The organism is Streptomyces sp. NPDC096048 (assembly GCF_044763415.1).
Taxonomy (GTDB): domain Bacteria; phylum Actinomycetota; class Actinomycetes; order Streptomycetales; family Streptomycetaceae; genus Streptomyces.
Map to the genome: position 1 here is coordinate 1 of NZ_JBIWGG010000012.1, position 57,671 is coordinate 57,671.

41 protein-coding genes and 1 pseudogene (1 of these 42 running past the window's edge) are annotated in these 57,671 nt (G+C 72.0%); 13 read left to right on the forward strand and 29 right to left on the reverse strand.

Annotation, left to right across the window (positions count from 1 at the left end):
* From ACIQ6R_RS29990 to ACIQ6R_RS30005, 4 genes are all read right to left on the reverse strand, one after another.
* Positions 1-329, reverse strand: a 329-nt coding sequence (locus ACIQ6R_RS29990) for a flavodoxin-dependent (E)-4-hydroxy-3-methylbut-2-enyl-diphosphate synthase (RefSeq protein ID WP_404224727.1), incomplete at its 3' end; no start/stop codon positions are given.
* Between the two features lie 267 nt (positions 330-596).
* Entirely contained in the window at positions 597-1,889 is a 1,293-nt protein-coding gene (locus ACIQ6R_RS29995) for a M50 family metallopeptidase (protein ID WP_404183472.1), read from the reverse strand.
* Between the two features lie 8 nt (positions 1,890-1,897).
* Positions 1,898-3,154: a 1-deoxy-D-xylulose-5-phosphate reductoisomerase gene (dxr, locus tag ACIQ6R_RS30000; RefSeq protein ID WP_404224729.1), complete on the reverse strand. Its 1,257-nt coding sequence runs from the start codon at positions 3,152-3,154 to the stop codon at positions 1,898-1,900.
* A 170-nt stretch (positions 3,155-3,324) separates the two neighbouring features.
* Entirely contained in the window at positions 3,325-5,271 is a 1,947-nt protein-coding gene (locus tag ACIQ6R_RS30005) for an acyl-CoA dehydrogenase family protein (protein ID WP_404182947.1), read from the reverse strand.
* 319 nt (positions 5,272-5,590) lie between these two features.
* Between ACIQ6R_RS30005 and ACIQ6R_RS30010 the strand changes: the two genes are divergently transcribed.
* Together ACIQ6R_RS30010 and ACIQ6R_RS30015 are read left to right on the forward strand one after the other, a co-directional pair.
* The gene (locus ACIQ6R_RS30010; protein ID WP_404182950.1) at positions 5,591-6,649 is read left to right on the forward strand and encodes a LacI family DNA-binding transcriptional regulator; all 1,059 of its coding nucleotides are present in this window, start codon (positions 5,591-5,593) and stop codon (positions 6,647-6,649) included.
* A gap of 184 nt (positions 6,650-6,833) precedes the next feature.
* On the forward strand, positions 6,834-8,876 hold the full coding sequence (locus ACIQ6R_RS30015) for a TIM-barrel domain-containing protein (protein ID WP_404224731.1): 2,043 nt from the start codon (positions 6,834-6,836) through the stop codon (positions 8,874-8,876).
* Positions 8,877-8,931: 55 nt separating this feature from the next.
* On the opposite strand, the gene ACIQ6R_RS30020 is transcribed toward ACIQ6R_RS30015, so the two are convergent.
* From ACIQ6R_RS30020 to ACIQ6R_RS30050, 7 genes are all read right to left on the reverse strand, one after another.
* Positions 8,932-9,651: a hypothetical protein gene (locus tag ACIQ6R_RS30020; RefSeq protein ID WP_404224733.1), complete on the reverse strand. Its 720-nt coding sequence runs from the start codon at positions 9,649-9,651 to the stop codon at positions 8,932-8,934.
* Between the two features lie 37 nt (positions 9,652-9,688).
* Positions 9,689-11,905: a glycosyl hydrolase family 95 catalytic domain-containing protein gene (locus ACIQ6R_RS30025; protein WP_404224735.1), complete on the reverse strand. Its 2,217-nt coding sequence runs from the start codon at positions 11,903-11,905 to the stop codon at positions 9,689-9,691.
* A complete protein-coding gene (locus ACIQ6R_RS30030; RefSeq protein ID WP_404224736.1) occupies positions 11,902-13,878 on the reverse strand; it encodes a beta-galactosidase in 1,977 nt (658 codons plus the stop codon). The genes ACIQ6R_RS30025 and ACIQ6R_RS30030 overlap by 4 nt, the downstream gene beginning before the upstream one ends.
* Positions 13,878-16,103: a WD40/YVTN/BNR-like repeat-containing protein gene (locus ACIQ6R_RS30035; protein ID WP_404224738.1), complete on the reverse strand. Its 2,226-nt coding sequence runs from the start codon at positions 16,101-16,103 to the stop codon at positions 13,878-13,880. Before ACIQ6R_RS30035 ends, ACIQ6R_RS30030 begins: the two co-directional genes overlap by 1 nt.
* Before the next feature lie 148 nt (positions 16,104-16,251).
* Positions 16,252-17,187, reverse strand: a complete 936-nt coding sequence (locus ACIQ6R_RS30040) for a carbohydrate ABC transporter permease (protein WP_404224921.1) — start codon at positions 17,185-17,187, stop codon at positions 16,252-16,254.
* Between the two features lie 14 nt (positions 17,188-17,201).
* Entirely contained in the window at positions 17,202-18,239 is a 1,038-nt protein-coding gene (locus tag ACIQ6R_RS30045; protein WP_404182967.1) for an ABC transporter permease, read from the reverse strand.
* A gap of 26 nt (positions 18,240-18,265) precedes the next feature.
* Positions 18,266-19,954, reverse strand: coding sequence for an extracellular solute-binding protein (locus ACIQ6R_RS30050; RefSeq protein WP_404224740.1), 1,689 nt, complete (start codon positions 19,952-19,954; stop codon positions 18,266-18,268).
* A 453-nt stretch (positions 19,955-20,407) separates the two neighbouring features.
* Between ACIQ6R_RS30050 and ACIQ6R_RS30055 the strand changes: the two genes are divergently transcribed.
* Entirely contained in the window at positions 20,408-23,284 is a 2,877-nt protein-coding gene (locus tag ACIQ6R_RS30055) for a glycoside hydrolase family 3 C-terminal domain-containing protein (protein ID WP_404224742.1), read from the forward strand.
* Positions 23,285-23,332: 48 nt separating this feature from the next.
* Here the strand turns inward: ACIQ6R_RS30055 and ACIQ6R_RS30060 are convergent, their stop codons facing one another.
* Together ACIQ6R_RS30060 and ACIQ6R_RS30065 are read right to left on the reverse strand one after the other, a co-directional pair.
* The gene (locus ACIQ6R_RS30060) at positions 23,333-24,034 is read right to left on the reverse strand and encodes a response regulator (RefSeq protein ID WP_404224744.1); all 702 of its coding nucleotides are present in this window, start codon (positions 24,032-24,034) and stop codon (positions 23,333-23,335) included.
* 5 nt (positions 24,035-24,039) lie between these two features.
* Positions 24,040-25,242, reverse strand: a complete 1,203-nt coding sequence (locus ACIQ6R_RS30065) for a sensor histidine kinase (protein WP_404224745.1) — start codon at positions 25,240-25,242, stop codon at positions 24,040-24,042.
* Positions 25,243-25,384: 142 nt separating this feature from the next.
* Between ACIQ6R_RS30065 and ACIQ6R_RS30070 the strand changes: the two genes are divergently transcribed.
* A complete protein-coding gene (locus ACIQ6R_RS30070; protein ID WP_404224747.1) occupies positions 25,385-26,509 on the forward strand; it encodes a glycosyltransferase 87 family protein in 1,125 nt (374 codons plus the stop codon).
* Positions 26,506-27,696 (forward strand): glycosyltransferase family 4 protein, encoded by a 1,191-nt coding sequence (locus ACIQ6R_RS30075; RefSeq protein WP_404224749.1) that lies wholly within the window; start codon positions 26,506-26,508, stop codon positions 27,694-27,696. The genes ACIQ6R_RS30070 and ACIQ6R_RS30075 overlap by 4 nt, the downstream gene beginning before the upstream one ends.
* Here ACIQ6R_RS30075 and ACIQ6R_RS30080 read toward each other — a convergent pair.
* A complete protein-coding gene (locus ACIQ6R_RS30080; protein WP_404224750.1) occupies positions 27,693-28,559 on the reverse strand; it encodes a class I SAM-dependent methyltransferase in 867 nt (288 codons plus the stop codon). The two genes, ACIQ6R_RS30075 and ACIQ6R_RS30080, sit on opposite strands and share 4 nt — an antisense overlap.
* A gap of 135 nt (positions 28,560-28,694) precedes the next feature.
* Here ACIQ6R_RS30080 and ACIQ6R_RS30085 point away from each other — a divergent pair, with 135 nt between their 5' ends.
* A complete protein-coding gene (locus ACIQ6R_RS30085) occupies positions 28,695-29,279 on the forward strand; it encodes a TetR/AcrR family transcriptional regulator (protein ID WP_404182987.1) in 585 nt (194 codons plus the stop codon).
* 94 nt (positions 29,280-29,373) lie between these two features.
* Here ACIQ6R_RS30085 and ACIQ6R_RS30090 read toward each other — a convergent pair whose 3' ends face one another.
* The 3 genes from ACIQ6R_RS30090 to ACIQ6R_RS30100 all read right to left on the reverse strand — a co-directional run bounded on the left by ACIQ6R_RS30090 (position 29,374) and on the right by ACIQ6R_RS30100 (position 35,144).
* Entirely contained in the window at positions 29,374-30,819 is a 1,446-nt protein-coding gene (locus tag ACIQ6R_RS30090) for an aldehyde dehydrogenase family protein (protein ID WP_404224751.1), read from the reverse strand.
* Between the two features lie 352 nt (positions 30,820-31,171).
* Complete coding sequence (locus ACIQ6R_RS30095; RefSeq protein WP_404182993.1) at positions 31,172-32,857, reverse strand: PucR family transcriptional regulator; 1,686 nt, start codon at positions 32,855-32,857, stop codon at positions 31,172-31,174.
* 154 nt (positions 32,858-33,011) lie between these two features.
* Positions 33,012-35,144 carry an ATP-binding protein gene (locus ACIQ6R_RS30100; protein WP_404182996.1) on the reverse strand — a complete coding sequence of 711 codons (2,133 nt, stop codon included), beginning with the start codon at positions 35,142-35,144 and terminating at the stop codon, positions 33,012-33,014.
* Positions 35,145-35,410: 266 nt separating this feature from the next.
* Between ACIQ6R_RS30100 and gabT the strand changes: the two genes are divergently transcribed.
* Positions 35,411-36,745 carry a 4-aminobutyrate--2-oxoglutarate transaminase gene (gene gabT / locus ACIQ6R_RS30105; RefSeq protein WP_404224752.1) on the forward strand — a complete coding sequence of 445 codons (1,335 nt, stop codon included), beginning with the start codon at positions 35,411-35,413 and terminating at the stop codon, positions 36,743-36,745.
* Positions 36,746-37,197: 452 nt separating this feature from the next.
* Here the strand turns inward: gabT and ACIQ6R_RS30110 are convergent, their stop codons facing one another.
* Positions 37,198-37,998: a tetratricopeptide repeat protein gene (locus tag ACIQ6R_RS30110; protein WP_404224754.1), complete on the reverse strand. Its 801-nt coding sequence runs from the start codon at positions 37,996-37,998 to the stop codon at positions 37,198-37,200.
* 44 nt (positions 37,999-38,042) lie between these two features.
* Between ACIQ6R_RS30110 and ACIQ6R_RS30115 the strand changes: the two genes are divergently transcribed.
* Complete coding sequence (locus tag ACIQ6R_RS30115) at positions 38,043-38,729, forward strand: phosphatase PAP2 family protein (RefSeq protein ID WP_404224755.1); 687 nt, start codon at positions 38,043-38,045, stop codon at positions 38,727-38,729.
* Here the strand turns inward: ACIQ6R_RS30115 and ACIQ6R_RS30120 are convergent.
* The 8 genes from ACIQ6R_RS30120 to ACIQ6R_RS30155 all read right to left on the reverse strand — a co-directional run bounded on the left by ACIQ6R_RS30120 (position 38,668) and on the right by ACIQ6R_RS30155 (position 48,412).
* Positions 38,668-40,479: a chitinase gene (locus tag ACIQ6R_RS30120; RefSeq protein WP_404224757.1), complete on the reverse strand. Its 1,812-nt coding sequence runs from the start codon at positions 40,477-40,479 to the stop codon at positions 38,668-38,670. The genes ACIQ6R_RS30115 and ACIQ6R_RS30120 overlap by 62 nt on opposite strands.
* A gap of 87 nt (positions 40,480-40,566) precedes the next feature.
* The gene (locus tag ACIQ6R_RS30125; protein WP_404183011.1) at positions 40,567-41,043 is read right to left on the reverse strand and encodes a hypothetical protein; all 477 of its coding nucleotides are present in this window, start codon (positions 41,041-41,043) and stop codon (positions 40,567-40,569) included.
* Positions 41,044-41,162: 119 nt separating this feature from the next.
* Complete coding sequence (locus ACIQ6R_RS30130) at positions 41,163-42,590, reverse strand: NAD(P)/FAD-dependent oxidoreductase (protein WP_404224758.1); 1,428 nt, start codon at positions 42,588-42,590, stop codon at positions 41,163-41,165.
* Positions 42,591-42,670: 80 nt separating this feature from the next.
* Positions 42,671-43,471 carry an ABC transporter permease gene (locus ACIQ6R_RS30135; protein WP_404224760.1) on the reverse strand — a complete coding sequence of 267 codons (801 nt, stop codon included), beginning with the start codon at positions 43,469-43,471 and terminating at the stop codon, positions 42,671-42,673.
* Positions 43,472-44,401 (reverse strand): ABC transporter permease, encoded by a 930-nt coding sequence (locus tag ACIQ6R_RS30140; RefSeq protein ID WP_404183020.1) that lies wholly within the window; start codon positions 44,399-44,401, stop codon positions 43,472-43,474.
* A complete protein-coding gene (locus tag ACIQ6R_RS30145; protein ID WP_404224762.1) occupies positions 44,401-45,567 on the reverse strand; it encodes an ABC transporter ATP-binding protein in 1,167 nt (388 codons plus the stop codon). Before ACIQ6R_RS30145 ends, ACIQ6R_RS30140 begins: the two co-directional genes overlap by 1 nt.
* 5 nt (positions 45,568-45,572) lie before the next feature.
* Positions 45,573-46,820, reverse strand: a complete 1,248-nt coding sequence (locus tag ACIQ6R_RS30150) for a spermidine/putrescine ABC transporter substrate-binding protein (RefSeq protein WP_404224763.1) — start codon at positions 46,818-46,820, stop codon at positions 45,573-45,575.
* Positions 46,821-46,876: 56 nt separating this feature from the next.
* A complete protein-coding gene (locus tag ACIQ6R_RS30155; protein WP_404224765.1) occupies positions 46,877-48,412 on the reverse strand; it encodes a gamma-aminobutyraldehyde dehydrogenase in 1,536 nt (511 codons plus the stop codon).
* A gap of 203 nt (positions 48,413-48,615) precedes the next feature.
* Here ACIQ6R_RS30155 and ACIQ6R_RS30160 point away from each other — a divergent pair, with 203 nt between their 5' ends.
* Positions 48,616-49,212 (forward strand): NADAR family protein, encoded by a 597-nt coding sequence (locus ACIQ6R_RS30160; RefSeq protein ID WP_404224767.1) that lies wholly within the window; start codon positions 48,616-48,618, stop codon positions 49,210-49,212.
* A gap of 478 nt (positions 49,213-49,690) precedes the next feature.
* On the opposite strand, the gene ACIQ6R_RS30165 is transcribed toward ACIQ6R_RS30160, so the two are convergent.
* Positions 49,691-50,395, reverse strand: coding sequence for a hypothetical protein (locus ACIQ6R_RS30165; protein ID WP_404224769.1), 705 nt, complete (start codon positions 50,393-50,395; stop codon positions 49,691-49,693).
* A gap of 437 nt (positions 50,396-50,832) precedes the next feature.
* Here ACIQ6R_RS30165 and ACIQ6R_RS30170 point away from each other — a divergent pair.
* Both ACIQ6R_RS30170 and ACIQ6R_RS30175 read left to right on the forward strand, forming a co-directional pair.
* Positions 50,833-52,037, forward strand: a pseudogene (locus ACIQ6R_RS30170) (adenosine deaminase).
* Entirely contained in the window at positions 52,034-52,753 is a 720-nt protein-coding gene (locus ACIQ6R_RS30175; RefSeq protein ID WP_404224770.1) for a glycerophosphodiester phosphodiesterase, read from the forward strand. Before ACIQ6R_RS30170 ends, ACIQ6R_RS30175 begins: the two are co-directional and overlap by 4 nt.
* Before the next feature lie 342 nt (positions 52,754-53,095).
* Here ACIQ6R_RS30175 and ACIQ6R_RS30180 read toward each other — a convergent pair whose 3' ends face one another.
* Entirely contained in the window at positions 53,096-54,286 is a 1,191-nt protein-coding gene (locus ACIQ6R_RS30180; protein WP_404183040.1) for a spermidine/putrescine ABC transporter substrate-binding protein, read from the reverse strand.
* Positions 54,287-54,469: 183 nt separating this feature from the next.
* Positions 54,470-55,909, reverse strand: a complete 1,440-nt coding sequence (locus tag ACIQ6R_RS30185; protein ID WP_404183043.1) for a gamma-aminobutyraldehyde dehydrogenase — start codon at positions 55,907-55,909, stop codon at positions 54,470-54,472.
* A 295-nt stretch (positions 55,910-56,204) separates the two neighbouring features.
* On the opposite strand from ACIQ6R_RS30185, the gene ACIQ6R_RS30190 reads away from it, so the two are divergent.
* Positions 56,205-56,720, forward strand: a complete 516-nt coding sequence (locus ACIQ6R_RS30190; protein WP_404183046.1) for an Lrp/AsnC family transcriptional regulator — start codon at positions 56,205-56,207, stop codon at positions 56,718-56,720.
* A gap of 2 nt (positions 56,721-56,722) precedes the next feature.
* Positions 56,723-57,671, forward strand: partial view of an aspartate aminotransferase family protein gene (locus ACIQ6R_RS30195; RefSeq protein WP_404183049.1) — the 5' portion only. The gene runs 425 nt beyond the window's last position; only the first 949 of its 1,374 coding nucleotides appear in the window; it begins with the start codon at positions 56,723-56,725; the stop codon falls past the right edge of the window.

Below are 57,671 nucleotides of genomic sequence, written 5' to 3' on the forward strand. Positions count from 1 at the left end.
CCCGCCTCGATCGCGGCGAACACGTACTTGGGCTGGAAGTGGATGTCCGCGATCACCGGGATCTGCGACTTCCTCGCGATCACGGCCAGGGCGTCGGCGTCGTCCTGCGTCGGGCAGGCCACCCGGACGATCTGGCAGCCGGACGCCGTCAGCTCGGCGATCTGCTGCAGCGTCGCACCGATGTCGGAGGTGCGGGTCGTGGTCATGGACTGCACCGACACGGGGGCGTCGCCGCCCACCGCCACGGGCCCGACCTGGATCTGACGGCTCTTGCGGCGCTCCGCGAGCCTGGTCGGAACGTCCGGCATGCCGAGAGAAATCGCAGTCATCTGCTGTGCAACCCCAAGTCGTGGATCAAGGTCCGGCCCCGTTCAGCGGCGGGCTCCGGCCTTCGAGATTACGGCACCGACGTGAACGTCAGGCACACGGCGTACGGGAGGTACACCCTTTGGCGTCCATCTGCCGGGTGATCGGCGTGAAGCCCGGCCCGGGGGGACATGCTCCCCGGATCGGGCTTCTCATCGGATGTGGCGATTGCCCGGTCCGACCGGGTCCGCCCTTTCGGTATCCACCGAAGGGGCCGGACCGTCCGCATCTCAGCTGATGCGTACCGGATTGACGACGTCCGCCACCAGGACGAGCAGCGTGAAGCAGACGAAGATGCCCGCCACCACGTAGGCCACCGGCATCAGCTTCGCCACGTCGAACGGCCCCGGGTCCGGGCGGCGCAGCACCTTGGCCGCGTTCCGGCGCAGTGACTCCCACAGTGCGCCCGCGATGTGGCCGCCGTCGAGCGGCAGCAGCGGGAGCATGTTGAAGAGGAACAGGGAGAGGTTGAACCCGGCCACGAGCATGACGAACATGGCCAGCTGCTGGGTGGGCGGGATGTCCAGGGTGGCGATCTCGCCGCCGACGCGGGCGGCGCCGACGACGCCCATCGGGGAGTCGGCCTCGCGCGGTCCGTCGCCGAAGGCGGCGTCCCACAGGGCGGGGATCTTGGACGGCAGCGCGGCCAGGGAGTCGACGGCGTCGCCGACCCGGTCGCCCATCCAGGTCACGGACTGGCCGAAGTCCTGTTTCACCACGCCGGTGGCGGCGCTGAAGCCGAGGAAGCCGGCGGTGACGTACTCGCCCTCGACGATCTGTCCGTTCGCGTCCTTCTTCGCGACCTGGTTGGTGGCGATCGTCGCCTGGAGGGTGATCTCCTGGCCGCCGCGCTCGACGACGACCGGCACCTGCTCGCCGGGGTTGGCGCGGATCAGGTTGGACAGCCGGTCCCAGTCGTCGGTCCGTACGCCGTCGAAGGCGACGATCTTGTCGCCCGCGCGGAGGCCCGCCGCCGCGGCCGGGGAGGCCGGGTCGGACTTGGTGCAGTCGTCGCGGTTCTCGCTCTGCGAGATGACGCACTGGGAGACGGAGCTGACGGTGGTGGTCTGCTGCGAGATGCCGAAGCCCATCAGCACGGTGAGGAACAGCACCACCGCGAGGATGAGGTTCATGAACGGGCCCGCGAACATCACGATGACCCGTTTCCAGGGCTTGCGCGTGTAGAACAGGCGCTTCTCGTCACCCGGCTCCAGTTCCTCGAAGGCGGCCGAGCGGGCGTCCTCGATCATGCCGCGCCAGGGCGAGGTGGAGCGGGCCTCCAGCCGGCCGTCGGCGCCGGGCGGGAACATGCCGATCATGCGGATGTAGCCGCCGAACGGAATGGCCTTGACCCCGTACTCGGTCTCGCCCTTCTTCCGCGAGAAGAGCGTCGGCCCGAAGCCGACCATGTACTGCGGCACGCGGATGCCGAACATCTTGGCCGTGGAGAGGTGCCCCAGCTCGTGCCAGGCGATCGAGAACAGCAGGCCGACCGCGAAGACGACTATGCCGAGGATGAACATCAGGGTCGTCATGCACGGGCCTCCGCCGTCTGTGCCGCCAGTTGCCGGGCCCGGGCGCGTGCCCAGGCCTCCGCTTCGAGGACGTCCGCGACGGTGAGCGAGGTTCCCGCCCGGGGGGTGCCGTGTTCCTCGACCACCCGCGTGACGGTCTCCATGATCCCGAGATACGGCAGCGCGCCGGAGCGGAACGCCTCGACGCACTCCTCGTTGGCGGCATTGAACACCGCCGGGGCCGTGCCCGCGAGTTCTCCTACGTGCCGGGCCAGGTTCACCGAGGGGAAGGCCTCGTTGTCGAGCGGGAAGAACTCCCAGGTCGACGCCTTGCTCCAGTCGAAGGTGGGGGCGGCGTCGGGGACGCGTTCGGGCCAGCCGAGGCCGATGGCGATGGGCCCGCCCATGTCGGGGGGCGTCGCCTGGGCCAGTGTCGATCCGTCCGTGAACTCGACCATCGAGTGGACATACGACTGCGGGTGCACGACCACCTCAATGCGGTCGAAGGGAATGTCGTAGAGGAGGTGCGCCTCGATCACCTCCAGGCCCTTGTTGACGAGGGTGGCGGAGTTGATCGTGATCACCGGGCCCATGGCCCAGGTGGGGTGGGCGAGGGCGTCCTCGACGGTGACGCTCGCCAGCTGCTCCTTCGTACGCCCCCGGAACGGGCCGCCGGACGCGGTGACGACCAGCTTGCGCACGTCGGCGCGGGTGCCGGCGGCCAGCGCCTGGAAGAGCGCGGCGTGCTCGGAGTCGACCGGGATGATCTGGCCCGGTTTGGCGAGCGCCTTGACCAGCGGGCCGCCGACGATGAGCGATTCCTTGTTGGCGAGCGCGAGGGTGCGGCCCGCCTCCAGGGCGGCCAGGGTCGGTGCCAGCCCGATGGAGCCGGTGATGCCGTTGAGGACGGTGTGGCAGTCGGAGGCGGCGACCTCGGTGGCCGCGTCGGGCCCGGCGAGGATCTCGGGGAGCGGTTCCCCACTGCCGTACTGGTCGCTCAGCGCCTCCCGCAGCGCGGGGACGACGTCCTCGCGGGCGACGGCGACGGTCCGCGCCCTCAGCCGGTACGCCTGCTCGGCGAGGAGGGCGACCCGGCCGCCGTTGGCGGACAGGGCGGTGACCCGGAAGCGGTCCGGGTTGCGCAGCACGAGGTCGATGGCCTGGGTCCCGATCGACCCGGTGGACCCGAGGATCACCACGTCCTTCGGGCCGTCGCCCGCCACCGGGTCGTACACGAGGTGGGGGTCGGCGAGTGGGGCTGGACTGTCGCTCATCCCCCCATTGTTGCCGCAACCGCCCTCCGGGAGGACAGCGCGTCCCTCGCACGGGTGTCGCGGTGCCCGTGCGCCTGCGCCCCGGAGCGGCACGGGGGCCGCCCGGCGGGGTGGGGCCGCGCCCCGCCGGGGCGCTGGACGGCCCCGGCGGGATCCGACGTACGTCCGTCCTACCTGATGGGGCGGTGGACGTTCGCCCGTCGTGACTCGCCCGGGGTGGCGTCCGCGATCCAGGGCCCGTCCCCCGAGGGGTCGACGACACCCTGCTCCAGCCACTCGTACGCGCCGCCCAGCACGCCCTTGACGACCTTGCGGTCGAGGTCGTCGGTGTTGGTCCACAGACGGCCGAAGAGCTCCTCGACGCGGATGCGGGCCTGGCGGCAGAAGGCGTCGGCGAGCTGGTAGGCCTCACGGCCGTGGTCGCCCTCGGCGCGCAGGTGCTCGGCGCGCACGCACGCGGCGCTCATCGCGAACAGCTCGGCGCCGATGTCGACGATCCGGCCCAGGAAGCCCTGCTTGGTCTCCATCCGGCCCTGCCAGCGGGACATGGCGTAGAAGGTGGAGCGGGCCAGCTTGCGGGCGGTGCGCTCGACGTAGCGCAGGTGTCCGGACAGGTCGGGGTGGCCGGACGGGTGGAAGTCGGCGTAGGAGCGCGGGAGCTGCCCGGGTCCGGCGACCAGCTTCGGCAGCCACTTCGCGTAGAAGACGCCCGCCTGCGCGCCCGCCCGCGCCTTGTCCGACAGGGACTTGTCGGGGTCGATCAGGTCACCGGCGACCGAGAGGTGGGCGTCGACGGCCTCGCGGGCGATCAGCAGGTGCATGATCTCGGTGGAGCCCTCGAAGATCCGGTTGATGCGCAGGTCGCGCAGGATCTGCTCGGCGGGCACCGCGCGCTCACCGCGGGCGGCGAGGGAGGCCGCGGTCTCGAAGCCGCGGCCACCGCGGATCTGGACCAGCTCGTCGGCCATCAGGCAGGCCATCTCGGAGCCGTAGAGCTTGGCGAGGGCGGCCTCGATGCGGATGTCGTTGCGGTCCTCGTCCGCCATCTGGGACGACAGGTCCAGCACCGCCTCCAGCGCGAAGGTCGTCGCCGCGATGAACGAGATCTTCGAGCCGACCGCCTCGTGCAGCGCGACCGGCTTGCCCCACTGCTCGCGCACCGCCGACCACTCGCGGGCGATCTTCAGGCACCACTTGCCGGCGCCGACGCACATGGCGGGGAGCGAGAGCCGGCCGGTGTTGAGGGTGGTCAGGGCGATCTTGAGCCCGGCGCCCTCGGGGCCGATGCGGTTGGCGGCCGGGACGCGGACGCGGTGGAAGCGGGTGACGCCGTTCTCCAGGCCGCGCAGGCCCATGAAGGCGTTGCGGTTCTCGACCGTGACGCCCTCGGAGGCGGCCTCCACGACGAAGGCGGTGATGCCGCCCTTGCGGCCCTCCGACTTCGGGACGCGTGCCATGACGACGAGCAGGTCGGCCACGACGCCGTTGGTCGTCCACAGCTTCACGCCGTCGAGGACGTAGTCGTCCCCTTCCGGGACGGCGGTGGTCGCGAGGCGGGCCGGGTCGGAGCCGACGTCCGGCTCGGTCAGCAGGAACGCCGAGATGTCGGTGCGGGCGCAGCGCGGCAGGAACGTGTCCTTCTGCTCCTGGGTGCCGAACATCTTCAGCGGCTGCGGCACGCCGATCGACTGGTGGGCGGAGAGCAGCGCGCCGATCGCGGGATTCGCGGATCCGACCAGGGCGAGGGCCTTGTTGTAGTAGACCTGGGTGAGGCCGAGTCCGCCGTACTTGGTGTCGATCTTCATGCCGAAGGCGCCCAGCTCCTTCAGCCCGGTGATCACCTCGTCCGGAATCCGTGCGTCGCGCTCGATCACGGCCCCGTCGATCTTCGTCTCGCAGAAGTCGCGCAGCTTGGCGAGGAACTCCTCGCCGCGCTGGACGTCCTCGTGGGCCGGGAGCGGGTGGGGGTGGATGAGGTCGAGGCGGAAGCGGCCGAGGAACAGCTCCTTGGCGAAGCTCGGCTTGCGCCAGTCCTGTTCCCGGGCCGCCTCCGCGACCTCGCGGGCCTCACGTTCGGTGACGGTGGATCGGGAGGAGGGGGTGGTTGGTGCGGACATGAGGCTCACCTCGCCGCGAATCGGCATCGGGGGGAGGTACGTCCACGAAGATCGCCGCGATGGGTCACAGGCGAACTTGCGGACGTACGTTACTAGTCGGTGCTACCCGATCGTATTTACCCGATCCCGGGCGGTCCCACCACCCTTCGTGCGGCCGTTCGGCCGATGCCTCGGAGAGGGGACGGCGGGGAAGTAGGTGTCGAAGCGCTTCGACGACCTATGGACACCCACCCCCACTGGGGTTACTGTCGGACCACCCTCACCCGCCATTGTCCACCCCGCGCGCTGTCGAAGCGCTTCACAAAGCTTGGAGAGCTGGATGGTCACCCTCGCCGAGGTCGCCCAGCACGCCGGAGTCTCGGCGAGCACGGTGAGCTATGTCCTCAGCGGCAAGCGGTCCATCTCCACCACCACCCGGCAACGGGTCGAGGAGAGCATCCGGAAGCTCGGCTACCACCCGAACGCCGGTGCCCGCGCCCTGGCCAGCAGCAGGTCGAACATCATCGCTCTGATGATCCCACTGCGCACCGACATGTACGTGCCGGTGATGATGGAGATCGCCATCGCGGTCGCGACCAGTGCGCGCACCCACGGGTACGACATCCTGCTGCTCACCGGCGAGGAGGGCCCCGACGCGGTGCGCCGCGTCACCGGCAGCGGGCTCGCCGACGCGATGATCCTCATGGACGTCGAACTCGACGACGAGCGGCTGCCCCTGCTGCGCGGCACCGACCAGCCGTCCGTGCTGATCGGTCTGCCCGCCGACACCACCGGGCTGACCTGCGTCGACCTCGACTTCCGGGCGACCGGCGCGCTGTGCGTGGAGCACCTGGCGAAGCTGGGACACCGCGACATCGCGGTCATCGGCGAGGCGCCCGCGGTCTACGAACGGCACACCGGCTTCGCCGAACGCACCCTGGAGGGGCTGCGCACCCGGGCGCGGGAGCTGGAGCTGCGGCTGCTCCACCGGCCCTGCGAGGGCGGGTACGACTCGATGGCCGCGACCCTCGCCCGCGTCTTCGACGAACGCCCGGACACCACGGGGTTCGTGGTCCAGAACGAGTCCGCGGTCGAGCCGCTGCTCGCCCTGCTGCGCCAGCAGGGCCGGGCCGTGCCCGAGGACGTGTCGGTGGTCGCGGTCTGCCCCGAGCAGGTCGCCACCCAGGCCTCGGTGCGGCTCACGTCGGTCGCCGTGCCCGCGCAGGAGATGGGCCGGCACGCCGTCGAGCAGCTGGTCGCCAAGCTGGACGGGCGCGGGAGCGACGAGGTCGTGCTGCTCGCACCGGAGCTGACGGTCCGGGCCAGCTCGGGGCCGGCGCCCGCCCGGGCCGGTGCGGGGCAGGCGCCCGTCCGGTCCCAGCCCTTGACCTCTCCGTAGCCGACCTCTCCATAGCCGACCCCTGCGTAGCCGACCTCTCCGTAGCCGACCCCTGCGTAGCCGTTCTCCGTAGCCGACCTCTCCATAGCCGACCTCTGTGTAACCCTCGCTCCGCACCGCGCTCGGCCCCTGCCAGGGCACCGCCATGTCCGCGTTCTCCCCGCACTCCCCCAGGAGCCGCCTCGTGAACCAGCCTGCCGAGATCCAGCCCAAGGTCAGCCTCGCCCAGTCCTCCCCCACCGTCGGCACGTTCCGCGAGCGGGACGGCGCGCTGGAGTGGAGCGGCCGTCAGGAGACCGTGCGGATCGAGGCATGGGGCCCGGACGCGGTCCGGGTCCGGGCCCGCCTCGGCGGTCCGGTGCTGGAGGAGCTGCCCGGCGCCCTGCTGCCGGCGGCGCCGGCGACCGGGAGCACCGTCAAGATCGAGCAGGGGCACGGCTCGCTGACCGTCGGGGCGCTGACCGTGGAGGTCGGCCCCGAGGGGCAGGTGCGCTTCGTACGGACCGCGGACGGCGGTGAGCTGCTGGCCGAGGAACCCGCCCACTTCTGGTGGCCCGGCCCGCGCCTGTACACGGCCGTCGGCAGCGGGCACCACCGGCTGGAGCAGCGGTTCGCCGCCTACGACGACGAGAAGCTGTACGGCCTCGGCCAGCACCAGCACGGCCGCCTCGACCAGAAGGGCCTGGTCGTGGACCTGGTCCAGCGCAACGCCGAGGTGTCCATACCCGTCCTCACCTCCAGCCGCGGCTACACGCTGCTGTGGAACAACCCGGCGATCGGGCGCGTGGAGCTGGCACACAACGGCACCCGCTGGGTCGCCGACTCGGCCCGCCAGATCGACTACTGGATCACGGCCGGCGCCCCGGCCGACGCGCAGCGCCGCTACAGCGCGGTGACCGGCCGTACGCCGATGCTGCCCGCGTGGGCGGCGGGTTTCTGGCAGTGCAGGCTGCGCTACCGCACCCAGGACGAACTCCTCGCCGTGGCCCGGGAGTACAAGCGCCGGAGCCTGCCGATCGACGCCATCGTCTGCGACTTCTTCCACTGGACTCACCTGGGCGAGTGGAAGTTCGACCCCGCCGAGTGGCCCGACCCGGCGGCCATGGTCCGTGAGCTGGACGAGCTGGGCATCAAGCTGGTGGTGAGCGTCTGGCCGTCGGTGTCCCCGCTGAGCGAGAACCACCCGGTCATGGAGCAGCGCGGCTACTTCATCGGCACCCAGTACGGCCCGATGGCGCACGCCGACTGGCCGGACAAGGAGGTCGCGTCCACCGTCCAGGTGGCCTTCTACGACGCCACCAACCCCGAGGCCCGCGACTACGTGTGGTCGAAGGTCAAGGAGAACTACCTCGACGAGTACGGCATCACGGCCTTCTGGCTGGACGCCTGCGAGCCGGAGCTCAAGCCCGGCTTCCCGGAGAACCTGCGCTACTGGGCGGGGCCGGGCCTGGAGGTCGGGAACATGTACCCGGCCGAGAACTCCCGCGCCTTCGACGAGGGCCTGCGTGCCGCCGGCGTGGACGAGGTGATCACCCTCAACCGCTCGGCGTGGGCGGGCAGTCAGCGCCACGGCGCCGCGCTCTGGTCCGGGGACATCGGTACCGACTTCGCGACCCTGCGCCGCCAGATCGCGGCCGGTCTCCACACCGGGCTGTCCGGCATCCCCTGGTGGAACACGGACATCGGCGGCTTCCACGGCGGCGACCCGGACGACCCGGCCTACCGCGAGGTGATGATCCGCTGGTTCCAGTTCGGTGCGCTCTCACCGCTGATGCGCCTGCACGGCTTCCGCGACCCGGGCATGCCGCTGGGTCCGGACATGACCGGCGGCCCCAACGAGGTGTGGTCGTACGGGGAGGAGGCGTACCCGATCCTGGAGCGGTACCTGCGACTGCGCGAGCGGCTGAAGCCGTACGTCCTGGGCGTGATGCGGGAGGCGCACGAGGAGGGGCTGCCGGTGATGCGACCGCTGTTCCTGGAGTTCCCCGAGGACCAGGAGGCCTGGACGGTGGACGACGCGTACCTCTTCGGCCGGGACCTGCTGGTCGCGCCGGTGCTGACGGCGGGCGCCACGGTCCGGACGACGTACCTTCCGGCGGGCGCGCGCTGGACGGACGCGTGGACGGGGGAGACGTACGAGGGCGGGTCGGCCGTGACGGTGGACGCGCCGCTGGACCGCATCCCGCTGTTCCTCAGGGACGGCGCGCGGCTGCCGGTCGCGGGGTGAGCCGAGGGGCCGGTCCCGGACGGGGCCGGCCCCTCGGCCGTGCCGCGGTACGGGGTCAGCCGCCGCTGACCGTCAGGTTGTTGGTGCGGAAGTCCAGGCCGCCGGCGGACGAGGTGATCTCGTAGCCGAACTGCACGTCACCGATGGTCTCGTTGCCCATCCAGCCCTTGGTGTCCTTGATCCATTTCAGGATCGGCAGGATCTGGACGGTCCCCGAGTTCGAGTCCGAGGTGCGCAGGAACGAGAAGACCTCGTTGGCTCCGTTGTCGCCCTTGTAGACGTTCCAGGTGTGGCCGCCGAGCGTGACCGACCCCTGTGGGCTGCCGAGCGGGCCGACCGCGCCGTGGTGGTTGACCCAGAGCATGATCTCGTAGTCGTAGTCCGTGTCCCAGATGTCGTACGACGTGTTGTACGCGCCTGACGACGGGACGGTGACGTTGTAGCTGCTGCTGAGCGAACCGATCGAGGTGATCGGCTTGTTGATCACCTTCTTGGCGTTCGGGTAGGACTTGATGCCGCCGGTGTTCGGGTGGTCGGCCCAGACGCCCCAGTTCGTGCCGGAGTTGGCCCAGACGCACTGGCTGCCGGCGCCGGAGCCCCAGATGTTGTTGTAGAGGGTGTAGCCGTTCAGGTTGGTGTTGCCCCACTGGTCGCAGGAGCTCCAGACGGCGGCCTGGGCGGGAGCGGCGGCGAGGCCGATGGTGGCGCCGAGGGCGAGGGCCGGGGCGAGGAAGGCCGTGGAGAGGCGGCTCAGGGTGCGGGTGCGTGGTGCCATGGGGTTCCTTCCATGGGTGGGGGGGAGGTTGCGGGGGCTACCGCGCCGCGACACTCGCTCTCGTGACGCTGATGACGCGGTTCTCTCCGGCGACGAGGTCGAGCGGTTCGGCGCCGAAGGAGGTCCGGAGTTCGATGCGGTGCGTGCGGCCGGGGCGCAGGACGGCTGTCACGTCGCCGTCGGGCGTCCAGGCGAGGTCGAGTGCCGCCCCGAAGCGGGTGCGGACGCCGCTCAGCCGGCCCGCCGGGCAGCGCTCCGGAAGCGCGGGCAGCAGGACCAGCCGGTCGGGGGTGGACTGCACGAGCATCTCGATGAGCACGGCCGGGAGGGCGTGCGCGGCGTCCGCGTTGTACACGTCGCGGTGGGGGTAGTGCGCGCTCATCAGGGAGGCGTGGAAGAAGTCGCCGTCGAGCACCTGGCCGAGGGCGTGGGCGACCCGGGCGCGGTCCCCGAGCCGGGCCGCGATCAGGGCGTGGTGGAGGTGGCCGTGGGCGGAGTGGTTCTCGGCGCCGCGCAGTGCGAGGGCCCGGTGGGCGGCCTCGGCGAGGGCGGGGGTGTCGTAGGGGTTGATCTCGTCGAGCGGCCAGACGCCGTAGAGGTGGCTGAGGTGGCGGTGGTCGTACGTGTCCTCCAGACCGGTCCAGGCCCATTCGGCCAGTGCGCCGTCCCCGTTGATCCGGTGCGGTGGCAGCCGGTCGGCGAGGGCACGCCAGCGGTCGGCGTGCTCGGGGTGGCGGTCGGCGGCGGTCAGCAGGGCGTGCCGGGCGGCGGAGAGGTCCATGGCCGCGTTGACGGTGCCCCAGCCGGCGTTGGCGGGGCGGTTCTCGGGTGAGTAGGAGGGGACCACGACCGCGTGTCCGGCGTCGTCGGTCCGGGAGAGGAAGTCCTCGTAGAACAGGGCGACTTCGGCGAGCGCGGCGGTGGTGCGGGGGTCGCGGTCGCCGTGGGTCTCGTCGTGGTCGGCGAGGGGCTTGAGCAGCCAGTCGGCGCCCGCGGTCCACAGGTGGAGCGGGTACTCGCGGCTGAAGTGGTACGTGTGCCCGGACTCGCCGTCGGTGTGCGAGGGCGCGACGACGCCTCGGGTGCCGAAGATCGCGCGGGCGTTGTCCCGCCAGTCCGGGAGCTGCCCGTGGACCAGGGCGGCATGGGCCTCGGTGACCTCGGGGAGGGCGGCGGCCGCGGCGGAGGCGGTCTGGAGGTTGAGGTTGGCGTTGGTGGTGAACGCCCCGGACCAGGCGGTGTTCCAGTCGCCGGTCCACAGGCCGGTCAGGCGGGGCGGGAGGAGGCCGCTCGCCGACAGGAGGTGGTAGCGGCCGGCGGCGAACAGACGCTCCAGCAGGGCCGTGCCGCCGGGGCGTTCGAGCAGCGCGGAACCCGGCAGGGCGCGTTCGGCGGGGTCGGCGGCGAGGTCGAGGGTGACGCGGTCGTAGGCGGTGCGGTGGAGGGCGAGGTGGCGGTCGAGGAGACCCTCGTACGACGTCCCGTCCGGCAGGTCGCGCAGGGTCCGGCCCTCGGTGACCACGTCCAGCTCGCCGGTGTGCCGGCGCACCCGGGTGAGGAGCAGTACCTCCGTGGCGCCCTCGACGCGTACGCCGGGCGGAACCAGCTTCGTGGTGCCGCCGGTGACCGCGGCCAGGGTGACGCCGGTGTACGCCAGGTCGCTGCCGGGGTAGCGGGCGCGCAGGCTGAGCAGGGCGCCCTCGGGGGTGAGGGCGGCGCCGTGGCCGACGCCCAGCCCGGTGGGGGCGCCGGGGAGGCGGGGGTCGAGGGACAGGTCGAGGGTGAGGTGCGGGGCGGTGACGTGCTGGACGATCACGTCGTCGGCGCGGGAGACGAAGACACGGCTGGTCCAGTCGGCGCAGGTGGCGGTCGTCTCGCCGGTGGTGAAGTCGACGGAGCGGCGGTAGGGGGCGTGGGTGTCGCCGGGCGGCCTGTTCAGGCGCAGTTGGAAGGCCGGGTGGAAAGGGCGCACCCATTGCAGCGGGCGGCCGTCGGTGAAGCCCTCGGCGGCGGTCGGGTCCCCGGCGAGCAGGCGGTCCTGCAACGCGGGGAGTTCGGCGGCGAGCCGGGGCGGGCGGCGGTGTTCTTCGTCGCCGTTCGGGCGGACGAGCGTGTGGTGGGTGACGATGACCCGGTCGGCGTTCGGATCGCCGAACACGAGGGCGCCGTGGTGGCCGTTGCCGCTCAGGAAGGCGTCCTCCCAGCGGGCGGCGGGCTCGGGCTCCCAGGTGCCGTGTACCGGCGTACCGGTCATGAGGCCGGCTCCCTGAGGACCGCCACGCCGTAGCGGCCGAGGGTGACGCGGTCGGTGACGGTCGCGTCGGTCAGCAGGTCGCGGTGGGTGCCCGGGACGTCGACGGTGACCGGGTCGCGGCCGTGGTGGAGGAGGAACAGCAGGTCGCCGCGGCGTACGGCCTCGACGCCGGCCGGGAGTCCGGCGAGCACCGGTCGGGCGCCCGCGTCGGCGGCGATGCGGGCGAGCAGGTCGCGCAGCGCGTCCGGCTCCGGGAGGGTCGAGAGGTACCAGGCGCGGCCCTTGCGCAGGGCGGCCGGGAGTCCGTCCAGCTCGCCGCCCTTGTAGCGGACGGTCTCGGTGGCGGTGCCGTCGGGCTCGATCTCCTCCGACCACAGGGTGCCCCGGAAGCCGTCGCAGGCGGTCGTCTCGTCCGCCTCCAGGGGCCACCACTCGTGCAGGACGCGGATGCCGAACAGCTCGCGCAACCGGGCGTCCATGCCGCCGGGCCTGACCCGGTCGTCCGCGTCGGCGACGCCGGTGAGGAAGCCGCAGACGAGGGTGCCGCCGACGTGGACGTAGGCGAGGAGGTTGTCGATCGCCGCGTCCGTGAGCGCGTAGAGCTGGGGTACGACGACCGCCTTGTAGGGGGTCAGGTCGTGTTCCGGGTGGGCGAAGTCGGTGGTGAGGTGGGCTTCCCACAGGGCGCGGTGCCAGGCGCGCAGGACGTCGGGGTACTCGAAGCGGGCGGAGGGGCGGCCGTCCTGGGCGCCGGCCCACCAGGAGTGCCAGTCGTGCAGGACGGCGACGTCGGCGGTGACGGCGGCGTCCGCCGCGTGCGGGCCGAGCTTCGCGAGGTCGGCGCCGAGCTGCTTGACCTCCTGGTACGTACGGCCTTCCGCCCCCGCGTGGGAGACCATCCCGGAGTGGAACTTCTCGGCGCCCTGCCGCGACTGGCGCCACTGGAAGTAGCAGACGGCGTCGGCGCCGCGGGCGACGGCCTGGAGGGACCACAGGCGGTTGAGGCCGCGCGGCTTGGGGTGGTTCGCGCCGCGCCAGTTGACGGGTCCGGCCGCCTGTTCCATGAGCATCCACGGGCCGCGTGCCTGGGAGCGGGTCATGTCCTGGACCAGGGCGCCTTCCTGGGCGCCGAGCGGGTCGCGCGGGTCGGGATAGAGGTCGACGGAGACGACGTCCTCCTCCTCGGCCCAGCGCCAGGCGTCCTGGCCGGACCAGAGCGGCATGAAGTTGGTGGTCACCGGGATGTGCGGGGTGTGGCGGCGGACGATGTCGCGTTCGGCGACGTAGCACTCCAGGAGCATGTCGGAGGTGAAGCGCCGGAAGTCGAGGACCTGGGCCGGGTTCTTCAGGTAGTGGGTGCGGCGGGCCGGCAGGATCTCCGCCCAGTCGCCGTAGCCCTGGCTCCAGAAGGCGGTGCCCCAGGCGGTGTTGAGGGCGTCGAGGGTGCCGTACCGGTCCTGTAGCCAGCGGCGGAAGCGGGCGGCGGCCTCGTCGCCGTGGTCGTAGGTGCAGTACTCGTTGTTGATGTGCCACATGGTGAGGGCGGGGTGGCCGGCGTAGCGGGCGGCCAGGGCCTCGGTGATGGCGGCGGCGTGGCGGCGGTAGGTGGCGCTGGAGTGCGAGAAGTGCTGCCGGCCGCCCCACCACTCGGTGCGGCCGTCCTCGTCGCGGGGCAGGGTGTCCGGGTGCAGGTGCCCCAGCCAGGGCGGGGGCGAGGAGGTGGGGGTGGCGAGGACGACGCCGATGCCGTTCGCGTGCATCAGGTCCATCAGGCGGTCCAGGCGGCCGAAGTCGTGCACGCCGGGGCGTGGTTCGAGGCTCGCCCAGGAGAAGACGCCGAGGGTGACGGAGTTGACGCCGGCGTCCTTCATCAGGCGGACGTCCTCGTGCCAGGTCTCCTCGGGCCACTGCTCGGGGTTGTAGTCACCGCCGTAGAGGATGCGGTGGCGGGTGGCGTCCGACAGGCTCGGCATCACCTGGGCTCCCCGTACTGGATGCCGCGTCCGTTGGTCGCGAGGTAGACGCGGCCGTACACGCGGGGGTCGCCGGTGATCGTCTCGCCGGTCCACCCCCACTGGTGCCGGTCGTCGTTGATCCGCGTCCAGCTCCTCGCCTCGTCGTCGGAGCGGTAGACGGCGGTGATGGCCTCGGTGGAGCCGACCTGGTAGATCGCCGGATAGCCGGCGCCGTCGGCGGCCTTGCCGAAGCCGAGGGTGTGGGAGGCCCAGCAGCTGGTGACCTTGGTGAAGGTGACGCCGCCGTCGGTGGAGCGGTGCAGGCCGTTCCACTTCGTGCTCAGCCACAGGTCGCCGGACCGGCCCGGCGCCGCGACCACCTTGTACTGGCTGTCGCCGGCGGGCAGTCCGGTCGCGCGGGCGGTGAAGGAACGGCCGCCGTCGGTGCTGGCGAGCAGTGTGCCCGTGTCGGTGTCGTACGCGTAGAAGAGCGCCGGGTCGGCCGGGTCGGCGACCGGCGTGGCGCCCTTCGGGAAGGAGGGGATCTCGGACCAGGTCGTGCCGTTGTCCGCCGAGCGGTGAGCCGTGTGCTTCGTGCCGTCCCAGTGCACGAAGGACCACAGCAGCACGCTGCCGTCGGCGTTGGTGGCGATCGGGCCGGGGGCGCTCTCGGCGAGGTCGGGCTGGGCCGCGAAGGGTGCCCAGGTCCGTCCGCCGTCGTGGGAGTACGCGCCGTTGCCGTGATCGCCCGTGCCCGTCCGGACGACGTACGCCGGTCTGCGTGCCGCCTGTGCGAGTCCCGTCGCCGACCCGAACACGGGGTTCGTCGCCATGCCGTGCGCCGGAGACGCCGTGAGCCGCTCGTGGTACATCACGCCGATGTCCCGCGACCCGCTGAGCAGGTGCGCTCCCCCTGCCGGGGGTGAGATCAGCTGGGTCACGGACGCCTCCTCCAGGCCGCGGATCCGCGGGGCCCAGCGTCTGAGGTCGCGGGTGCCGTAGAGGGTGGCGCCGGTGCCGTACACGAGGTGCTTCGAGTCGTACGGGTCGAGGGCGACGGCCTGGATCCACCAGCCGAACTTGGGCTGCTCCTCGCCCCACTTCAGGTACGGGGTCTCGGAGACGTCGAGGACGGCCGAGTCCTTCAGGGACGTCCAGGTGCGGCCGCCGTCGGTGGTCCGGTACAGGGTGTCGACCGCCGCCCAGCGGTTGTTGGTGGAGACGACGGCGGTGCCCGGGCGGCGGACGTCGACGGCGACTCCGCCGTAGCCGAAGCTGTCGGCCGACCCGTCGTCGGTGGTCCCGCCGGGCCGGACGGGCGTGACCTCGGTCCAACGGTCGTTGACCGTGCGCAGCTTGTGGACGCTGCCGGTCGACTGGCCGTTGGGGCCCGGTGCGTCGGCGTACGTCACGTACAGCTCGCGGGTGTGCCGGTCGTACGCGGCGCGTATCGGGACCTGGGCCGCGGTGCCGGAGGGCTGTCCGGGGACGGGCTCCCAGGTGGTGCCGTCGGCCGTGCGGAAGAGGTTCGGTGCGGTGCCGTCGGTGTCGCCCCAGCCGGCGTAGACGGTGCGGCGGGCGGCGACGAGGAGGGTGACGCCCTGGCCGGTGGCGCTCGGGGTGGTGGGGAAGCCGGTGACGGGGGTCCAGGTGGCGCCGCGGTCCGTCGACTTCCAGAGGCCGTCGTGCCGGGTGCCCAGCCACAGGGTGTCGCCGTCGCGCGGGTCGACCAGGAGACGCTCGCCGGTGCCCCGGCCGTCCTCGTTGGCGCCGAGCTTCACGGTGAGGTCGGTGCGCTGCCAGGTCCTGCCCCGGTCCTCGGAGCGCAGGATCGCGCCGTTGGTCGACCACGCCTGGGAGTAGGTGCCGCAGGCCAGGTAGAGCCGGTCCGGGTGGGCGGGGTCGACGGCCATCGCCTCGACGCCGAGGAGGTTCCAGTCGTCCCACCCGAGGTGGTCCAGGAGCGGGATCCAGCGGTCGGTGCGGTCGTCCCAGCGGTAGGCGCCGCCGATGTCGGTGCGGGCGTAGGCGAGCCCGCGGACGCGGGGATGGAACAGGACACCGGTGATGAATCCGGTGCCTCCGATGACGGCGTTGCGCCAGCGGTAGGGGCCTGCTTCCGCCGTTTCCGCGGCGGCTCGGGCGCGCCCGGGTGTGAACGGGACGGCGGTGAGCGCGGCGGCGGCCGCGGTTCCGGCGAGTACGGCACGCCGGCTCGGGCTGCCTGACACTGACGCATGCATGACATACCTCGTTCTGTGCGGCTCGGGGGCGGGGTGGGCGGTGCGACCGAGGGTGGGCGGAGCGAGCGGAGGGGCGGGGCGAGCGGGTCCGTCGTGGCCGGCCGCCGGTCAGGAGCGACCGGCCACGACGGAGCTGGGGGTGAGGGCGTCAGCCCTTCACGGCGCCGGTCAGCATTCCCTTCTTGAAGTGACGCTGAACGAACGGCGACAGCACGGCCACCGGCAGCAGGGCCATGACCATCACCGCCATCTGCACGGCGAGTCCGGAGAGTTCACCGGTCTTGATCGCCTGGCCGAGGCCGACCGGCGCCTCCTGTTTCTGCACGAGCTGGATCATCACGTTCTGCAGGGGCAGCATGTCCTGGTCGTTCAGGTACAGGGAGGCGTTGAACCAGGCGCTCCAGTAGCCGACGGCGTAGAACAGCGTGATCACCGCGACGACCGCGCGGGAGAGCGGCAGGACGATCTGCCACAGGATGCGCAGGTCGCCGGCGCCGTCGATGCGGGCGCTGTCGATCAGCTCCTGCGAGATGCCCATGAAGAAGCCGCGCAGCACCAGGATGTTGAAGACGCTGATCGCGCTGGGCAGGATCAGCGCGAGGTAGTTGTCCATCAGCCCCAGGGACTGCACCAGCAGGTAGGTGGGGATGAGGCCCGCGCTGAAGAACATCGTGGCCAGCAGCGTCATGAGGATCCAGCGGTGGCCGAGCGAGCCGCTGCGGGACAGCCCGTAGGCGCACAGCACCGACACCGCCATCGAGAACAGGGTGCCGACGAGGGTGATACCGATACTGACGAGCGCGGCGCGGGTGACCTGGCCGCCGCTGAGCAGTTCCTGGTAGGCGACGAAGGTGATGTCCGTCGGGACCATCACCAGCCCGCCGGCCTCGTCGATGGACTTGCGCGAGGAGAGGCTCGTGACGACGACGATCCACAGCGGGAACAGGATGGCCAGGCAGGCCAGCAGCAGGACCAGCCCCTTGCCGGCCAGGCCGGCCCGGCTGGGTTTCTCCTCCCACACCGGACGGGGCGGGGCCGCCCACCGGCCGGGCCCCCGCGCGGGCTTGTCGATCGCGGCGGTCACTTCCTGAACGGCGGTCACTTCTTGTACACCCCCTGCTCGCCCATGAGGTGGGCCACCTTGTTCGCTATCAGGACCAGGCCGAGGCTGATGACCCCCTTGACGAGGCCGGCGGCGGCCGCGTAGCCGAAGTCCTGGTTGCGTACGCCGTTCCACCACACGAAGGTGTCCAGGACTTCCGCGGCGCCCGGCCCGACGGCGTCGCGTTGCAGGAGGATCTGTTCGAAACCGACCGTCAGGGCGTCGCCGACGCGCAGCACCAGCAGCAGGGCGATGACCGGGCGCAGCGCGGGCAGCGTGACGTGCCACATCCGGCGCCAGCGGTTGGCACCGTCCATCGCGGCGGCCTCGTACAGGTCGGGGCTGACCGAGGCGAGCGCGGCGAGGAAGACGATGATCCCCCAGCCCGCGTCCTTCCACACACTCTGCGCGGTGACCAGGAACTTGAAGGTGTCCGGGTCGGTCATGAGGCTGAGCCCGTCGTACCCGTGGTCGCGCAGCAGCTGGGACAGCAGCCCGGCACCGCCGAACAGCTGCTGGAAGACGGCGATGACCAGGACCCACGAGAAGAAGTGCGGCAGGTAGAGGATGGCCTGCGAGATCGCCCGCACCCGGGGCCGGACCACACTGTTGATGAGCAGCGCGAGCAGGATCGGGATCGGGAAGTACAGCACCAGCTGGAGGACGAACAGCAGCAGCGTGTTCCGCACGGAGTTCCAGAAGGCCGAGTCCTCGAAGATCCGCTGGAAGTTCTCCAGGCCCACCCACGGGCTGTGCAGGATGGAGACGATCCCGTTGTCGCTGATGTAGGGGTCGTACTCCTGGAAGGCGACGACGTTGCCGAGGATCGGTACGTAGTTGAAGAGCAGCACCAGCAGGACGGCCGGCAGCGTCATCAGCACCAGCACGCGGTCACGCCGGAACCTGACTCCGAGGCTCAGCTTCCCTGTGTGCGGCTTGGCCTCGCGGGAGCCGGCGGCGTCGCCGGACGCCACCGGGGTCTTCTTCGTCGCATCGGCCTCGGCTCTGGTCCGAGGCACCGTGTTGTGGGACACGGCCGTTCTCCTCGCCTCGGTACCGGTCAGCCCGCCGCCGTGCCGTTCTCGTCGAGCAGCTTCTTGTACCAGTCGCGGAGCTTGTCGCCGCCCTTGCTCTTCCAGTCGGAGACGGCCTGCTGCACGTCGCTGATCTTCTTGCGGCCGCGGACGACGTCGTCCTCGAGCTGCTCGAAGTCGTTGGAGAGGTTGGTGTAGCGGGCGGGCTCGGTGACCTGCATGCCGTAGAACGTGGGCTTCCTGGTGAAGGCCCCCATCCGCTGCTGCCACTCGACCTGCCCCTTGGCGACCTCGGGGAAGTCGGGGTGGGCGATGGTCGCGGCGGGGCTCGCCACCATCACGTAGGCGTTCATCACGTCGATGTTGCCCTGGTCGGTCTTGGTGGGCACGCCGTCCTCGACGGTGTAGTGGGTGCCCTCCACGCCGTAGTTGGTGGCCATGTACTCCTTGGTGCCGTACGGCGCGGCGGTGACGTTGGCGACGGCCAGCACATCGCGGATCACGGACTCGGACGCGTTCTTGTTGACGAAGGCGAAGATGCCGGCCGGGTTCTGCGCCCACAGCGTGGGGTCACCGCCGTCGTGCCCGAAGATGTCCATCCCCCAGATCTTGAACTCCGGGTTCTGGGAGGCCTGTTCCGCGGTGCGGCTCCACCACTGGGAGGTGTCCTGGTTGTAGATGAGGAACTCGCCGGCGGCGAACTTGGGCCCGGGGTCGGCGGCGTTGCTCTTGCCCAGCTTGGCGTCGGGGTGCACGACGCCGGCGGCGAACAGCTTGCGCGTCCACTCCAGGGCCTCTAGGTACTCTTCGGTCTCGATGCGGTAGATCAGCTTGCCGTCGGCCTGGTTCCAGCCGAGTGACTTCTCGTTGCCGGAGAGCACGCCGAAGGCGTTGAAGGCGGTCCACTTCATGTCCAGGCAGGCCCAGCGCTTGGCCTTCGCGTTGGTGGCCTCCTTGGCCAGCGCCATGAACTCGTCGCAGGACCGGGGGACTTCGTAGCCCTCCTTCTCGAAGATGTCCTGGCGGTACAGCGGCACGATGCCGGTCACGTACGAGGACGGCATCGGCAGACCGCGCAGCTTGCCGCCGAAGATGGACCGCTGCCAGGCGTCGGTGGGGATCGCCGCGAGGTTGGGGAAGTCCTTGACCGCGTCGCCGGAGAGGTAGGGGCCCAGGTCGGCGAACTTGCCGATGATGGCGCTGGGGATCTTGCCGGTCATGTTCCAGCCGGGCACGACCACCACGTCGGGTACCTCGCTGGAGGCCAGGACCGCGCCGAGTTTCTGGTCGTAGGTGTTGCCGTCCTGGTTCTGCCAGGCCACGTCGACGCCGATGAGGTCGTTCATCGCCTTGTAGTAGGCGTTGTCCTCCTTCGGCGGGGACCCCCAGAACGGCGACATGATGGTGACCTTGCCGCCCTTGCCGAGCTTCTTCGGCACCGAGGTCTTCAGGTCGGCGAGGTCGAGCTTGCTGGTGAAGCCGACCGCGGAGCCGTTCTTGCTGGGGATGTCGGGGGTGACCACGTTGCCGGCCACGTAGGCCGGCAGCAGCTTCTTGGCGTCCTTGCCCGACGTGGTGCCGTCCCGTGATCCTCCGTCCGACCCACCGCCGCACGCGGAGAGCAGCGGCATCCCTCCCGCCACCGCTGCGGTGGCGACCGCGGTGGAGGCGAGGAACTTTCTCCGGCTGGGGCCGGAGGCGGCGTTCGGCGTCATTGCGTCAACCCTTCGTGGCGCACCAGGACACCCGGCGGTGGCCGTCGGCTGCGGTGTCTCGAGTGGAACTGGCTGAGCTGAAGCGGTCGTCGGAGGAATGCCCGGATTCGGCCGCACCTCAAGGTGAACCAGGTGCACCAAGTGCAACAGGTACACCCGTTGCACCCGTTGCATCAGGTGCCCAGGTGCACGTCCGGGTGGGAGCCTCGTAGTCGAAGCGCTTCGATGTTGCTGCGAGGTTAAGTGAACGCCTGGGGGTGCACAAGAGTCGTTTCCAGAATTCCTCCGAGGTATGGGGAGGGCGGGACCGCCCGAACCGGCTCATGTGACGCTTGGGTTGCGAGGAGAAGTCGGAGGTGATGCGCGGAAGTGGCTTGACACCCACCCCCGGGCCGACTGAGCATCGAAGCGCTTCGAAAGCGCCCGGCCGCTCCATCGCAAGGGGAACTCCACGTGACCGCACCCACGCCGCCCACGCCGCCTTTCCGTGATCCGCGTCTGCCGTTCGCGAAGCGCGTCGACGACCTGCTGTCGCGGCTCACGCTCGACGAGAAGACCGGGTTCCTGCACCAGTTCGGGCCCGCCGTCGAACGGCTCGGCGTCGCCGCTTTCCGCACCGGCCAGGAGGCGCTGCACGGCGTGGCCTGGATGGGCCCGGCGACCGTGTTCCCGCAGGCCGTGGGGCTCGGCGCCACCTGGCACGAGGACCTGGTGCGCCGGGTCGGCGAGGCGGTGTCCAAGGAGGCGCGGGCGATGCGCGCCCGCGACGACCGCGTGGGCCTCAACGTCTGGTCCCCGACCGTGAACCTGCTGCGCCACCCCCTGTGGGGCCGGAACGAGGAGGGCTACTCCGAGGACCCGAGACTCACCTCGGCCATCGCCACCGCCTACACCCGCGGCCTGCGCGGCGAACACCCGACGTACTGGCGCACGGCGCCCGTCCTCAAGCACTGGCTCGCGCACAACAACGAGACCGACCGGGACACGTCCTCGTCCTCCGTCCGCCCCCGCGTCCTCCACGAGTACGACCTGCGCGCCTTCCGCGGGACGGTCGAGGCGGGCGCGGTGGCCGGGGTGATGCCGGCGTACAACCTGGTCAACGGCCGCCCCAACCATGTCTCCCCGTACCTGAACCGGCATCTGCGTGCCTGGACGGAGGACGACCTCCTGGTCTGCTCGGACGCGGGTGCCCCTTCCAACCTGGTCGACTCCGAGCACTACTTCGACACCCACGAGGAGGCGACCGCCGCCGCCCTGCGGGCCGGGGTGGACAGCTTCACCGACCACGGCACGGACTCCTCGAAGATCGTCGCCCGTATCCGGGGCGCCCTCGAACAGGGCCTGCTGACCGAGGCCGACATCGACGCGGCCGTGCGCCGGCAGCTGTCGGTCCGCTTCCGGCTCGGCGAGTTCGACCCGGAGCACGACCCGCACGCCGTCACCGCGGAGACCGCGGGCGCCGGCTTCGACACGCCGGAGCACCGGGCGCTGGCGCTGGAGGCGGCCGAGCAGGCGGTCGTCCTGCTCAAGAACGACGGCGTGCTGCCGCTGGCGGCCGACACCCGTGTCGCGGTCGTCGGGCTGCTCGCCGACGAGTGCAAGCTCGACTGGTACAGCGGCACGCTCATCCACCGTTCCACCCCGCTGGAGGGCCTGTACGAGCGGTTCGGCGCCGAGCGCGTGAGCTTCGCGGAGGGCGTGGACCGGGTCCGGCTGAGGACCGCCGCCGGTACCTTCCTGCACGTGCTCCCGTCGGACGAGTCCCCCGACGAAGCGCGCGGCGCCGAGGGCGCCCTCGACCCGGCCCTGCTGGCCGGCCGCACCGACCTGCCGCCCCTCACCACCGACGCCGTCGGCACCGAACTCGCGCTCGTCGACTGGGGCGAGGGCGTCCTCACCCTGCGCGCACCCGACGGCCGCTACCTCTCGGTCGCCGAGGACGGTTACCTGCGCGCCTCCGCCGACCAGCCCGGCGGCTGGGTCGTGCAGGAGACCTTCCGCCTGGAACCCCACGGGAACGGGCACCTCCTCCGGCACACGGGGACGGGTGGTCACGTCCATGTCGCCGCCGACGGCGTGAAGGTTGCCGCCCCGGACACGCCCTCGGACGACGGCGCCCCGGAGGTCTTCGACGTGGTCGTCACCGAGCGCGGCGAGGACGCGGTGACGCGGGTGGCGGCGGAGGCGGACGTGGTCGTGGTGGTGGCGGGCAACGACCCGCACATCAACGGCCGGGAGACCGAGGACCGTACGACGCTGCGGCTGCCCGCCCACCAGGAACGCCTGCTGCGCGCGGCGCGCGCCGCCAACCCGAGCACCGTGCTGACGCTGGTGTCCGCCTATCCGTACGCGGTCGACGCCGACGCGCTCCCGGCGGTGCTGTGGACGGCGCACGGCGGACAGGCGGCCGGCACCGCGCTGGCCCGGGTCCTCGCCGGGGACGTCTCCCCCGCCGGACGGCTCCCGCAGACCTGGTACGCGGACGACACCGACCTGCCGGACCTGCTCGACTACGACGTGATCGGCGGCCGTCAGACCTACCTGTACTTCGAGGGGACGCCGCTGTTCCCGTTCGGGCACGGCCTGTCGTACGCGTCCTTCTCGTACGCGGACCTGGCGGCGCGAGTGGGGGACGGGGAGGTGTCCGTGTCCTTCACGGTCACCAACACGGGGGACGTCACCGCCGACGAGGTGGCCCAGCTCTACGTCCGCGCCGAGGCCCCGCCGGTCCCGCGCCCGCGCCGCGAACTGCTGGCCCACCGCCGCGTCACCCTGGCCCCGGGAGCCACGGCGGACGTGTCCTTCGAAGTCCCGCTGTCCGCCTTCGCGTTCTGGGACGTGGCGCACGGCCGGTGGCGGCTGGAGCCGGGCCCGTACGCCCTGCTGGCGGGCGCCTCCAGCGAGGACGTCCGCCTGTCGACGACCGTGTCCCTCGCCGGCGAGCCCGCCGCCCCGCGCCCGGTCCGTGAACGCGGCCTGGTGGCCGCCGACTTCGACGAGCAGAGCGGCACGGAGCTCGTCGACCGGACGAGGGCCACGGGCGACGCGGTGACGCCGGTGGCGGCGGGCGAGGGCGAACTGCTCTACCGCGGCTGCGACTTCGGTCCCGGGGTCACCGGGGTGACCGTGACGGTGGCGGGAGGCGCGGGCACCGTGGAGATCGCCCTCGACGGCGGCCCGGCACCGGCGGTGCTGACACCGGACGCGCCCACACCGGGCCCCTACGACTACGTGGAGATCGGCGCCGCGCTGACCGCCGAGGGCGTACACGATCTCCGCATCAGGCTGCGCGGCTCTCTGCGGCTCGCGCACGTCGGCTTCTCCGGCTGAGGGTCCGCAGAAGCCGACCCGGGGAGGGGGCCCGGCACCGACGCCTGTCTACCGGTGCCGGGCCCCCGACTCACCGCCCGCCCGGACCAGGCCCAGTTCGTAGGCGGCGATCACGGCCTGGGCCCGGTCGCGCAGCTCCAGCTTGGCGAACAGCCGGTTGATGTGGGTCTTCACCGTGTGATCGGTGATGGTGAGGCGGCCCGCGATCTCCGCGTTGGACAGACCCCGCGCGATCAGGGTCAGCACCTCTGTCTCCCGGGCCGTGAGGTCGGCCGCCGAGTGGACGGGCAGCCGTGACGCGCGCGCGTGGACGAACTCGGCGATGAGCCGTTTGGTGATCTCGGGCGAGAGCAGGGCGTTCCCGTCCGCCACCACCCGGACCGCGTGCAGCAGTTCGGGGAAGGTGGCGTCCTTGAGCAGAAAACCGCCCGCCCCGGCCGCGAGCGCGTCGTACACGTACTCGTCGAGGCCGAAGGTCGTCAGCATCAGGACCTTCGTCGCCCCGCCGGAAGCGGCCAGTATCTCGCGGGCCGCCTCGATGCCGTTCATGTGCGGCATCCGGATGTCGAGGAGCGCGAGGTCGGGCCGGGTCTCAGCGGCGATCCGCACCGCCTGCGCACCGTCCTCCGCCTCGCCGACCACCTCGATGTCCTCCTGGGTGCTCAGGAGGTTCACGAAGCCTGTGCGTACGACCGCCTGGTCGTCGGCGACCAGTGCCCTGATCACGTGTGTCTCCCTCTTCCGCTCCATGGGTGTCACCCGGTCCCCCAGGGGAGTTCCGCCTCCACCAGGAATCCGCCGTCCGGTCGCACGCCCGCGCTGAGCCGGCCCCCGACCAGCGCGGCCCGCTCCCGCATGCCGGTCAGACCGTGGCCCGTGCCGGAGCCCGGGTCCGGACGGGCGCCCGGCGCGGGTCCGTCGTCGCGGACGCGCAGCGTGAGCAGGCGGTCGGCGCCGTAGTCGAGCTCCACCACCGTACGGGCGCCGGGCGCGTGCTTGCGTGCGTTGGTCAGCGCCTCCTGGGTGATCCGGTAGGCGGACAGCTCCCACGCGGCGGGCAGCGCCACCCGCTCCCCGGTGACCTTCAGTTCGGCCACGCCGCCCACCGCCCGGTGCTGCTCCACCAGTTCGGCGAGGTGGTCGAGGGTCGGCTGCGGAGCGGTGAGGGCCGTATCGCCCGGGGCGGTGCGCAGGACGCCGAGGAGACGGCGCAGTTCCGCCATCGAGGAGCGGGCCGTGGCGGCGATCTGCTGGAAGCCCTCGCGGCCTTCGGGAGTCAGTCCGGGGGTGGTGTACGTGGCGCTTTCGGCCTGGACCGCGATCATCGACACCGAGTGCGAGACGATGTCGTGCAGCTCACGGGCGATGGCGGCCCGCTCGGCCTCGGCGGCCTGCTGCCGTTCCATCGCGATCAACTGGGCCTGCGCCAGGTTCCGTTCGGTGCGGGTCTCCTCCCGGGAGCGCACCGCGTCGCCCATCATCACGGCCCCGAAGATGACCACGGTCAGCAGGAACGACTCGGCGAACAGGCTGAGCGAGCCCTGCTCCCAGAGTGCGGGAACCGGCAGTTCCATCCGCGACCAGGTGTTGATGTGCACCACGTTCACGCACAGGGCGCCGAGCGCGCCGCCGGCGACGGTCACGGCGGGGTGCAGTACCCGGTGCCGGCCGAGCGAGTAGCAACCGACCAGTCCGCTCGCCACGATCGAGAGGTACAGGTTGACGTCCCCGGCGAACCCGAGGAGGCCCGCCGCGACCGTGAGCACGGCGACGGGCGGGAAGGACCGCCGCCACATCAGCGAGGCGGCGGACACGAGCACCCCGACCGTGGTCGTCACGGAGCCGGGAATGACGATCAGCTCCGTGACCGCTCCGGCGGTCAGGACACCGCCGGTGGCCCAGGGGTAGGCGGGTGCGGCGATCCAGGCGCGGAACCGCCGTTGCAGCGACGTACTCATGCGCCCATGATCCCGGCCGGGGCGAAGGCGCGCGTCACCGCTCGGGTCGAGTCCGCGGGCGGATGTCGTACCACGGGTTGAGTTCCAGGTGCGGAGCCTCGGTTGACGCCTTCCGGCCTGCGGATTCCTAGCGTCGACGGACATGAGGAAGAACCTTGAGGAGCATGCCGCGGCATACGCCGCCAGGCGCGTCGAACGGTACGCGTGGACCGGGTGCGCGGTCGTCGCGCCGGGGTTCGCGATGGCGTCCGGCTTGGGGCCGCACCGGGTGTGGGGGTGGGTGGCGGGTGCGGGATACGCGGTCGCGGCGCTCCTGACGTCCGGCTCCGTCCCGCTCCGCGCGGCCCGAGCGGTCGCGGTGCTCGGGGCCGTCGTGGTGCCGCTCGTCGGCCTGGTCGCGGCGGGGCTCGGGCAGTCGGAGGTCGCCGTCGTCGAGCGGTCGGGGCTGCTGCTGCTCACGTCCGGCAGTCCGTACGTCACCGACCCCGTGGCCGTGGCCGACTTCAATCCCTACCTGCCGGGGACGGCACTCTTCGGCGTGCTCCCCGGGGACGCCCGATGGTGGCTGGGCGGCGCGTTCGTCGCGTCCCTCGCCGCCGCCGGACTGCACCGCGCCTGGCTGCTCGCCTGCCCGCTGGTCGCGCTGCCCCTCGCGGTGGGCGGGATCGACCTGCCGGTGGCCGGCCTGATGTGCCTCGGCCTCTCACTCGCCGGGCGAGGGCGTCCGGGCCGGGCCGGCCTGGCGCTCGGGGCCGCCGCCGCTCTCAAGTGGACCGCCTGGCCCGCGCTTCCCGTGGCGCTCGCCCTGATCGCCGTACGCCGGGGTGGCCGGCCCGCGCTGCGGTGCGCGGCCGTGGGCCTGTCCACGGCGACGGCGGCGGTACTGCCCTTCGCCCTCGCCGACCCGGCCGGCTTCTACCGGAACGTCGTCGCCTTCCCGCTGGGCCTGAGCGCCACCGCTTCCCCCGCCGCGAGTCCGCTGCCCGGGTGGCTGCTCGCGGAGTACGTCCCCGGCGGCACGGTGATCGCCGTCGCGTTCCTCTCGGTCGGCGCGCTGCTGATCGCCCTCTCGCTGGTGGTGCGCCCTCCCTCGACGGTACGGGCGGCGGCCGGGCGACTCGCGCTCGGCCTGGGCCTGGCGACGGCGTTGATGCCGGCGACGCGCTTCGGCTACCTGGTCTGTCCGCTGGTGCTCGGCGCTCTGGCCCACCGGGCACCGCACCACGCAACCGCCGTCGTTCCCTCCGTCAAGAAGGCCCTCGCATGACGAGCGACTCCCCTGCCCGCACCCTGATCGTCACGAACGACTTCCCGCCCGGACAGGGCGGCATCGAGACCTTCGTCCGGGAACTGGCCGACCGTTTCCCGCCCGACGAGGTGGTCGTGTTCACCTCGGCCTCGGCGGCACCCGCGCCACCGAAGGCACCGGCGGCCGCCACGGAACCCGGCGGACCGTTCCCGTACCCGGTGATCCGCGACCGGGCCCGCACCCTCCTGCCCACGCCCCGCGTCGCCGCACACGCCGCGTCCGTGGCCCGCCGATACCACTGCGACCGGGTGTGGTTCGGCGCGGCGGCACCCCTCGGACTGATGGCGGGCCGGCTCCGGCGCACGGCGGGCATCCGTACGGCCGTGGCCACCACCCACGGTCACGAGGTGTGGTGGGCCCGTACTCCCGGCGCACGGGGCCTGCTGCGCCGCATCGGCACAGAGGTGGACACGCTGACCTGGCTGGGCGCGAGCACCCGGGGCCCCATCGAGGCGGCCCTCGCGCCGGGGACCCGGTCCGCTCGCCTGGTCCCCGGCGTCGACACGACGGCGTTCCATCCCGCTGTGGACGGCGGACCGATCAGGACCAGGTACGGTCTCGGCCACCGCCCGGTGATCCTCTGCGCGGCCCGGCTGGTCCCGCGCAAGGGCCAGGACACCTTGATCAGGGCGCTGCCCTGGGTCCGCAGGGCGGTCCCCGACGCCGTACTGCTCCTGGTCGGTGACGGCCCGTACGCGTCCGAGCTGCGTCAACTGGCCCTGCGCGAGGGGGTATCGCACTCGGTCGCCTTCGCGGGCGGCCATCCCCACCACGCGCTCCCGCCGTTCTACGCCGCCGCCGACGTCTTCGCGATGCCCTGCCGTACCCGCAGGCGCGGCCTGGAGGTGGAAGGGCTGGGCATCGTCTATCTGGAGGCCGCCGCGTCCGGACTCCCGGTCGTGGCGGGCGACTCGGGCGGCGCGCCGGACGCCGTGCGTGACGGCGAGACGGGGCATGTCGTCGACGGCCGCTCGGTGGCGGCGACGGCGGACCGCCTGATCAGGCTCCTGCGCAACCCCGGGCTCGCCCGCGAGATGGGCGGGAAGGGGCGGGACTGGGTGCGTACGGAGTGGACCTGGGACCGGTCCCGCGCGACGCTGCGGGACCTGCTTTCCCGGCCGGCGGGGACTGTGCCCGGCTCCTAGGGGGCGGCTGTCGGATCGACCGGGCGGTCCGCCGTGACCAGCCAGGATGCGCTGCGCAGCCGGACCGTGCCGTCGGCCGCCTCTCGGGCGCGCAGATGGTCCGTGAGCACGTGCCGGGCGCGGTTCCGCGCGGCCGTGCCGACCTGGCTCAGGAAGTGCCGGCCGGGCCCCGTGTTCAGCAGGAACTCCGCCGCGTCATCGGCTCCGTGCCCCCATGCCCCGTACGCCTCGACCGGGTCGACGGTCACGCCGGAGAACCCCGCGGCGGTGAGGACGGCGCCGATCCGCTCCGGGGACGCCAGGGAGAACATGCCCGGCAGTCCCGGCGCGTCGAAGTCACCGAGCGGCAGGACGTCGCGCAGTACCGCCATGGCCGTCACCCAGCCGTTGAGCGAGGGCTCGGCCGGGCAGACGAACGCCAGGCGGCCGCCGGGTCGCAGGGCGCGGCCGATGTTGCGGAAGGCCGCTTCGGGGTCGGCGAAGAACATCACCCCGTAGCGGCTGATCGCCGCGTCGAACGCGCCCGACTCGAAAGGGTGCGACTGGGCGTCGCCCTGCGTGAAGGTGGCGTTGGTGATGCCCTCCCGCGCCGCCCGGGACCGTGCCTCGGCCAGCATGGGGCCGGAAAGGTCGATGCCGTGGGCGCTTCCCCGTGGTGCGCGGAGGGCGGCGAGGCGCGTGGTCTGCCCGGCGCCGCAGCCGAGGTCGAGGGTCCGGTGGCCCTCGGTGAGTCCGGCGGCGTCGAGCAGTGGCTCGTCGAAGCCTTCGTTCACGGCGTTCCACCGGTCCTGGTTGCGCGCCCAGTGGGCGCCCTCGGGGCCGTTCCACGCCTGCGCCTGCTCGGTGTTGACGATCTCCGACACGACTGCCTCCTGAGGACGGAGTGAATAATGGGCGCTCGCCCAAACTTTATGGGCGTGCGCCCATACTGGCAATGCCCATACGATCCGAGAGGTCGCGCCGCCCGCGGCGCCGAACGCCGGAAGGATGAGAGGCCCATGTCACCCCGTGGAGTGGCGACGCCGGACGTGCGCGAGCGGCTGTTCGCGGCCGCCGAACGGATCGTGGAAAGAGAGGGGCCGGGCGCGCTCACGAGCCGGTCCGTCACCACCGAGGCCGGCTGCGCCAAGGGGCTGCTGCACACGCACTTCGCGGGACTCGACGAGTTCGTGGCCGAACTCTGCCTCGACCGCTTCGCCCGTACGGCGGCGAAGGCGCGGGCGATGGCGGGGCTCGCGGGGCAGGGCACGGTGGCCGGGAACCTCGAAGCCGTCGCGCTCTCGCTCCTCGACCGCGGCGGCCCCGCTCTGTCGGGCCTGGCCATGACACGCCCGACCGCGGCGGCACGCGTGCGCGAGGCCATGAAGGACGGCGGCCCCGGCTTCGGCGCCGTCCAGGAGGCGATAGTCGGCTATCTGGAGGCCGAGCGAGACCTCGGACGGCTGCCGGACACGACCGACCCGCACACCGTGGCCCTCGCCGTCGTCGGCACCGCCCATCACCTGCTGATGACCGGCTGGCCGGGCGCCCCCGACCCACGACCGGCCATGAACCGGCTGGTGGCCGCGCTGGTGGGGGGCTAGGCCGCCGCCCGCCCCGCCCGGCACGGTACGCGCCGACGGCCCGAACCCCCGCACAGTGGGTTCGGGCCGTCGGCCTTCTACGGTGTGGCTCCGGTCAGAGCGCGAGCCCCGTCAGGACCAGCACCCGCTCGTAGGTGTAGTCGTCCATCGCGAACCTGACGCCCTCGCGGCCGACGCCGGACTGCTTGGCGCCGCCGTACGGCATCTGGTCGGCGCGGTAGGAGGGGACGTCGCCGATGACGACGCCGCCGACCTCGAGGGCGCGGTGGGCGCGGAAGGCGGTCTGGAGGTCGTGGGTGAACACGCCTGCCTGGAGGCCGTACTTGGAGTCGTTGACGGCGGCGAACGCCTCGGTCTCGCCGTTCACCTTCTGCACGCTGAGGACGGGGCCGAAGACCTCCTCGCGGGCGAGGGTGGTGCCGGCCGGGAGGTCGGTGAGGACGGTCGGCGCGTACGAGGCGCCGTCGCGCTTGCCGCCGGTGTGGAGGGTGGCGCCCGCCTCGACGGCTTCCTGGACCCACGCCTCCACGCGCTCGGCGGCGGCCTCGCTGACCAGCGGGCCGACGTCCGTCGCGTCGTCGTTCGGGTCGCCGGTGACCTGGGCCTCGACGGCGGCGACGACGCGCGGCAGCAGTCGGTCGTAGACGGCGGCGTCGGCGATCACGCGCTGCACGGAGATGCAGGACTGGCCGCCCTGGTAGTTGGAGAAGGTCGCGATGCGCGTCGCGGCCCGGTCCAGGTCCTCGTCGCTCGCCCAGTCGCCGAGGACGACGGCCGCGCCGTTGCCGCCCAGCTCCAGGGTGCAGTGCTTGCGCGGGACCGAGTCCATGATCGCGTAGCCGACGGTCTCGGAGCCGGTGAAGGAGATGACCGGCAGGCGCTCGTCCTGGACGAGGGCGGGCATCTTGTCGTTGGGCACCGGGAGGATGCTCCAGGAACCGGCGGGCAGCTCGGTCTCGGCGAGCAGTTCGCCGAGGATCAGGCCGGAGAGGGGGGTGGCGGGGGCCGGCTTGAGGATGATCGGCGCGCCGGCGGCGATCGCGGGGGCGATCTTGTGGGCGCACAGGTTCAGCGGGAAGTTGAACGGCGCGATACCGAGGACGACGCCCTTCGGGAAGCGGCGGGTGAGGGCGAGGCGGCCCTGGCCGCCCGCGTCGGTGTCCAGGCGCTGGGCCTCGCCGCCGTTGAAGCGGCGGGCCTCCTCGGCCGCGAAGCGGAAGACGGACACCGCGCGGCCGACCTCGCCGCGGGCCCACTTGATCGGCTTACCGTTCTCGGCGGAGATCAGGCGGGCGATCTCCTCGGTGCGCTCGGCCAGCCGGCGGCTCACGTGGTCCAGGGCGGCGGCGCGGGCGTGGGCGGGGGTGGCGGCGAACTCGTCCCGTACGGCGTACGCGGCGGCCACGGCCTCCTCGACCTGGGCGTCGGTCGGCAGGCTCACCGTGCCGACCTTGCTGCCGTCCCAGGGGGACGTGACGTCGAAGCCGGCCTCGCCGGTGGCCTGGCGGCCGGCGAGCCAGAAAGCGTGGGTGGAAGTCATTGTGGAGTCCCGGCCCTTCCGCGTTGGGGGTGTGTGCGTACGGCTGTACGGGGTGCGGGGTCCACGGTAGGGCGGGGCGGCGGGGAGGGTGTTTGTCCGAGTCGTAGTGGTGGCGGTGCGGGGTTCGACGTGGTGGCTATGTGGGGGTGACCGGGGGGCGGGTCGCGGAGAGGTCCTTCGCTCCCGCCGCGCCTTCCCGTCCGGTACCCGGGGCTGACGCCCCCGCCGCGCCTTCCCGTCCCGTCCCCAGGGCTGACGCCCCCGCCGCGCCTTCCCGTCCCGTCCCCAGGGCTGACGCCCGGGCCCCGCTTCGCCCCGGGCGGCCTCGTCCTCGAACGCCCGGACGGGCCGGTCAGTCGGGCGAGGTCGCCTTCAATGCCAGCCACAGCTCCATCCGCACGTCCGGGTCGTCCAGGGAGCGGCCCAGGATCTCCTCCACCCGCCGCATCCGGTAGCGCAGTGTGTGCCGATGGACGCCGAGGTCGGCCGCCGCCGCGTCCCACTGGCCGTGGCGGGAGAGCCAGGCGCGCAGGGAGGCCACCAGGTCGCCCCGGCCGGTGGCGTCGTGGTCGCGCAGCGCCCGCAGCAGGCCGTCGGCGAAGGCGCGTACCGCGTCGTCGGCGAGGAGCGGAAGGACCGACCCGGCCGCCAGGTGCTCGTGCTCCACGCAGACGCGTCCGCGCCGGCGGGCCACCGACAGGGCCTGCTCGGCCTGCTTGTAGGCGGCGGACGCGGCGATGGGCCCGGAGGGCGCCGACAGGCCGACGACCAGGCCCTCCTCGTCGCCGCCCGCCTTCGGCTCCGGTGCCGGGCGGCCGGACTCCAGCGCCGAGGCGTACTCGACGCAGGCCGCGACCGCCGCGCCCCCGTCGGTGGCCAGCACCACCAGCCGTCCGCCCTCGGGGACGACCAGCACCGCCTCACCGGACCGGGCCGCCGCGGACTCGACGACCTCGGCGAGCGCGCCGAGCGGGTCGCCGTCGGTGTCGGCGGCGGCCAGCGCGGCGGCGGTGGGCCTGGTCTTGGCGGCCGGCACGCGCGCGTGCGGCCCGTTGTGCGCCCGCGCGGCGGACGCCGACGCCGACTCGGCGACGATCATCCGGAAAGGCGCGTCCAGCAGGCCGCCGTACAGGTCCCCGGCGACCGTGCGCGCGTGGTCCGGTTCGCCGGCCAGCAGCATGCGCAGTACGGCGGCGTCGATGCGCAGCCCGGCCTCGTGCAGGGATCGCGAGCGTTCCGTGGTGAGCGTCAGCAGGGCGATGGCGGAGTGGACGGCGTACCGCTCGGCGGTGCCGAGGGCGGCGGCGGTGCCGACGGCGAGCGCGGAGCGGGGCCTGCGGGAGGTGCCGAGGGAGTGGAGTTCGACGCGGTCGGCGTTCTCGGGGTGTTCCGGGTGCTCGGCTCCGCCGACGACGGAGGAGGCCGGTGCGGGGCGCTCCCGCAGCCGCTCCACGTCCGCCGTGAGGCGCGCGGCCCTGCGGCCCGCCCACTCCGGTGCGGCGGCGACGACGGCGCCCGAGGCGTCGTACAGCGCCGCCCAGCCGTCGACCTGCGCGGCCAGCGCGGCCAGCAGCCCCTCCGGGCCGTCGGTCAGGGCCCGCTTGGTCAGCTCGCGCTGGGCGGCGAACCCCGCGGTGACCGCGCGGTACTGGTCGGCGGCGATCGCGGCGGACACGGCCTTGCTGATGGCGAGGAAGGGGGTGCGGCGGGGCACCTCCAGCAGCGGCAGCCCTTCCTCGCGGGCCGCTTCCACCAGTGCCTCGGGGATCTCGTCGTAGTTGACGCCGACGGCGAATCCGAGCCCCACCACACCGGCGCCGACCAGCCGCTTCACGTACCGGTGCATCACCTCGGGGTCCCCGGCGTCCAGTTTGAGGGCGGTGATCAGCAGCAGCTCCCCGCCCTCCATGTAGGGCACGGGGTCGGCGAGCTCGCTGACGTGTGCCCAGCGCACCGGCACGTCGAGGCGGTCCTCGCCCGCGCGCACGGTCATCTTGAGCGCGGAGTGGTGGACGAGGGAGGCGAGCGTGGGGGGCATAGGGGCCTGGGCCTTCGGATCTGCGTCAGTGGCGAGGTGTCGGGTGTCAGGTGGCCGAGGTGTGAGACACCTGTGATCTTTTGGCCGCCGCGTATGAACGACCTGTGTCGATTCTGCCTCACTGTACGGTCCCCGGGTGCCCGCCCCGGACAGGTCACCCGCGCAGGTCCACCAGGAGCGGCGGCGCGTGCTCGCCCTTGACCGTGGTCAGCGACAGCACCGCGTGCCCCGCGGGCACGGCGTGCGCCAGCTCGGACGCGGACCAGCGCTCGCGTTCGACCTGCCGCACGGTCACCGCCCGTGCGGTGGGCGCCTTCCCGGTGATCACCCGGCGCACCATGTGGACGGCCTTGCCCGCGGGGGTCTCGGCGATGATCTGCCGGTCGGTGACGTCCCGGGCCTCGGTCCACTCCTTGCCCCACACCTCGGCGAAGTCCTGCCCGTCCCAGGGGGTGAGCCCGGACAGCGCCATCCGGCAGCCGATGGACCCGAGCAGCGGCCCGCGCAACGGGCGCGGTACGTCGTCCAGGGTGCGCAGGGTCAGTACGACCCCGGCGCCCGCCGAGCGCAGCCGCTGGACGCCCCGTACCGCCTCCGGCGTGACCACGCCGCTCGCGTCGTCCAGCACCAGGCAGGCGAACAGCGACCGGTCCTCCCGTACCGAGACGCTCGCCGTGAACTGGGCGAGGATCAGCCGGGCCAGCATCCGGGAGGCGTCCGCGTGGCCGCGCTCGGGCAGGTCGACGCGGACCCGTACCGGGTGGTCGAGGGCCTTGAGCGAGAACGGCCGGGACTGCCCCGAGGTGTCGAAGAAGGAGGCGAAGGCGGGCCGGTCCAGCAGCGCCACCCGGTCGGCCAGTACGCCGCCCACGTCCCCGGGGTGGCCCATCTGCCGCTCACGCGCGTCCAGCTCGCGCAGCAGCGAGTCCTGCCCGGCCGCGCGCAGTCCCTCGCGCAGCTCGGCCAGCGGGCCTGGGGCCCCGTCGAGCAGTTGCCGCAGCTCCGGTACGCCGGGGAAGCGGCCGTGCACCGCGCGGAAGGGGCCGAGAAGCTGGGCGAGGACGGTGGTGGAGCGGCGGGTGTCGCTGCCCGGGTGGGGTTCGGCGAGGTCTCCGGCCAGGGCCTCGGCGAGCACGACCGCGGCCTCGTCCGGGTCGGTCGTGCCGCCGTACAGGTCGAGGTCGTACACGGAGTCCGGGTTTCCGATCCGTACGACGACGTCGTAGGCGTCGGCCGGGCCGAGGTCCGCGCCCGCGGCGCCGACCACGACGACCGCGGCCCGTCCGGCGAGCGCGTGCAGGCACAGCGACTCGGTGAGCGGTCGTACGACGCTGCCGGTCTTGCCGGAGCCCGCCGGGCCGACGGCGAGCAGGGAGGTGCCGAGCAGGTCGGGGCCGAGGGCGAGGCCGCTGCCGCGGTAGGCGTAGGGGTTGCGGGCGTCGTCGGCGGCCGTGCCGATCCGCACCTGTCCGGTGACCAGGTCGTGCCGGGCCCGCCGGGCGGGCAGGTCGCGGGCGCCGGACGGGTGCGGGCAGGCGCCGGCGCCGTGGCTGAGCACCGCGCCGGTGAAGGTGGCGAGACTGTGCCGGCCCCGCTGCACGCCCTGCCAGGCGCGAGTGATGCGGGCGTGGTCGACATCCCGCATGAGCCCCTGGCGCGCGTCGGCGGCGAGGCGTTCGGCCGCGTCGTGGGCGCCGGCGGCGCGCAGCGCGGGCCAGGCGGCGGGGTCTTCCTCGGGAGCGGGCGGGGGCCCGCCGCCCGGGGCGGCGCGGCGCCAGGCGGGTGGGCCGTAGCGCCGCCAGATCTCGCTCCAGCGGCCGAGCCTGCCGACGCCGATCATGATCATGCCGGCGATCAGGACGTAGTAGGCGTAGACGACCACGACCGAGCCGAAGCTGTGCGGCTGGGCCCAGGAGTCCGGGACCATCGCGTACAGGGGCAGCAGCCACCAGCCGCCCAGGTAGCCGTTCCACAGCAGCGACCAGATCAGCCAGCCGACGAGGAACGCGATCACCGCACCGCTCAGCAGCTGCCGTCCCGGCACCCGCTCGGGCTCCTCCTCCGGCCGCGGCCGGTGTCCGAACCGCCACACGCCGGGCAGCGCCTGAGGGCGCGGCGTGCGCAGCCAGGTCAGGAACGCGGAGCCGTCGGGCAGCGGCGGCACACCCGGCGTCCCCGGTGCCCGCACCGGACGCGGCGGCACCGACGGCACCTCGGGAGGTCCCGCCGGACGCGGTACAGGATTCGCGTGCGTACCCCGCGCGTCCCGGTTCCCGTCGCTGTCCATCGCCCTTGCCCCCTGACCAGCCGCTCCGTCCACCATCAGCGAGCCAATCTAACGCCCTCCCAAGGAGAGTTCACCGCTTACGCGGCCGGGCCCGCGTGGACGTGTCCCTATGGCGCCACGTCCACCACATGTCCATCGCGGACAACCGACACCGCCGACAACGCCCACATGGAGCATGCCCGCTCCCCGGTCCCGGTCCTAGCCTGCGAGAAAAGAAGACAAGCGTCCGTAAGATCCCACAGATCGCGCAAGACCCAGGAGCCCCCATGACCGCACTTCCGCAGGAGCGCCGCGTCGTCACCGCCATCCCCGGCCCGAAGTCGCAGGAGCTGCAGGCCCGCCGCACGGCCGTGGTCGCGCAGGGTGTGGGCTCCGTCCTGCCCGTCTTCACCGCGCGCGCGGGCGGCGGCATCATCGAGGACGTCGACGGCAACCGCCTGATCGACTTCGGTTCCGGCATCGCGGTGACCTCCGTCGGCGCCTCCGCCGAGGCCGTCGTACGCAAGGCGTCCGCGCAGCTCGCCGACTTCACCCACACCTGTTTCATGGTGACGCCGTACGAGGGATACGTCGCCGTCGCCGAGGCGCTGGCCGAGCTGACCCCGGGCGACCACGCCAAGAAGTCGGCCCTGTTCAACAGCGGTGCCGAGGCCGTCGAGAACGCCGTCAAGATCGCCCGCGCCTACACCAAGCGGCAGGCGGTCGTCGTCTTCGACCACGGCTACCACGGCCGTACCAACCTGACGATGGCGCTGACCTCGAAGAACATGCCGTACAAGCACGGCTTCGGTCCCTTCGCGCCCGAGGTGTACCGCGTCCCGGTTGCCTACGGCTACCGCTGGCCGACCGGCGCGGAGAACGCCGGTCCGGAGGCCGCCGCCCAGGCCGTCGACCAGATCGCCAAGCAGGTCGGCGCGGAGAACGTGGCCGCGATCATCATCGAGCCGGTGCTCGGTGAGGGCGGCTTCATCGAGCCGGCCAAGGGCTTCCTGCCCGCCATCAGCCGGTTCGCGAAGGACAACGGCATCGTCTTCGTCGCCGACGAGATCCAGTCCGGCTTCTGCCGCACCGGCCAGTGGTTCGCCTGCGAGGACGAGGGCATCGTCCCGGACCTGATCACCACGGCCAAGGGCATCGCGGGCGGTCTGCCGCTCGCCGCCGTCACCGGCCGCGCCGAGATCATGGACGCCGCGCACTCCGGCGGCCTGGGCGGCACCTACGGCGGCAACCCGGTGGCCTGCGCGGGCGCGCTCGGCTCCATCGAGACGATGAAGGAGCTGGACCTCAACGCCAGGGCGAAGAACATCGAGGCGATCATGAAGGCCCGCCTCACCGCCATGGCCGAGAAGTTCGACATCATCGGCGACGTCCGGGGCCGCGGCGCGATGATCGCCGTCGAGCTGGTCAAGGACCGCGCCACCAAGGAGCCGGCCCCGGAGGCGACCGCCGCGCTGGCCAAGGCCTGCCACCAGGAGGGCCTGCTGGTCCTGACCTGTGGCACCTACGGCAACGTGCTGCGTTTCCTGCCCCCTCTGGTGATCGGCGAGGACCTGCTCAACGAGGGCCTCGACATCATCGAGCAGGGCTTCGCCCGCCTCTGAACGAGCGCGCGGGACGGCGCCCGGGCGAGCACGTGCGCGAGCGCCCGAACGCCCATCTGAGCCGCGTTTCGCACGCCTGGCGCGGCGAACCGCAGAGCGTGTGAAGAACGTGTGCGGGGTGGATGGCGGGACGCCGATGCCCCTGTCGTGAGCCCACCCCCTGTCGTAGGTTCTACGCAGATGAGAGATACACCCGCCCACAGGGGACTGTGGGCGGAATCTCAGGCCGAGGCCTCCCCAGCTTCGACCTGGTCGTGCCTCGCGCACACAACCGGAACCCGAGGGTTCCGGGTCTCCTCACCGATCGGACGGTCGCCCGCCCCAAACCCCCCGGGGCGCGCGACGTTCCGGTCAGGACGGCCGCCTCGGCACCCGGGACGGTGGTTCACCGAAGGGCCGGCGCACTCCCCCCCTTGTGCCGGCCCTTCGACGCGTTCGTCCGCGGCGCTCCCTCACGCCTCGCCCGTGATGCGGCCCAGCAGGTCGTGTGCCGCACGGATGCGCGGGTGGGCCGGGTGCAGACGCCGCTCGCAGTCGGTCAGCGCCCGCCGCACGGCCGTCTCCGCCTCGGCGCGGCGTCCCAGGCCGTACAGGGCCTCGGCGGTGACCAGGTCCAGGTACCCGGCGGCGTAGCGGGGCGGCTGCGGCACGCTCCGGCCGGTCTCGGCCAGCGCCTCCTCGTAGCGGCCCTGTCCGTTCAGGCTGCGCGCCAGCGTGGTGTGCAGGACGCCTACGGCGGGTCCCTTCGCCCGGGACAGGTTGCCGCGGGCCACGGCCTCCGCCTCCTCGTGGCGGGCCAGCCCGCACAGGACGGCGGCCAGGTGCCCCAGGGTGTTGACCTCCAGCGCCGCCACCGGGGCGCGGTGGGCGATCTGGTTCAGCTCGCGCAGGATGCCGTTCGCCTCGGTCTCCGCCTCCGCGTACCGCCCCAGGCCGGACAGGGCGACCACGCGGTTGCTGCGCGCGATCAGTCGCAGCATCTGCGAGTTGAGGCCGACCGGTTCCAGTTCCGCGATCAGCGTGTCCAGTTCGTCCAGCGCCTCGGTCACCCGGCCGTGCATGACGGCCGCCCCGGTGGCCAGCACCCTCGCCTCCCAGTGCGGCGGGCGCCTGCGCCAGGGGCGCCGCGGGAGCGCGGCGAGAGCCCGCGCCTCGGCCTCGACCTCCTCGTACCGGCCCTGCGTGGTCATCGCCTTCAGCCGGGCGAAGGTCTCTCCCCACTGGCTGTCCCGTGCCGTTCGTATGCTCGTCACGGGCGGTGAGACTACGCGACGGCGGGCCTGCGAAGCTGGGCGTCATGCCGGTTCCCCCACCTCGTGCGCTGCCCGCCCTCCTCGGGCTGCCCGTCCTCCTCTTCGCCCTGATCACCTGGCAGGTCCTCGCCGACGGCCCGCTGATCGGGGTGGACGAGCGGCTGAGCAGGGCGCTCGTCCACCCGGACCGGCTCTCCGAGCTGCTGGCCGACCTCGGCAACGTGCAGGTGGCCGTGCCCGTCCTCGCCGTCGCGCTGGCGTACGTCGCGTGGCAGGGCCGCGCCGGAGGCAGGGACCGCTGGTGGCTGCCGCCTCTCGCCGGGGCGCTGGCGATGGCCCTGGTGCCGGCGCTGGTCGCCCCGCTGAAGGCGTGGACCGACCGCCCCGGCACCCCGGCGGTGCCGCCGGCCGTCGGCTACTACCCCTCCGGTCACACCGCCACCGCGGTCGTCGCGTACGGCGCGGCGACGCTGCTGCTCCTCGGGCCGCTGCGCTCGCCGGCCGTCCGCCGTGTGCTCGTGGCGCTCTGCGCGGTGCTCGTCCTCGCCGCCTCCTACGGGCTGGTGCGCCGGGGTTACCACTGGCCGCTGGACGTGGTGGCGAGCTGGTGTCTGGGCGCGGTGCTGCTGGCCGGGGTCGCGTCGGTGGCCGGCCGCACCGCGCCGCCGGTCACCCGAAGTACGCGTCGAAGTTCTTCTGGAACTCCCAGTTCGAGTACCGGTCCCAGTTGATCGACCACGTCATCAGGCCGCGCAGGGCCGGCCAGGTGCCGTGGGTCGCGTAGGAGCCGCAGTCGGTCTTCTCGGTGAGGCAGTTCAGGGCCTTGTTGACCTCCGCCGGGGAGACGTGGCCGTTGCCGGCGTTGGTGGAGGCCGGCATGCCGATCGCGACCTGGTCCGGGCGCAGCGGCGGGAAGACGTTGTTCGCGTCGCCCGCGACCGGGAAACCGGTGAGCAGCATGTCGGTCATCGAGATGTGGAAGTCGGCGCCGCCCATGGAGTGGTACTGGTTGTCGAGGCCCATGATCGGGCCCGAGTTGTAGTCCTGGACGTGCAGCAGGGTCAGGTCGTCGCGCAGGGCGTGGATCACGGGCAGATACGCCCCCGCCCTCGGGTCCTGGCCGCCCCACTTGCCGGTGCCGTAGTACTGGTAGCCGAGCTGGACGAAGAAGGTCTCCGGGGCCATGGTCAGCACGAAGTCGTCGCCGTACTTGGCCTTCAGGGTCTTCAGCGCCGAGATGAGATGGACGATGACCGGGGTCTTCGGGTTCTTGAAGTCGGTGTCGTCGGCGTTCAACGACAGCGAGTGGCCCTCGAAGTCGATGTCGAGGCCGTCGAGGCCGTACTCGTCGATGATCGCGGAGACGGACGAGACGAACGTGTCGCGGGCGGCGGCGGTGGTGAGCCGCACCTGGCCGTTCTGGCCGCCGATGGAGATCAGCACCTTCTTGCCGGCCGCCTGCTTGGCCTTGATCGCCGCCTTGAACTCGGCGTCGCTCTCGACGTTCGGGCACTCGGCGACCGGGCAGCGCTCGAAGCGGATGTCGCCGGAGGTGACCGAGGTCGGCTCGCCGAAGGCCAGGTCGATGACGTCCCAGCTGTCGGGCACGTCGGCCATCCGCGTGTAGCCGGAGCCGTTGGCGAAGCTGGCGTGCAGGTAGCCGACCAGGGCGTGGGCCGGGAGGTCGGAGCCCCCGCCGCCCGAGCCCTCCGTGGTGGTCGCCGTGACCGTGGCCGACCGCGCGGACTCTCCGGCGTCGTTGACCGCGGCGACCTGGAAGGCGTACGCCGTCGAGGGAGTCAGACCGGTGACGGTGGCGGAGGTGCCGGTGACCGTGCGGATCTTGGCGCCGTCGCGGTAGACGGCGTAGCTCGTCGCGTTCGGAACGGGTGACCAGGACAGGGCGACGCTGGAGGAGGTGACGGAACCGGCCGCCAGGCCGGCGGGGGGCGCCGGGGGCCGGCCCGTCTCGCCGCCGGGGCCGGTCAGTGAGACGTCGTCGGCGTGGTAGGCGCCGGTGCCGTACCAGCCATGGGTGTAGATCGTGACCCGGGTGGTGGACGGTCCGGTGCGGAAGCTGGTCGTGAGCCGCTGCCAGTCGGGGGCGGACTGGGCCCAGGCGGAGACGTCGGTGGTGCCGGTGCCGCTCGCGCCGAGGTAGACGTAGGTGCCACGGACGTGGCCGGTCAGCGTGTACTGGGAGTCCGGTTTCACCGTGACCGTCTGCGCGCAGCGGGCGTTGTCGGCGCCGGCCGGGGTGGCCTTCAGGGCCGCGGTGCCGCTGCGGACGGGCGAGGTCACGGTCGTACCCGCCGTGCAGGTCCAGCCGTCGAGGCCGGACTCGAAGCCGCCGTTGCGCGCGAGGTCCGCGTCGGCCGCACGGGCGGCCGACGAGAGCGCGGTCATGCCGGACGCGGCGAGCGCCGCGGCGGTGAGCAGCGTGACGAGGGGGCGACGCGCGAGTGGTCTGGAGCGTTCCACAAGTGCCTCCGGACATGGGGGAGATGGGGAGGGTGGAGCGCGTCCAACTTGGTCCAGACCAATTCTCTTGTCAACCCCTTGCGCACCTCACCCCCCGCCGCCCTCCACCGCGAGAGCCGCCGCCGCCTCGTGCATGGCCAGTTCGAGGAGCGCCGGATCGGTGAGGGTGCCGGTCCCGTCCGGCGGGATCAGCCAGCGGATGCGGCCGGACGACCGGCCTGCCGGGTACGCCGGCCCTCCCGGGTACGGCACGACGATCCAGGTGCCGAGTCCGGCCGCCCGGACACCGGTGCCCAGCCAGCGGGCCGCGGTGCCGGCCGGCACGAAGAAGCCCGTGCGCGCGTCGCCGGAGTCGACGAGCACCGGGCCGGGTTGGTCCAGGACGCGGGAGAGCACGTCGAGGGTCGGACAGCCGAGCCTGCTCGGCACGATGAGCACGTCCCAGGCCTTGCCGGCGGGCAGCAGCGCGACCCCCAGGGGGTTGCGCTCCCACTCCCTTCGGCAGGACTCGGGATCCGGTGCGACGGATGCCAGCCACGCGACCGCCGTCTTCGCACCAGGCATGTGAAGACCTCCCTCTCTCGTGGACGCGGGGTGCGTCACGAAGGAGAGGGAGGTCTCCCCGCGGGCATTACGCGGGTTGCGGTGCCTCGTTGGGGTGAAGCGGGTCACATGGAGCGGGGCTAGCTGTCGAAGCCCAGACCCAGCTTGTCCATCGTCCGCAGCCACAGGTTGCGCCGGCCTCCGTGCGCGTCCGCGCGGGCCAGCGACCACTTGGTGAGCGCGATGCCGGTCCACGCGAAGGGCTCGGGCGGGAACGGCAGCGGCTTCCGGCGGACCATCTCCAGTTCGGTGCGCTCGGTGCGCTCCCCCGACAGCAGGTCCAGCATCACCTCGGCGCCGAACCGAGTGGCGCCCACACCGAGGCCGGTGTACCCGGCCGCGTAGGCGACCTTGCCCTGGTGCGCGGTGCCGAAGAACGCCGAGAAGCGGGAGCAGGTGTCGATCGCGCCGCCCCAGGCGTGCGTGAAGCGGACGCCCTCCAGCTGCGGGAAGCAGGTGAAGAAGTGCCCGGCGAGCTTGGCGTAGGTCTCCGGGCGGTCGTCGTACTCGGCGCGCACCCGGCCGCCGTACGGGTAGATCGCGTCGTAGCCGCCCCACAGGATCCGGTTGTCGGCGGAGAGGCGGAAGTAGTGGAACTGGTTGGCGCTGTCCCCGAGGCCCTGCCGGTTCTTCCAGCCGACCGAGGCCAGTTGCTCCGCGGTGAGCGGCTCGGTCATCAGGGCGTAGTCGTAGACCGGGACGGTGTACGAGCGCACCCGCTTGACCAGGTTCGGGAAGATGTTGGTGCCGAGCGCCACGGTGCGGGCGCGGACGCCGCCGTACGGGGTGCGTACGGCCATACCGGCGCCGTACGGCCTCAGGGTGAGCGCCGGGGTGTTCTCGTAGACGCGGACGCCGAGGTCGAGGCAGGCGCGCTTGAGGCCCCAGGCGAGCTTGGCGGGGTTGACCATGGCCACGCCCCGGCGGTCGTACAGGCCGGCCCGGAAGGTGGGTGAGTCGACCTGTGCGCGTACGGCCTCGGCGTCCAGGTACTCGACGCCCTCCGCCAGACCCTTGCCGCTGATCTCCTCGTACCAGTCCTTCAGCTCCCGGGCCTGGTACTCCTCGGTCGCGACGTCGATCTCACCGGTGCGTTCGAAGTCGCAGTCCAGGGAGTGGCGGGCGGCCGCCGCCTCGATCGCGTCGAGGTTGCGGACGCCCAGCTCCTCCAGCTTGTGGATCTCGTCCGGCCAGCGGGTGAGGCCGTTGGACAGACCGTGGGTGAGGGAAGCCGCGCAGAACCCGCCGTTGCGGCCGGAGGCGGCCCAGCCCACCTCGCGGCCTTCCAGCAGCACCACGTCCCGCCCCGGGTCGCGCTCCTTGGCGATCAGGGCGGTCCACAGCCCGCTGTAGCCGCCGCCGACGACCAGCAGGTCGCAGGTGTCGGGGCCGGTCAGGGCGGGCCGCGGGCGGGGGCGGCCGGGGTCGTCAAGCCAGTACGCGACCGGCTGGGCGTCGGAGAGGGATTTCGTCCAGTCGTTGCTGCGGCTCATGGCGCTCGGGGCCATGATTTCAACTCCCTACTGAGGCACTGATGCACTGATGCACTGCTGCTTCGGTGCTCTGGTGCTCTGGTGCTCTGGTGCGTTTACGCCTTGCGGCGATTTCGGCGGCTGCCGATGACCATGGAGGTCAGAACGAACAGTACGGCGATGACGAACATGGCCGTACCGACGACATTGATCTGAACGGGCGTCCCGCGCTGGGCCGATCCCCAGACGAACATGGGGAAGGTGACGGTGGAACCCGCGTTGAAATTGGTGATGATGAAATCGTCGAAGGAGAGCGCGAAGGCGAGCAGCGCGCCGGCGGCGATTCCGGGGGCGGCGATGGGGAGCGTGACCCGGACGAAGGTCTGGAAGGGACCGGCGTAGAGGTCCTGCGCCGCCTGCTCCAGCCTCGGGTCCATCGACATCACGCGCGCCTTGACGGCCGTCACCACGAAGCTGAGGCAGAACATGATGTGGGCGATCAGAACCGTCCAGAAGCCCAGCTGAGCACCCATGTTGAGGAACAGGGTGAGCAGCGAGGCAGCCATCACGACCTCGGGCATCGCCATCGGCAGAAAGATCAGCGAGTTGATCGCGCCGCTTGCCCGGAAGCGGTAGCGGACCAACGCGAAGGCGATCGCCGTACCCAGGGCGGTGGCGCCGAGCGTCGCCCAGAAGGCGATCTGGAGGCTCAGCGACAGGGAGCCGCACAGCCCGGCGACGCCGCACGGATCCTTCCAGGCGTCCGTGGAGAACTGCTGCCATTCGTAGTTGAAGCGCCCGTTCGGTTTGTTGAACGAGAACACCGTGACGACGACATTGGGCAGCAGGAGATAAGCGAGCGTCAGCAGTCCGGCGATCACGACCAGATTGCGCTTGAACCAGTTGACGAAGGTCATTTAAACCAGATCCTCCGTGCCGGACTTACGAATGTAGATGGTCACCATGGCGAGGATCGCGGCCATCAGAATGAAGGAGAGCGCCGCGGCCGTCGGATAGTCCAGCACCCGCAGGAACTGCGACTGGATCACATTGCCGATCATTCCGGTGTCGGCCGAGCCCAGCAGGGACGCGTTGACGTAGTCGCCGGTCGCCGGGATGAAGGTCAGCAGCGTCCCGGAGACGACGCCCGGCATCGACAGCGGGAAGGTGACCTTCCGGAAGACCGTGGACGGCTTGGCGTACAGGTCCCCCGCCGCCTCGTGCAGCCGCCCGTCGATGCGTTCCAGCGAGGTGTAGAGCGGCAGGATCATGAAGGGGAGGAAGTTGTACGTCAGACCGCAGACCACCGCGAGCGGCGTGGCCAGCACCCGGTCGCCGGCCGTCCAGCCGAGCCAGCTGGTGACGTCCAGGACGTGCAGCGTGTTCAGGGCGCCGACGACCGGCCCGCCGTCCGCGAGGATCGTCTTCCAGGCCAGGGTGCGGATCAGGAAGCTGGTGAAGAAGGGCGCGATCACCAGGATCATGATCAGGTTGCGCCAGCGGCCCGCGCGGAAGGCGATCAGGTAGGCGAGCGGATAGCCGAGCACCAGGCACAGCACGGTCGCGGAGGCGGCGTAGGCGACCGAGCGCAGGAACTGCGGCCAGTACTCGGACAGCGCGTCCCAGTAGGTGGCGAAGTGCCAGGTGACCTGGTAGCCCTCCTCCAGCGAGCCCGTCTGCACGGACGTGGAGGCCTGGTAGATCATCGGCGCCGCGAAGAAGACGACCAGCCACAGGATGCCGGGCAGCAGCAGCCAGTACGGCGTCCAGCGGCCCCGCTTGCGCGGCGGCTTCTTCTCCGGCGCGGTCGGGGACAGCGGCGGTGGCGCCTCGGTGAGGGTGGACATCAGGCCGCCTCCCCCTCGGCGACGCCCGCGTCGATGTCCTGGTCGGCGCCCAGAGCGAAGGTGTGCGCCGGGTTCCAGTGCAGGACGACGTCGGCGCCGGGGGCGAGGCGGGCGTCGCGGTCGATGTTCTGGGCGTACACCTCGAACTCGGGGCAGGCCGCGCAGTCGACCACGTACTGCGTGGAGACGCCGATGAAACTGGTGCTGCTGATCTTGCCGGTGAGGCGGTTGCGGCCCTCGGGGATGGAGCCGGCGTCGTCCGCGTGCGTGAGGCTGATCTTCTCCGGGCGCACGCCGACCAGTACCTTGCCGCCCGCCTGGGCCGGCGCGGAACAGCGGGCGCCGGGCAGGAGCAGCTTGTCGCCGGCCGCCTTCACCGCTACGTCGTCACTGCCGCCGCCGCGGGTGTCGACCTCGGCCTCGATGAGGTTGGAGGTGCCGAGGAAGTTGGCGACGAAGGTGGTCTGCGGGTTCTCGTACAGGTCGGCGGGGGCGCCCAGTTGCTCGACCCGGCCGGCGTTCATCACGGCGACCTGGTCGGCCATCGTCATGGCCTCCTCCTGGTCGTGCGTGACGTGCACGAAGGTGATGCCGACCTCGGTCTGGATGCGCTTGAGCTCCAGTTGCATCTGGCGGCGCAGCTTGAGGTCGAGGGCGCCGAGGGGTTCGTCGAGGAGCAGCACCTTGGGGTGGTTGATCAGGGCGCGGGCGACCGCGACGCGCTGCTGCTGGCCGCCGGAGAGCTGATGCGGCTTCTTGCGGGCCTGCTCGCCGAGCTGGACGAGGTCGAGCATCTCCCCGACCTGCTTCTTCACGCTCTTGATGCCGCGCCGGCGCAGGCCGAAGGCGACGTTCTCGAAGATGTCGAGGTGCGGGAAGAGGGCGTAGGACTGGAAGACCGTGTTCACGGGCCGCTTGTACGGCGGGAGGGCGGTCACGTCCTGGTCGCCGAGGTGGACGGTGCCGCCGCTCGGCTCCTCCAGTCCGGCGATCATGCGCAGGGTGGTGGTCTTGCCGCAGCCGGAGGCGCCGAGCAGGGCGAAGAAGGAGCCCTGCGGCACGGTCAGGTCGAGCGGGTGCACGGCGGTGAAGGAGCCGTAGGTCTTGCTGATCCCGGAGAGGCGGACGTCGCCGCTGTGCTCCGTCGAGTCTGTGGTGGTCTTCATCGTCGTCACGCCCCAGTGAGCTTCGCGAACTTCTCTTCGTAGGCCGTCTCTTCCTTCGGGCTCAGTGAGCGGAAGGCGCGGGACTGGGCCTGCATGGCCTTGTCGGGAATGATCAGCGGGTTGTTCGCCGCGTCCTCGTCGATCTTCGCAAGCTCGTCCTTCACGCCGTCCACGGGACAGACGTAGTTGATGTAGGCGGCGAGCTGCGCGGCGGGCCCCGGCTCGTAGTAGTAGTCCATGAGCCGCTCGGCGTTGGTCTTGTGCCGGGCCTTGTTGGGGACCAGCATGTTGTCGCTGGACGTGATGTAGCCGCTGTCCGGGATGAGGAAGTCGACGTCCGGGTTGTCCGCCTTCAGCTGGACGACGTCCCCGGCCCAGGCCAGACAGGCCGCGAAGTCGCCCTTGCTGATGTCGGCGGTGTAGTCGTTGCCGGTGAAGCGGCGTATCTGCCCGCGGTCGACGCCCTTCTGGAGCCGGTCGATCGCCGCGTCGTAGTCGTCGTCGGAGAAGTTGCCCGGGTCCTTGCCCATGTCGAGCAGCACCATGCCGATGCTGTCGCGCATCTCGGTGAGGAAGCCGACGCGCCCCTTGAGCCGGGGGTTGTCGAGCAGGTCGGAGACCGACCTCACCTCGACGCCGTCCAGCGCCTTCTTGTTGTAGGCGATGACGGTCGAGATGCCCTGCCAGGGGTACGAGTAGGCGCGGCCCGGGTCCCAGTCGGGGCTGCGGAACTGCGGGGACAGGTTGGCGTAGGCGTGCGGCAGGTTGGACGGGTCCAGTTTCTGGACCCACCCGAGGCGGATCAGCCGTGCGGCCAGCCAGTCGGTGACGACGATGATGTCGCGGCCGGTCTCCTGGCCGGCGGCGAGCTGCGGCTGGATCTTGCCGAAGAACTCGTTGTTGTCGTTGATGTCCTCGGTGTACTTGACCTTGACGCCGGTGCGCTTGGTGAACGCGTCCAGCGTCGGGTGCCGGTTGCCGCTGTCGTCGACGTCCATGTACTCGGTCCAGTTGGAGAAGGAGACCTCCTTCTCCTCCTTGGACCGGTCCTCGGACGACACGCCGCCCTCGGCCTTGCCGGCCGGCGGGATGCCGCAGGCGCTCAGCGTCCCGAGTCCGCCGACCGCGAGCGCGCCACCCGTGGAGGCGCGCAGAAGTGAGCGGCGGGTGAGGGCGGCCCTGCCGCTGGTGAAACTGCGCCGCATGGCGGCCACTCGGGCCGGGGACAGGCGGTCGGGCTCGTACTGCTCCATGCGCGTGGTTGCCCTTTCGGGTGGGTCGGCCGTGGTCGGCGGCCTCTCGGTCGTGACTATCGGTCCCCGAAGACGGTGCGGTGCCAGTCCTTGGCCGCCACCGCGGTGTTGTCGAACATGACGTGCTTGACCTGCGTGTACTCCTCGAAGGAGTAGGCGGACATGTCCTTGCCGAAGCCGGACGCCTTGTATCCGCCGTGCGGCATCTCGCTGATGATCGGGATGTGGTCGTTGACCCACACGCAGCCCGCCTTGATCTCTCGGGTGGCGCGGTTCGCCCGGTACACGTCCCGGCTCCAGGCGGAGGCGGCGAGCCCGTACGGTGTGTCGTTGGCCAGCCGGATGCCCTCGTCGTCGGTGTCGAAGGGCAGGACGACCAGGACCGGCCCGAAGATCTCGTCCTGGACGACCTCGCTGTCCTGCGCGGCGTCGGCGATGAGGGTGGGCCGGTAGTAGGCGCCGTCCTTCAGGTCGCCCCGCGGTGCCTCGCCACCGGTCACCACGCGCGCGTAGGAGCGGGCCCGGTCGACGAAGCCGGCGACGCGGTCCCGCTGGACGTGGCTGACCAGCGGGCCGAGGTCGGTGCCCGGGGCGAAGGGATCGCCGACCCGGACGGTGTCCATGAGGGCGGCGGTCTTCTCGACGAACGCCTCGTAGAGGGGCCGCTGCACGTACGCGCGCGTGGCGGCCGTGCAGTCCTGGCCGGTGTTGATGAGCGCGCCCGCGACCGCGCCGTGGACGGCGGCGTCGAGGTCGGCGTCGTCGAACACGAGGAAGGGTGCCTTGCCGCCCAGCTCCAGGTGCAGGCGCTTGACGGTGGCGGTGGCGACCTCGGCGACGCGCTTGCCGACGGCGGTGGAGCCGGTGAAGGAGGTCATGGCGACGTCCGGGTGGCCGACGAGGCGCTCGCCCGCCTCCCTCCCCGTGCCGGTGACGATGTTGATGACGCCGTCGGGGATGCCGGCCTCGGTCGCGGCCTGGGCGAACATCAGGGAGGTCAGCGGGGTGATCTCGGCGGGCTTCAGCACGATGGTGTTGCCCGCGGCGATCGCCGGGAGGATCTTCCAGGCGGCCATCTGGAGGGGGTAGTTCCAGGGCGCGATGGAGCCGACGACGCCGATCGGCTCGCGGCGCACGTACGAGGTGTGGTCGTCGGAGTACTCCCCCGCCGACTGCCCCTGCAGATGCCGGGCGGCGCCGGCGAAGAAGGACGCGTTGTCGACCGTGCCCGGCACGTCGAACTCACGGGTCAGCTTCAGCGGCTTCCCGCACTGCAGGGACTCGGCGCGGGCGAAGTCCTCGGCGCGGTCGGCGAGCACGGCGGCGAACCGGTGCAGGGCGTCGGAGCGCTCGCCGGGGGTGGCGCCGGCCCAGCCGGGGAACGCCTCCCGCGCGGCGGCGACGGCCGCGTCGACGTCGTCGGTTCCGGCGAGTTCGTAGGTGAGGACGTCCTCGCCGGTCGCCGGGTCGACGACCGTGTGCGTGTGTCCGGAGGTGCCCTTCGTCAGACGGCCCGCGATGTACTGGGCCCCGTCCGCGAAGCGGTCCTGGGCCGGGAATCGGTCCGGGGTGGCGTTGCCCGGGTTGTGCATGTCGGCTCTCCTCGGTCTCCCCGTGACGGGGGCCCGGCGTGGCTCAGGCTCGATGTGAGTGCCGATCCTGGCAGAGCACTAGGCCTCCAACAAGTGATTCCGTTGTTGCCATTTGGTTACGCGACGGAATCTGTCGACCAGATGTCGAGTCGCTGCGGAAAAGGTCGGACGGAGTGTCAGTGGCGCGTGCCAGACTCGCGTGCATGGAGAAGATCACGGGGGCGCGGGATTCCGGGGCGGTGGAGATCGTCGACAGCAGGGAATCGCTGATCGGGCGGGTCCGGGCGGGCGCGCGGATCAAGTACCTCTGCTTCTGGGGGCACCGGCCGCTCCCGGACGGCCGGATCGGGCCGAGCTGTCTGAGCCAGTGGTGGCCGTCGCCGTTCACCGTGGCCGGAGTGGAGTACGCGACCGCGGAGCACTGGATGATGGCAGGCAAGGCCCGGCTCTTCGGGGACGCGGAGGCCGAGCGGCGGGTGCTGGCGGCCGACCGTCCCGCCGATGCGAAGAAGGCCGGGCGGCTGGTGCGCGGCTTCGACGAGACGGTGTGGGAGCGGGACCGGTTCGGGATCGTCGTCGAGGGCAGCGTCCACAAGTTCGCCTCGGACCCGGCACTGCGCGCGTTCCTCCTGAAAACGGGCGAGCGGGTGCTGGTGGAGGCGAGCCCCATGGACCGGGTGTGGGGCATCGGCCTGCCCGCGGCCGACGAGGCGGCGACGGACCCGGAGCGCTGGCGGGGCGCGAATCTACTCGGGTTCGCGCTGATGACGGCACGGGAGCGGCTGCGCACGGGCGGGTGAGCCCGGGCCAGGGCTTGCCGGACCTGTGCGGGGACGTAGGGCCCGTCGGCTGTGCGGATCGGTCAGCGGCGCGAGGGGCGTCGGCCGTGCGGATCGGTTGGCGCTGCGCAGGGGGGCGGCGCGCGGGAGCGGCGCGCGGGGCGGCAGGTCGGCGGGGCCCGTGGGGGGGGCGGGCGGTGGGCCGGGCCCGGCCGGGCCGGAAGGCAGCAAGCCGACGCCCCAGGGCTCCGGACTGAGCACTCCGTGCTCACTGCTCACGGCCCGGCGCTCCGGGCCCGGCGCTCCGGACTTGCGGCTCCGGGCCCAGCGCTCCAGGCTCGCGGCTCCGGGCCCAGCACTCCAGGCTCGCGGCTCCGGGCCCAGCACTCCAGGCTCGCGGCTCCGGACCCGGCGCTCCGGACTCGCGGCTCCGGACCCGGCGCTCCGGACTCGCGGCTCCGGGCCCAGCACTCCAGGCTCACGGCTCCGGGCCCAGCACTCAGGGCGCGAAGATCACCAGCAGCCCGAAGCCCACGCCGAGGGCGATGCCGACGATCGCGCAGATGATGCCGGCCAGGGCCTGCCCGCCGTTGGTGGCCTCGCCCCGACCGGCCTTGGCACGGCCGAGTCCACCGAAGATGACGCCGAGGATGCCCAGGACGATCGCGAGCGGCCAGAGGCAGAAGCCGACGGCCGCGATGATGCCGAGGACGAGCCCTGCCGTGCCCATGCCGTTGCTCGGCATCGGAGCCATGCCGGGCCAGCCGAAGTAGCCCTGCGGCTGCGCACCGGGGTACCCGCCAGGGCCACCCGGATATCCGTACCCGCCCGGGCCGGGGTAGCCGTAGGGGACCTGGCCGGGGCCGTCGGGCGCGATGGGCGGCGGCGGGACCGCTGCCCGGTCCTGGACGTACGGCGGCGTCGCGGCCGGGGGCGCGAAGGGGTTGGGCGCACCGGTGGCGGCTGTCGCGGCCGGGGGCGCGAAGGGGTTCGACGCACCCATAGCGGCCGCGGTCGGGCCCGGCGACGCGAAGGGGTTGGCGGGGCCGTTGGCCGGCGTCGCGGCGGACGGGGCTGCCCACGGCGGGGTGTCCATCGCCGGCATGGACGTGACCGTCTGCTGGTCGTGGACGGACGGGGCCGACCACGGAGCGGGCCCGCCCGCCGCGAGGGTGCCCCCGGGGCCGCCGTCGGACGCCGGCACGGCATCGTCCACCGGCGGCGCCCACGGGTCTGGCCCCGCTCCGGGTATCGCCGAAGGCCGGTCCTCAGGGCCCGGCCCGGGGCGGGCCGGCGGAGGGGACGGCTGGGCGCGGCGGTCCGGTGCGCCAGGGGCGACCGGGGCCTGCGGGACCTCCGGGGCGACCGGTTCACGCGACCCGCTCGGCGCACCCGGCGTACCCCAGACACCCGGCGCACCCGACGTGCCCGGCTTGTCGAGGCCGACCCCGGGGGTCGCGTCCGCGATGCCCTCGGAGTGCCCATCGGAGTGCCCATCGGCCGGGGTCGCCCAGGCGCCACCGGCGGCACCGGCGCCACCGGGTGGAGCCGGCCGGGGCGCGGGATCGTTCCCCGGAGCTTCCGGCGTGTGCGCGTCGGCTCTCGGCGGCTGCGCGTCGTCGGGCATGGGCGGGCCCCCCTCTGTCGAACGTCCCGTCATGCTACGGCCCGTCCCCGCCCGGGACGGGCCCGGCCTACGATGATCCCGAGTCACCGATCAGCCGATCACCCGCGCCCGGCCGGCCCGCTCCGGCCCGGGGCGCCGCTGTGGGGAGGAACCCTTGACCGAGCACCTCGTCGACCCCGACGTCCCGCGAGACCTGCACGCCTTCATCGCCGGACTGCCCAAGGCCGAACTGCACGTCCACCACGTCGGCTCCGCCTCCCCGCGCATCGTCTCGGAACTGGCCGCGCGCCACCCCGACTCCAAGGTCCCGACCGACCCCGAGGCCCTGGTCGACTACTTCACGTTCACGGACTTCGCGCACTTCATCGACGTGTACCTGTCCGTCGTCGACCTGATCCGCACCCCGGAGGACGTCCGGCTGCTGACGTACGAGGTGGCCCGCGACATGGCCCGTCAGCAGGTGCGGTACGCGGAGCTGACCATCACCCCGTTCTCCTCCACCCGGCGCGGCATCGACGAGGGCGCCTTCATGGACGCGATCGAGGACGCCCGCAAGGCGGCCGAGGCCGAGTTCGGGACCGTACTGCGCTGGTGCTTCGACATTCCGGGCGAGGCCGGTACGGAGGCCGCCGAGGAGACGACGCGGCTCGCCACCGACGACCGGGTGCGCCCCGAGGGCCTGGTCTCCTTCGGACTCGGCGGACCCGAGATCGGGGTGGCGCGGCCGCAGTTCAAGCCCTACTTCGACCGGGCGATCGCCGCCGGGCTGCACTCGGTGCCGCACGCCGGCGAGACCACCGGTCCGCAGACGGTGTGGGACGCCCTGACCGACCTGCGCGCCGAGCGCATCGGGCACGGCACCAGTTCGGCGCGGGACCCGAAGCTGCTGGCGCACCTCGCCGAGCGGCGTATCCCGCTGGAGGTGTGCCCGACCTCGAACATCGCCACCCGCGCGGTACGCACCCTGGACGAGCACCCGATCAAGGAGTTCACGCGCGCCGGTGTCCTGGTGACCGTCAACTCCGACGACCCGCCGATGTTCGGCACCGACCTCAACAACGAGTACGCCGTCGCCGCCCGGCTCCTCGACCTCGACGAGCGCGGGCTCGCCGACCTGGCGAAGAACGCGGTGGAGGCGTCGTTCCAGGACGCGCGGGGCAAGGCGGCCCTCCGGGAAGAGATCGACACGTACACCTCGACGTGGCTCGCCACCTCGTGAGCACGCGGCGCCGGGTGACCGCCGTGGCCCACCGCGGCGACCCCTACCTGTTCCGCGAGAACACCCTCGACTCACTGCGTTCCGCGCTGCGCCGCGGCGCGGACGCGGTCGAGACCGACGTACGGCTCACCCGGGACGGCGTGCCGGTGCTGCTGCACGACGAGACGCTCAAGCGCCTGTGGGAGCAGGACCGTCCGCTGCGCTCCCTGTCGGCGGAGGAGGTGCGCGGGCTCACCGCGGGCCGGGTGCCGACGCTCGCGGAGGCGCTGGCGGCGACCGACGGCCGCCGGCTGATGCTCGACCTGCCGGGCGGGCCGGACGAGCGGGCGGTCCGGCGCGTCGTGGACGTCGTCCGCGAGTGCGGGGCACAGGACCGCGTCTACTACTGCGCGGGTGCCACCGCCATGCTCGCGGTGCGCGCCGCCGACCCGGCCGCCGAGATCGCGCTGACCTGGACGACGGCCGCGCCGCCCCGGCCCGCGCTGCTGGCGGCGATCCACCCGCGCTGGCTCAACTACCGCTTCGGGCTGGTGGACCGGGCGCTGGCCGGGCGCGTCCACGGCGACGGCTACCTGCTGTCCGTGTGGACCCCCGACACCCGGCGCTCCATGCGCCGGCTGATCGCCCTGGGTGTCGACTCGATCACGACCAACCGCGTCGACGTACTGTGCGCCCTGCGTGACCGCGGGGGCGCCGTCACCGGCCCGCCCCCGTAAGCGCGGTCGTGCCGTTCCTGGCGCCGGGGGCCCGGGGCGCACGGCAGCGCCCAAGGGTGATCAACAACCCCGGTGCCCGCGTCGGAACCGACCCCCGGAACCGCAACGCGCCCGCCCGCTGGCCCCCGTCAGCCGCCGCGCCACCACGTGCGAGCCCACCACCGCCGCGCCCGCGAGACCGACCCCCGCGGCCAGGTCGCGCGGGCGCGTCGCGCGCAGGACACCGGCGCGGCGCAGCCGGTGGCGAGCCCAGAGGGTGAACAGCGTGACCGCGCTTCCCAGTTTTTCATCACCTGCTGAATTCAACACGCCGGTCAGTCTGCTGCACCCCCACGATCCCGTTTACACCCCCACGATCCCGTTCCACCGCTTCGCGAACTCCATCCGCTCCCCCGCCGCGATGTCCCGCGCGATCGCGAGCCGTTCGCGCATCGCCGCGTCCGGGAAGATCAGCGGGTCCTCGGCCAGGGCGGCGGTCTCCTCGTCGTCGGAGGAGGCGAGCACGTCCTGCGCGGCGGGGACCGGGCAGACATAGTTGACCCAGGCGGCCAGCTCGGCGGCGACCTCCGGCTGGTAGTAGTAGTCGATCAGCCGCTCGGCGTTGGCCTTGTGGCGGGCCAGGTTGGGGATCATCAGGGACTCCGCCCACAGTTCGGCCCCCTCCTCGGGGACGACGAACTCGATGTCCGGGTCGTCCGCCTGGAGCTGGATCACGTCACCGGAGTACGCCTGGCAGGCCAGGACGTCCCCGCTGGAGAGGTCCTTGATGTAGTCGTTCCCGGTGAAGCGGCGGATCTGGCCCTTGTCCACCTGCTTCCGCACCTGGTCGCAGACCAGGTGGAAGTCGTCCGCCGTCCAGTCGGTGATGTCCACGCCGTTGCCCAGCATCAGCAGCGCGAACGCCTCGTCGAGGCCCGAGAGGAGGGTCACCCGGCCCTTGAGGTCGGCCGCCCACAGGTCGGACACGTGCCGGATCTCCCGGCCGAGCCTGCGGCGGTTGTAGGCGATGCCGGTGATGCCCGACTGCCAGGGCACGGTGAACTTCCGGCCCGGGTCGAAGGCGGGCGAACGCAGCAGCGGGTCGAGGTACTCGGTGACGTTCGGCTGGCGGGAGCGGTCCATCTCCTGCACCCAGCCGAGCCGGACGAACCGCCCGCACATCCAGTCGCTGATGACGATCAGGTCGCGGCCGGTGGGCTGGTGGTTCATCAGGGACGGGCTGATCTTGCCGAAGAACTCGTCGTTGTCGTTGATCTCCTCGATGTACTCGACGGAGATGCCCGACCGCTTCCCGAACGCCTCCAGCGTGGGCCGCCGGCTCGGGTGCTCGTCGTCGGTGTCGATGTACAGCGGCCAGTTCGCCCAGGTCAGCCGTTGCTCGGTGGCGGACCGGTCGGTCGCGGCGCGGTCGCCCGGGGCGACGTACGCGGCGGGCACACCGCAGCCGGCCAGCGCGCCGAGCGCGGCGGAACCGCCCAGACCGCGCAGCAGCGTACGACGGGGAAGCGAGGGCGTCTTCGGGAGCTGGGGCATGCCCCGAAGGATCCCGTGCCCGCGCTCACCCGGACAATCGACGCTGCGTCGAGCGCCTCCGCCCAGGCCCGACACCCTGTCGACCGGGGCGGGTTCGCCCCGGACGCTGGGCGAGTTCGCCCCGGACGCGGTGCGGCCCCGGACGGGGTTTCCCGTCCGGGGCCGCACCCGTGGAACCGTCCGTCACGCGTCCAGCGACGTCATCACGTGCTTGATCCGGGTGTAGTCCTCGAAGCCGTAACCCGACAGGTCCTTGCCGTAGCCGGACTTCTTGAAGCCGCCGTGCGGCATCTCGGCGACCAGCGGGATGTGGGTGTTGATCCACACGCAGCCGAAGTCCAGCCGCTTGGACATCCGCATGGCGCGGCCGTGGTCCTTGGTCCACACGGAGGAGGCGAGGGCGTACTCGACGCCGTTGGCCCACTCGACGGCCTGGTCCTCGTCGCTGAAGGACTGGACGGTGATGACGGGGCCGAAGACCTCCTTCTGGACGATCTCGTCGTCCTGCTTGAGGCCCGAGACGACGGTCGGGGCGTAGAAGTAGCCCTTCTCGCCGACCTGGTGGCCGCCCGCCTCGACCTTGGCGTGGGCGGGGAGACGCTCGATGAACCCGGCGACCTGCTTGAGCTGGTTGGGGTTGTTGAGCGGGCCGTACAGCACGTCCTCGTCGTCCGGCTGACCGGTCTTGATCTCGGAGGCGGCCTTGGCGAGCGCGCTCACGAACTCGTCGTGGATCGACTCGTGGACCAGTACGCGGGTGGCCGCGGTGCAGTCCTGGCCGGCGTTGAAGTAGCCCGCCTCCGAGATGCCCCCGACGGCCTTGGGGATGTCGGTGTCCTCGAAGACGACGACCGGCGCCTTGCCGCCCAGCTCCAGGTGGACGCGCTTGAGGTCCTTCGACGCCGACTCGGCGACCGACATGCCGGCCCGCACCGAGCCGGTGATGGAGGCCATCGCCGGGGTCTCGTGCTCGACCATCAGGCGGCCGGTGTCGCGGTCGCCGCAGACGACGTTGAAGACGCCCTTGGGCACGATCGAGCCGATGATGTCGGCCATCAGGGCCGTGGAGGCGGGGGTGGTGTCCGAGGGCTTCAGGACGACCGTGTTGCCCGCCGCGAGCGCCGGGGCGAACTTCCACACGGCCATCATCATCGGGTAGTTCCACGGGGCGACCTGCGCGCAGACGCCGATCGGCTCGCGGCGGATCATGGAGGTCAGGCCCTCCATGTACTCGCCGGCCGAGCGGCCCTCCAGCATCCGCGCCGCACCCGCGAAGAAGCGGATCTGGTCGACCATCGGCGGGATCTCCTCGGAGCGGGTCAGCCCGATGGGCTTGCCCGTGTTCTCCACCTCGGCCGCGATCAGTTCCTCGGCCCGCTCCTCGAACGCGTCCGCGATCTTCAGCAGGGCCTTCTGGCGCTCGGCCGGGACGAGGTCCCGCCAGGCCGGGAAGGCCGCGGCGGCGGCCGCCATGGCGGCGTCCACGTCCGCCTGCCCGGACAGGGGAGCGGTGGCGTAGGCCTCGCCCGTGGCGGGGTTGACCACCTCCGTGGTCCGTCCGTCGGCGGCGTCCCGGAACTCACCGTCGATGTAATTGCGCAGACGACGCAGCTCGGTGCTCACTGCCGGCCCTCCAAGTTCGGTGTCTACTTCAGGTCTCCCGGTGTTCGGACCTCACAGCCGTCGGCTGTCGGCATCGGCTGTCAGCTTCCGCTGTCGGCTGTCGGCTTCCGCTGTCGGCTTCCGCTGTCGGCTTCCGCTGTCGGCTGTCGGCTGTCCGAACACTGAGACACCCACCCTAGACGGAGACCCGACGTTTTCAACACCCCCGGCCACCTCAAGGTTGCGAAATCCGTAGAGTCAGACCCCACAGACAACGAATTTCATCGATCCGGCCTTGCGAAACTGTCGATACGTCGTGCACAGTGAAGTCGTGGCCAGTCGAAGCGCAGACCAGAGGGACTCCCGCGAGTCCAGGAACGGCGGTCCCCAGTTGGACGCCGTCTCCCTCGCCATCATCGAGCAGCTCCAGGAGGACGGCCGCCGGCCGTACGCCGCCATCGGCAAGGCCGTGGGCCTTTCGGAGGCGGCCGTGCGCCAGCGCGTCCAGAAGCTGCTCGACCAGGGCGTGATGCAGATCGTCGCCGTCACGGACCCGCTCACCGTGGGATTCCGCCGGCAAGCGATGGTCGGCGTCCGCGTCGAGGGCGACGTGGAGTCCGTCGCCGACGCGGTGGCGGCCATGTCCGAATGCGAGTACGTGGTGATGACCGCGGGCTCCTTCGACCTGATGGTGGAGGTCGTCTGCGAGGACGACGACCACCTTCTGGACGTCATCAACAAACGCATCCGGGCCGTACCCGGCGTGCGCTCCACCGAGAGCTTCGTCTACATGAAGCTCAAGAAGCAGACCTATATGTGGGGAACCCGATAATCGTGAGCACCGACAGCCCCAAGGACCTCAGCAGGACCGCGTACGACCACCTGTGGATGCACTTCACCCGCATGTCGTCGTACGAGAACGCCCCCGTCCCCACCATCGTCCGCGGTGAGGGCACCCACATCTACGACGACAAGGGCAAGCGCTACCTCGACGGTCTCGCCGGCCTGTTCGTGGTCCAGGCCGGACACGGCCGCACGGAGCTGGCCGAGACCGCCTCGAAGCAGGCCCAGGAGCTCGCCTTCTTCCCGGTGTGGTCCTACGCCCACCCGAAGGCCGTCGAGCTGGCCGAGCGGCTTGCCGACGAGGCCCCCGGCGACCTCAACAAGGTCTTCTTCACCACCGGCGGCGGTGAGGCGGTCGAGACCGCCTGGAAGCTGGCCAAGCAGTACTTCAAGCTGATCGGCAAGCCGACCAAGTACAAGGTCATCTCCCGCGCGGTCGCCTACCACGGCACCCCGCAGGGCGCCCTGTCCATCACCGGCCTGCCGGCCCTGAAGGCCCCCTTCGAGCCGCTCGTCCCGGGCGCGCACAAGGTACCGAACACCAACATCTACCGCGCCCCGATCCACGGCGACGACCCCGAGGCCTACGGCCGCTGGGCCGCCGACCAGATCGAGCAGCAGATCCTGTTCGAGGGCCCGGAGACGGTCGCGGCCGTCTTCCTGGAGCCCGTGCAGAACGCGGGCGGCTGCTTCCCGCCCCCGCCCGGCTACTTCCAGCGGGTGCGCGAGATCTGCGACCAGTACGACGTGCTGCTCGTCTCGGACGAGGTCATCTGCGCCTTCGGCCGCCTCGGCACGACGTTCGCCTGCGACAAGTTCGGCTACGTCCCGGACATGATCACCTGCGCCAAGGGCATGACCTCGGGCTACTCCCCGATCGGCGCGTGCATCATCTCCGACCGCCTGGCCGAGCCGTTCTACAAGGGTGACAACACCTTCC

Excerpts from the sequence above, each read along its gene's own strand:
- ACIQ6R_RS29995 (WP_404183472.1), bottom strand. The coding sequence starts at position 1,889 with ATGTTCATCCTCGGCATAGTCGTCTTCGCGGTCGGCCTGCTGTTCTCG.
- dxr (WP_404224729.1), bottom strand. The coding sequence starts at position 3,154 with ATGAGCGACAGTCCAGCCCCACTCGCCGACCCCCACCTCGTGTACGAC.
- ACIQ6R_RS30005 (WP_404182947.1), bottom strand. The coding sequence starts at position 5,271 with ATGTCCGCACCAACCACCCCCTCCTCCCGATCCACCGTCACCGAACGT.
- ACIQ6R_RS30010 (WP_404182950.1), top strand. The coding sequence starts at position 5,591 with ATGGTCACCCTCGCCGAGGTCGCCCAGCACGCCGGAGTCTCGGCGAGC.
- ACIQ6R_RS30020 (WP_404224733.1), bottom strand. The coding sequence starts at position 9,651 with ATGGCACCACGCACCCGCACCCTGAGCCGCCTCTCCACGGCCTTCCTC.
- ACIQ6R_RS30025 (WP_404224735.1), bottom strand. The coding sequence starts at position 11,905 with ATGACCGGTACGCCGGTACACGGCACCTGGGAGCCCGAGCCCGCCGCC.
- ACIQ6R_RS30030 (WP_404224736.1), bottom strand. The coding sequence starts at position 13,878 with ATGCCGAGCCTGTCGGACGCCACCCGCCACCGCATCCTCTACGGCGGT.
- ACIQ6R_RS30035 (WP_404224738.1), bottom strand. The coding sequence starts at position 16,103 with ATGCATGCGTCAGTGTCAGGCAGCCCGAGCCGGCGTGCCGTACTCGCC.
- ACIQ6R_RS30050 (WP_404224740.1), bottom strand. The coding sequence starts at position 19,954 with ATGACGCCGAACGCCGCCTCCGGCCCCAGCCGGAGAAAGTTCCTCGCC.
- ACIQ6R_RS30060 (WP_404224744.1), bottom strand. The coding sequence starts at position 24,034 with ATGGAGCGGAAGAGGGAGACACACGTGATCAGGGCACTGGTCGCCGAC.
- ACIQ6R_RS30065 (WP_404224745.1), bottom strand. The coding sequence starts at position 25,242 with ATGAGTACGTCGCTGCAACGGCGGTTCCGCGCCTGGATCGCCGCACCC.
- ACIQ6R_RS30070 (WP_404224747.1), top strand. The coding sequence starts at position 25,385 with ATGAGGAAGAACCTTGAGGAGCATGCCGCGGCATACGCCGCCAGGCGC.
- ACIQ6R_RS30075 (WP_404224749.1), top strand. The coding sequence starts at position 26,506 with ATGACGAGCGACTCCCCTGCCCGCACCCTGATCGTCACGAACGACTTC.
- ACIQ6R_RS30085 (WP_404182987.1), top strand. The coding sequence starts at position 28,695 with ATGTCACCCCGTGGAGTGGCGACGCCGGACGTGCGCGAGCGGCTGTTC.
- ACIQ6R_RS30090 (WP_404224751.1), bottom strand. The coding sequence starts at position 30,819 with ATGACTTCCACCCACGCTTTCTGGCTCGCCGGCCGCCAGGCCACCGGC.
- ACIQ6R_RS30095 (WP_404182993.1), bottom strand. The coding sequence starts at position 32,857 with ATGCCCCCCACGCTCGCCTCCCTCGTCCACCACTCCGCGCTCAAGATG.
- ACIQ6R_RS30100 (WP_404182996.1), bottom strand. The coding sequence starts at position 35,144 with ATGGACAGCGACGGGAACCGGGACGCGCGGGGTACGCACGCGAATCCT.
- gabT (WP_404224752.1), top strand. The coding sequence starts at position 35,411 with ATGACCGCACTTCCGCAGGAGCGCCGCGTCGTCACCGCCATCCCCGGC.
- ACIQ6R_RS30115 (WP_404224755.1), top strand. The coding sequence starts at position 38,043 with ATGCCGGTTCCCCCACCTCGTGCGCTGCCCGCCCTCCTCGGGCTGCCC.
- ACIQ6R_RS30125 (WP_404183011.1), bottom strand. The coding sequence starts at position 41,043 with ATGCCTGGTGCGAAGACGGCGGTCGCGTGGCTGGCATCCGTCGCACCG.
- ACIQ6R_RS30130 (WP_404224758.1), bottom strand. The coding sequence starts at position 42,590 with ATGGCCCCGAGCGCCATGAGCCGCAGCAACGACTGGACGAAATCCCTC.
- ACIQ6R_RS30135 (WP_404224760.1), bottom strand. The coding sequence starts at position 43,471 with ATGACCTTCGTCAACTGGTTCAAGCGCAATCTGGTCGTGATCGCCGGA.
- ACIQ6R_RS30140 (WP_404183020.1), bottom strand. The coding sequence starts at position 44,401 with ATGTCCACCCTCACCGAGGCGCCACCGCCGCTGTCCCCGACCGCGCCG.
- ACIQ6R_RS30145 (WP_404224762.1), bottom strand. The coding sequence starts at position 45,567 with ATGAAGACCACCACAGACTCGACGGAGCACAGCGGCGACGTCCGCCTC.
- ACIQ6R_RS30150 (WP_404224763.1), bottom strand. The coding sequence starts at position 46,820 with ATGGAGCAGTACGAGCCCGACCGCCTGTCCCCGGCCCGAGTGGCCGCC.
- ACIQ6R_RS30155 (WP_404224765.1), bottom strand. The coding sequence starts at position 48,412 with ATGCACAACCCGGGCAACGCCACCCCGGACCGATTCCCGGCCCAGGAC.
- ACIQ6R_RS30160 (WP_404224767.1), top strand. The coding sequence starts at position 48,616 with ATGGAGAAGATCACGGGGGCGCGGGATTCCGGGGCGGTGGAGATCGTC.
- ACIQ6R_RS30180 (WP_404183040.1), bottom strand. The coding sequence starts at position 54,286 with ATGCCCCAGCTCCCGAAGACGCCCTCGCTTCCCCGTCGTACGCTGCTG.